A 57,671-nucleotide genomic window follows, 5' to 3' on the forward strand; every position below is an offset into this window, starting at 1 on the left:
CGATACCAATTTCTTTGGGTAAAGATCAGGCGAAAAATAAGCTGGAAAAGATAACCACTGGAAAAGCCGAAGGCTTTTTGAATTCCTGCCTGACGTAAATGTTTTAGAATCCTCAACTCATTAAAATTCACTTTTATTTCTGATGGCAGTTGATTATTTTGACCTTTTTTCGCTATCATATAGAGGGCACCTCTTCTTTTTGGTAGTGTATTTCGTCAAAATCACTATACCAAAAATTGAGGTGTCTTTCTATTTTGTCAAGGAGTGTAATGAATAGGCTACAAAGCACGTTATATCAAGGGCTATTTCGGATTTTTACTCTGCGAAAGTTGAGTTGTAAATAAAAGGTATCACAGCCATAGTCACTGTGACACCCCCAAAATCATAAGCTTTCTTTACTTGCGAAGAAAAAGCGCCATTTTCCTGTGGGAAAATGACGCTTCGTTCTCATGAACGTTTCATTTACACTCATTAAGCTTCATACTTTTTGAAAAGGAGCGTCGCGTTGTGACCGCCAAAACCAAAGGAATTGCTGATCGCCACGTTGACTTCCTTCTTCACTGCCTTATTCGGCACATAATTCAGATCACAAGCTTCATCTGGTGTTTCATAATTAATAGTCGGTGGAACAATTCCCTCTTCCATTGCTTTGATGGAAAGAATCGCTTCGACACCACCGGAAGCACCAAGCAAATGGCCGGTCATTGACTTTGTTGAACTGATCGCTAGGTCATATGCGCCTTGCCCGAACACAGCTTTTAAAGCTTGTGTTTCTGTGGAATCGTTCGCTTCAGTACTCGTGCCATGGGCGTTGACATAGTCGACCTGATCAGGTGTCAATTCTGCGTCATCTATTGCCATCTTCATGGAACGGATAGCGCCTTTTCCTTCCGGATCCGGACGAGTGACGTGAAATGCATCGCTCGTAGCGCCATATCCGGCAATTTCAGCATAAATATGAGCGCCGCGTTTCAGTGCTGATTCAAGTGATTCAATAAGCAGTACCCCGGCGCCTTCACCCATGATAAACCCGTCCCGATTTTTGTCGAACGGACGGCATGCCGTTTTCGGATCGGGATTTGTTGAGAGCGCGCGTGCCGACGAGAAGCCCGCAAAAGACATATTTGTCAGCGGAGCCTCACTTCCTCCGCAGAGAATCACGTCGTTATCGCCACGTTGAACCGCTTTATAAGCGCTGCCGATTGAATCCGTTCCGGTTGCACAAGCCGTTACCGTACATGAATTAATACCCTTTGTTCCAAGCAAAATTGAAACTTGCCCAGATGCCATATCCGGAATCATCATCGGAACAAAAAACGGGCTCACCCGGCGAAATCCTCTAGTTATAGCAACACGCAATTCTTTTTCGTAAGTTTCCATACCGCCGATACCTGAACCAATCCAAACACCGGTACGTTCCGCATTTGTTTCATCTATCGTATAGTTGGCGTCTTCAACCGCCATTTTCGCAGCAGCAACAGCGAATTGTGAGAAACGATCCATACGAAGCGCTTCTTTTCGATCAACATATTCTTCAGGATTAAAATCCTTTACTTCTCCAGCAACCTTAGCACGGAAATCATCAGGGTTCACGCGTGTAACAACGCCAATGCCTGACTTTCCGGCAATCGCGTTCGCCCATGTTGTCGCAACATCATTGCCAAGTGGTGTCACGGCTCCTAACCCGGTCACAACGACTCTTCTTTTCATTCAATTCTCTCCTTTTTATAGGATCCGATACTTAAAATATAGGTATAAAAACAGTATTGCGAACCAATAATTAATGAATTATTTACCCCATCTAAGCGTAAGCGCACCCCAGGTCAGTCCACCACCGAAGCCGACCATAACGATCAAGTCTCCATCAGTGATCTGTCCACTCTCAACAGCATCCAACAGTGCGAGCGGAATTGAGGAAGCAGAGGTGTTGCCATATTTCTGAATCGTTTTTATCATTTTTTCTTCAGGAATCTCGAGTCTTTCCCTTGAGGCTTCCATGATTCTTATATTCGCCTGATGTGGAATAAGATAATCAATATCCTCTTTTTTTAGACCGGCTTTCTCGACAACGTGAACGGCCGATTCACCCATCTGACGTACAGCGAATTTAAAGACTTCCCGCCCATTCATTTTAATGAACTTGTCGTCCTGGTATAAATATTTGCTGCCGCTTCCGTCTGCGCCTAACTCAAAAGACAGGATTCCCTTACCATCCGAAACATGACCGAGAACCGCAGCGGCTGCTGCGTCACCAAAGAGAACAGCAGTACCGCGATCTTCCCAATCTGTGATTTTTGAAAGCTTCTCAACACCAACAACAAGGACATGGCGGAACGTATCGGTGTCAATAAACTGCTTGGCTGTCACCATTCCGTACATAAATCCGGAGCATGCAGCGCTTATATCCATTGCCGGTATCGTTCTCGCTCCTAAACGATCTTGCAACAAGCATGCCACAGACGGGAAAGGATGATCCGGCGTTACCGTAGCGACGAGAATTAAATCAATATCGGCTGGTGTCAATCCGGCATTCTGAATAGCCTGCTCAGCGGCTGCAAATGCCATATCCGATGTATCCGTGTCGTCATCGGCAATTCTCCGTTCCTCAATGCCCGTTCTTGTACGAATCCATTCGTCTGAAGTATCCATTACTTTCTCTAAATCGGTGTTTGTCACCACATGTTCGGGAATAAACTTGCCCATTCCCAATATTCCTGCGGACATCCGCAAATCCCCTCTCAAATCTTAACAGTATATATAATGACTTGGTAACAATATAATACACTAAAAATCATTTGTCCAACAAGGGTTCCAATCGAACGGGTTCTAAAACCTGTCGAACGACCCCGCTATCGGGCGAATGAAACACACATTCAATCACTAGAGGGCATAAGATACAGTAAAGCAACCTATGAATTCATCAAAGGAGGGAGACTCATGATTCAACCAGGGCCAAACCCAAGGGACAGTCACTTTGACCCCTTTACGTATCTGATGTTCGGCTCACAAATCCCGCCTGTTCAACAGCCGCAAGCGTATCGACCGCCACAAGAATTCTATCAGAACAACGGCTGGCAAGCAAGCGGTATGCAAACGGCACCTGTTCAGCCCCTGCAACCATCCCAACCCGCACAGCCTGGTTTTTTAAAACCGTTTCTCGGTCAAGACGGCCATATTGATGTCGGCAAAATGATGAACGGCGCGAGCCAACTGGTGAATGTTATTAACCAAACAGCTCCGGCAATAAAACAACTGTCTCCGTTACTTAATTTCTTTAAAAAGCCATAATGCACTGTACCATTAAAGAAAGAACTGCGCGAGTGAGGGGCATTGCCCATTCAGCAGTTCTTTCTTGATTTATTTGAAAAGCAACGATTTAGTAACCAGCCATTCTAGAGAAACTTTTTATACTGGTCAGGCAGTAAATGCCTCAGCTCATCATTGATTGGGGCATTGGATTCACCATTCTTAAAATGCACAATATCAAGGCCTTTATGATCCATATCGATTAATCCGGAAACCAGTGCTGCTATGATTTCGCTGCCTTTTTGGTTAGATAATAAGCTCAGATCCGTACGAAAAATAACGGCTGCCTTCTTCTTCATCTCGCGCAGTCGATGAACGAAGAACAATTCCATCTCGTTCGCCGCTTTCCCGAGAGCAGAATCTGGGTGTTCCTCGCGTTTTTCATCTGGTTCATTTGAAAAAGAGCCGCAAACCTCGAGTGACGAAAGAAACAGGATCTTTTGCGATTGATGCGTATGATTCAACCGCGAGCTTATTTTGAACTTCAACGCCTTTAACTCATCCGAATTTATTCTGATGGTGTCAGCTAAAATCAAATGTGCCTCTTCACTCCATTCCTTAGTTCGCGCATGCTGAAAAAGAGCGTTGCGCCCCAAAAAAAGTTCGTTTTCTTCCTCACACGCTTTCTCCTCTGCCGTGACTGCGGAGCTAATGGAAATGACCCGAACCCCTTCTCCCAACAGCCCCTTGGATAGAGGAAAACCCGTAGACGAAAGGCCGCCAAAGACCAAAGCCGCTTCCATCGTCATACCTCCCATTGTTTGCATAAAACCGAAATTCACTTATAGAGGGTGTTCAAAAAGTCCGGGAAAAGGTAATGAGGATCTTCTGCTAGAAACGTGTACGTCCTGTACACAACGCAGAAGTCACCGCATCCTGCGGAAGTTCTGTGTCAGCTTGTTTCTTCGCTCCTCACGTATTAACAGGGGAACTTCAACTAATACCGTGCACGTCCTGTGCACAACGTTGAAGTCATCACGTCCTGTGAAAGTACGTTCCGGTGCTCGAAACTGCACTTCCTTGATCTTCGACGCTCAGGACGAGCTAGTGTCAGGCATGCCACAGGACGTGGCGATTTGCCTGACCTCGGCCCTTTTTATCCTCCTTTTTGAACAGACTCTTATATAAAAGGCTATGACAAGAAACGCGTGTTCATCACATTCAGCACTTGTTTAAGTGAAAAACAAAAAGAATCCAGAGTGGGGTTCGCCCATTCTGAATCCTTAAGTAATCGGTGATTTATTCAGAAATTCCGAGTGCAATTCGAGCGTACCGTGACATACGCTCTTTCGTCCACGGTGGATCCCAAACAAAATTCACTTCTACTTGATTGACTTCTTCAATTTCGCCGAGCGTACGTTTCACATCATAGGAGAGTGATGCAGAAAGCGGACATCCCATAAACGTCAGTGTCATTTCAATGATTACATTATTCTCTTCATCTATATCGACACCATAAACGAGGCCAAGATTGACAATATCCACACCCAGTTCAGGGTCGATAACGTCTTCCAACGCCTCAAGTATGCGATCTTTCAATTCTTCAGAAGAACTATTCTCAGCCAAAGCGAATCCCTCCTTCCCCTTACGGATTACGTTTAGTATACCCGATTACTTAGTGTTTTTCATCTTTCACGCAATGGGCCCTGGTAGGCTTAGTAGTCTTGACAAGCCAATTCAGATCATCATGTTATATAATGAAGAAAACTACTTTGCGCTTTTAAGAAGGGAAATTAAGCATGCATATTACCATTACTTCCACGCCAAATCCGAACGCGATGAAATTCACCGCTGAAAAACCTCTATTCCATGATCGAATTGAAATTACTAAAGACATAGTACCTGCTACTCCATTATTGAAGGCATTGATTGAGATCGACGGTGTCGAAAGTCTCTTTGGCTGTCATGATTTTATCACCGTCTGCAAAATGTCCCATGTCTTATGGGAGCAACTTCTTCCTCAAATCGAATCTATTCTTGATCAGGCGGCTGTCCATACACTGAATTAAGCACTCTGCACAAAAATAGTATGAGAACGTTTTGCAGTTTGCCATACAGTTGTGTAATCGTTTTCATTATAATGATGGTAGTCAATAGATAGAGGAGAGGAAACTATATGGCAGAACTATCTTTACAGCATATTTACAAGATCTATGACAAGAACGTCACGGCCGTTACTGATTTCAACCTGGAAATTGCAGATAAAGAATTTATCGTTTTTGTCGGTCCTTCCGGTTGCGGCAAGTCGACGACATTGCGCATGATCGCCGGACTCGAAGAAATATCAAAAGGCGACTTATTCATCAATGGGAAAAAAATGAATGATGTCGCTCCAAAAGACCGCGACATTGCCATGGTTTTCCAAAACTACGCGCTGTATCCGCACATGACCGTTTTCGATAACATGGCATTCGGATTAAAGTTACGCAAATTTCCAAAGAAAGAAATTAAAAGTCGTGTAGAGCATGCCGCTGAAATTCTAGGCATAAAAGATTATCTGGACAGAAAACCGAAAGCGCTCTCAGGCGGACAGCGGCAACGCGTCGCACTCGGCAGGGCGATTGTCCGCGATGCTAAGGTGTTCCTGATGGACGAACCACTCTCCAACCTTGATGCAAAACTGCGCGTACAGATGCGTTCTGAAATTGGAAAACTTCATCAGAAGCTGCAGGCTACCATGATCTATGTCACTCATGATCAGACTGAAGCGATGACAATGGCGAGCAGGATCGTTATTATGAAGGATGGAATCATTCAACAAGTAGGCACACCTAAAGATGTCTATGACCATCCGCAAAATCTGTTCGTAGGTGGGTTTATTGGATCTCCTCCGATGAACTTCTTCCACGGCAGACTGGAAGGTAACCACTTCAAAGGTGACGACATTGATTTAGAAGTTCCTGAAGGCAAACTGAAGGTTTTGCGTGGTAAAGGATTTATCGACAAACCAATCATCTTGGGGATTCGACCTGAAGACATTCATGATGAGCCCGTAGTCATTGAATCCAGTCCAAACAGTGTTGTATCAGCAAAAATCATTATTGCAGAATTAACCGGGGCTGAATTCATGCTTCACTCTCAAGTCGGCAGCCACCAGTTCATCGCTCGAGTCGACGCTCGAACGCAATACCATCCGCAAGAAACAATCAAACTTGCGTTTAATACAAACAAAACACACTTCTTTGATCCTGATACCGAACAATCGCTTACGTTAAATTAAATAGATGAACACCTCCTCAATTGTCTCAGGTAGACGATTAAGGAGGTGTTTTTTACAATGAAGCCAAATAAGCAATTGTCAGGCCATCCATTCTTTTTAATGAAATACCCGTAGACTCATAGAATTTATCAATACGATACTGCAGCGTATTTCGATGCATATACAATTTTTTCGCGGCAAGACTTATGTTTCCCTGGTGTTCCCATATGGATCGGATGATCGAAATCCACGATTGATCTTTGGCGATCAGTGTCCGTGTTTCATCCAGTATTTTCGATTCTTTAGTCAAAGGTTTAAGCAGCAAAAAGAAATTAGCTTCAACACAGGTTACTGCCTTCGACGTTTGAGTGACCGTCTGCTCAAAAAGTCGGTGTTCTTCAAGAAAAACTTTGCGGATTATTGGTGATAGTGGATGGCGCAGACCAATTTGAAAATAGCCTTTCACTGAAAAATCATTTTCCAATGTATTAGCGATCGAAGTCAATTCATCTTCCGTCACCGGGAAATCATCCTCAACTACAACAAGTCCTTTTCGAGAAGATAGATAAATGAACGCGGCAGAAGAATCAAAAAAGGCCTCCAATGCTCGGCGCCATTCGAATAAGTCCTCGGGTGATAAAGTAGCTGCTAACTGAAATTGAATAATACTCACTCTATTGTCCCGCTCTTCTCTTTGTATCTGCTGATCACGAATCAACACACGATACCAGAGTTCGGCATGTTTTGAATACTCCGGTGGCAGCTCCCGATTTAATAGTGCCTTAAACAGAAAGCACTCTTGGTCACTGATGGACTTCTTGGGAATGGCAAGATAGTAAGGCTCCTCGTAAAAGTACAAAGACTCCTCTTCCGGCTTGAATGGCACTTTATCAATTTTCGTTCCAGGATAATTTTGGATCAGCTGCTTAACATTCAAAAACGTCCCCCCTTTACAGAACGCCTATAAGTCATCTTCCGAACATCCCGATACTTCACTGTACATCAGCTCAGAATACAACTACTCACATTATAGAACAAAAAAGTGCTCCGATTCACTTAACATTCAGGCTGAGCGCCTTTCAATCTGTGAATCAAACGGAGCACAAAAATTGTAAATGAACGTTGCCTGATCGCCGAAGTTCTTGACTTTCATTTTTTCGCTTTGAAATGGGCCATGAGTTCACCAAGAGTCAGCTCTGCAGTTGCATTCACATTCCAGTCAGCCTTTGCTTCCGGCGGTACGCCTACACCAACGGAGAATATCCCGGCTCCATTTATCGATTGAATACCTGCCACTGCGTCCTCAATACCGGCACATTCAGAAGGCAGTAGATTAAGTTGATCTGCAGCTGTTCGAAAAATTTCCGGATCAGGCTTTCCTTTACTAAGCTTTGCCGGATCCACAATCGTATCGAAATTGTCGGCGATATGCAAACGTTCCAAAATGGACGACCCATTTTTGCTCGCTGAAGCAAGCCCAATCTTTAATCCTTCATCCTTCAATTCACGTAAAAAAGAGGCAATACCCGGAAGCAGCTCCCTCGGAGTGATCGACGCAATCAGCAAGCGGTATTCTTCATTCTTTTGTTCTGCCAGTTGTTCACGCTCAATCAATGTAAAGTCATTGGAACGTCCTCCGTATTCCAGAATACGTTCAAGCGAATCCATTCTGCTGATTCCTTTAAGCTGCTCATTAAATGTATGGTCAATTTGAATACCGATTGAAGCAGCGAGGTTTTTCCACGCTTTAAAATGATAGTCAGCTGTATCCGTGAGCACACCGTCTAAATCAAAGACTACCGCTTGCATCATCCCCACACTCCTCGTCATCAGGACTATCAATGGAATATTGACGGCTAAGATTAATGGATTGCCCATACACGTTGAGTTGTAATGAATCTCCTGACACCAACTTTAAAACAACCTGTTTCCTTTTGACGCAAACTTCGATCAAACGTCCACGATAATTGATTCTGAAAGTGTACGCTGTCCAACCGTCCGGCAAGAAAGGTGCAAAGGAAAGCGATTCATTGAACGTTCTCATCCCGGCAAATCCTTGAACAATAGCAAGCCAGCTTCCAGTCATCGATGTGATATGCAGACCGTCTTCTGTGTCATTGTTATAATTATCTAGATCTAGTCGAGCCGTCCTTCGATAGAGTTCAAGTGCCTTCTCTTTCTTGTTGAGCTCGGCTGCTAGAATCGCATGGACACATGCCGACAAACTTGACTCATGAACCGTCAGTGGTTCGTAGAAATCAAAGTTCCTTTTTTTTTCATCTACAGTAAAGTGATCATTCAGAAAGTACAGGCCTTGAAGAACATCTGCTTGTTTGATGTAACAGGAACGAAGAATTCGATCCCAAGACCAATGCTGATTGATTGGGCGATCGCTATCAGGGATAGCTGATACCGCTTTAATGTCTTTATCGAGAAATGTATCATGTTGGATAAATACTCCAAGCTCTTTATCATACGGATAGTACATCCGCTCAACAATATCCTTCCAGTGTTCGATTTCCTGATCGGACAGAGCAAATGTCATGTATTTTTCTTTGCTGATTAAGTCAAGTGCATCGATTGTATACTTTAATGTCCATGCCGCCATCGTATTGGTGTACCAATTGTTGTTGACATTATTTTCATATTCGTTCGGTCCTGTTACCCCATGAATCATATATTTTTGAGCATGTTCAGAAAAGTGTACACGATCCGCCCAGAAACGGCTGATACCGACAAGCACATCGATCCCTGCTTGCTCAATGTAGGATTGATCACCGGTATAATTGACATAATTGTAAATGGCATAGGCAATGGCGCCATTACGGTGAATTTCCTCAAAGGTTATCTCCCACTCATTATGGCACTCTACTCCGGTAAACGTGACCATCGGATACAGTGCGCCTTTCAGTCCCTGCTGCTTCGCATTATGAAAAGCACCGTCCAGCTGCTTATATCTATAAAGCAGAAGCTGCTTCGTCACATGAGAATCCGCTAATGCAAGATAGAAAGGAACAGCGTATGCTTCTGTATCCCAGTATGTTGCCCCACCATATTTTTCACCGGTGAATCCCTTAGGTCCAATATTCAGACGGGCATCGTCACCATAATAGGTCGAAAAAAGCTGGAACAGATTAAATCGAATCCCCTGTTGCGCCTCGTCGTCTCCTACAATCTCGACATCTGCTTTCTTCCACCGTTCTTCCCAAACCAAGCAATGGTCACGCTTAAGTTCACTATAGCCGCGTGACAATGCTTCATCCAACAAATCATTTGCTTTATTCATAAGAATTGATTGATCATAATCTCTACTCGTTGTCACAGCAACAATTTTATCAAGAGTCGCTGACTGGCCCTTTTTTAAATGATATGTGTGTTCATGAGAGACATATAAGTTTTTTTGGAAGATCATTTTATCCGATGGTTGATCTGATTGTATCCCCATTAACGCGCATACCGAGAAAATAGGAACGCCAAATGAGTTATCAATGGTTCTGATTGTTAAGCCTGAATGGTCTTCCTGTGACCTTCGCTCCGTTTCTAGCCAGAACATTTCATCATAATTCGAATCTTCATTACGCACATCCGCATCAAGGTACGGAACCAAGTTGACGGTAACAGAATCCGATAATGCAGTGACCTTGAATCGAATGGCACAAATTTCTTTGTGAGCAGTGCTTACGAATCGCTCGGTGTCAATTTTCACCTGCTTCTCATTTTTTGAAACAAGATATGAATGTTTCACTACGCCCTCATGCATATTGAGCTCAAGGTAAAAGTTCTCAATTTTATCCTGATAAAGGTCCACTTCTTCACCATCTATGAACAGCTTGATCCCAATAAGATTAATTGAATTGATTACTTTACCGAAATACTCTGGATATCCGTTTTTCCACCAGCCGACTCGCGTCTTATCCGGGTACCATACCCCGGCAATATAGGTCCCTTGATGATGATCGCCTGAATAGGTTTCCTCAAAATTGCCTCTCATGCCCATATAGCCATTGCCAATAGAAGTCATACTTTCTTGCAAGCGAATAGTATTCTTATGAAGTTGATGGGTCGTTAGCTTCCATTTGCTCACCTTAAATATACGATTCATTTTTATCACCTATTTGACAGAACCTTGCGTCATACCTTTCATAATTTGCTTCTGCATAAAAAAGTAAAAAATGATGATCGGAATGATCGAGATTGCTAGACCTGCTAGAGCAAGATTCCATTGTTTCGTATATTCACCAAAGAAGAAGAACATCTTCAACGGAATCGTTTGTGTATTGGGCGCATTGATAACGAGTGATGGGAGCAGGTAGTCGTTCCAGATCCAAATTGAATTCAAAATAGCAACCGTTACTGTAATTGGTTTCAACATTGGAAAAATAATGTACCAAAATGTTTGCCAACGGTTGCAGCCATCCATACGTGCAGCTTCATCCATTGCAACAGGGATCGATTTCAATGAACCATGGTAGAGAAAGATTGAAAGACTCGAACCAAATCCAAGATACATAAACACTATACCAATACGATTGAGCATATGCACTTTACCAAAGATCGACACAAGCGGGATCATTACAGATTGAAACGGGATCAGCATCGCTGCTGCAAACACTAAGAAAATAATGCCGCTAATTCTTCTTTTTGTTCGTGCAAGCGCGTAAGCTGCCATCGATGAGAAAATAATAATCACCACAACACTGACAAGTGTAATTAACAAAGAATTAACTAATGATTTAATAAAATCGAGCTGCTGCATAGCGTCAGGATAGTTTGAACCCGTGAATGGATTTGGTAATCCCAGTGTATTAGTGAAAATGTCTTTTTTCGTTTTTAAAGAATTAACAACCATTAGATAAAAGGGCATTAACCATAAAAGTCCCAACATAAATGATACGACCATAATCATTCGATTCGAGAAATGTTTGCTCTTCATCCCACGTCCACCTCTTTTTTCTTACTATAGTAAACTTGCGTCAGTGAAATGATAGCTACAATAAGAAAAAAGATAACGGCTTTGGATTGGCCAAGCGCCATATTATTTTGGCTAAATGCTGTATTGTAAATATCCATTGCAAGCATCTGTGTTGAGTTATAAGGACCACCAGCTGTTAACGACAAGTTCTGATCGTAGAGTTTAAATGAATTGGACAAGGTCAAAAACAGATTGACGGTAAACGCCGGTGCAATCATTGGAACAGTAATTTGGTAGAAACGCTGCCAAGCATTAGCTCCATCAATTTCCGCTGCTTCAATGAGTTCGCGATCAACATTTTCAAGATAAGCGATGTAAATAACCATGATATAGCCTGCATATTGCCAGCTCATCAGGATAACCAAACCCCAAAATCCAGTATTAGGTGTCGCAAGCCAGGACTCCATTGCTTTTATGCCAATCAGACCGCCGATTGCCGCAAAGGCTTTAACGAAAATAAATTGCCAAATGAACCCTAAGATCAGACCGCCGATTAAGTTGGGCATAAAGAAGATTGTTCTAAGAAAGTTGTTACCTTTAAATTTTTGGGTCACAAGCAACGCCAAACCTAAGCCAATGATATTTTCCATGATGATTGAGACAATCGCAAATTTAACCGTAAACCATAACGCATTAAGAAAGCTTGTATTTTGGAATACAGCACTATAATTCTTAAAACCCACAAATTTTGTTAAGAAGATACCATTCCAGTCAGTGAAGGAATAATAAATACCAAATAGCAAAGGTAAGACAACAACAAAAAATAAAGAGATGAGCACAGGTGCTAAGAATAGCCAAAACCATGTACGTTTGTCCTTCATATGTCCCACTCCAATCAAACTTATGAATAAAGCGAAGTTAACAATCACTTCGCCTCATCAAGAAAAAAACTATTTTATTTATTACTGATTACGAGCACTCTTCCAACCATTTTGAGCATCTTTAACCAAAGCATTCCACGACATTTTTCCGCTTGTATATTTCTGAATATCAGCGCCTAGTGTATTCTGTCCCCAACCCGTAGGATAACCCATGAATACCCAACCGATTGTTTTCTTATTTTGAGCGTATTCATAAATTTGCCGTGCCAGAGAATCTTTGATCTTTGAAGAATCATAACCACTGTAAGCAGGAATGAATTGGAATTTTTCAAGTACCATTTTCTTGCCCGTATCCGATGTATACATGTAGTTAAGGAAATCTTTAGCCGCCTTAATTTCTGCGGGGCTTTTGTTCGAGTTAACAGCCCAATACATCGGAACACCAACAGGGATACTGTCTGTCTTAAATCCGTCAACCGGGATCGGAATAATACCCACATTGTTCTTTTCAAAATCTTTGCTGATACCTGCGATTGTTGAAGCTACCCAGACACCTTGTTGAATCATAGCAACTTTGCCGTTTGAGAAATATTGTTCAACCTGAGCTGAATAGTCGAGGCTAGCTGTTGGTTGAATGGAATAGTTCTGTTGAATATCAAGGTATTGCTTAAATTGTTTGCCGTATTTGAAAGAAACCGTTTTTGATTCAAAGGCTTTTGTAACATCCTGATCAAATTCCGGCGACAGGAATACGTTTGATGCATGAAGACCGGTAACCCAAGTTTCCTTTGCGGGAAAAGCATATACGGCTTTTATTCCCAATTTAGATTTATTTTGATCAAGTTCACGGGAAACCTTTTTTAGATCATCCATAGATTTAATTGAGTTTGGATCAATTCCTGCCTTCTTAAATACTTGCTTGTTATAAAGAAGTCCATAACCCTCTTCATTAAAAGGTAATCCATAAACCTTACTTCCTTGTTGAACACCCTTCAATGTCCCTGGAAGAGCAAGCTTAGCTGCTTTCGTTCCAGATAGATCGCTAAGTTTCGCTTTCCAATCCTTCACATCCGATGGACCACCGATATTATAAATTGTTGGTTCATTTCCTGAAGCAAATTTTGATTTAAGTGCCGCGCCGTAGTCACTACCGCCACCGACTGTCGTAATATTAACTTTTACGTTAGGATGATCTTTTTCATATAGCTTTGCCAGTTCGCCAAATTGCTTTTTAAATTCCACCTTAAACTGAAAAATATCGAGGGTAACCTTTTTATTGCTCGTTCCTGAACCGCTTGATGAACATGCTGATAAGGCGATTACTAACAAAAGGCTTAATGCAAGCATGATCCATTTTCTCTTCATTTTCCCCACTCTTTTCTTCATAAGATTTAATTTATTTCATTTAAAAACCAGGGCAAATTAAGCGGATGTGTTTCTATTGGTTTTGGCCTCCTTGTATTGCAACCGCTTTCACACTTGAATAATACCACCTCCTTTACCAGTGAACAATACAAAAGTATTTGTTACCGATAACAGGATATTTATTAATCAACCATCTGTTTTCAGAACAGTAAACTGCTGAGCCTGAACGGTTATTTTTTTAGTTACCGCTTCTCCCCCATTCCAAACATCAACATATGAGGTAGTGCCCTCTAACGGGATACAGTTTACCTTTTCTCCATGATTGAAGATAAAAATTAATGATTGATTGCCTAATACCCTACTAAAACACAAGACATTTTTTGGAAGATTATTGTTCTGTATCCATCTGAGCGTACCGTTTGAGAGAATAGACTGATAATCTTTGCGCAGCTTTATTAACTTCTTAGTGAATTCAAGCATGTCGCGATCCTGCTTCTCTTCATCCCAAATCATACACTTGCGGCATAGGGGATCGTTGCCTCCATCAAGTCCAATCTCCGTTCCATAATAAATACATGGTGAACCTGTTTGTGCAAACAGAAAGGCGAGTGCTTGTTTCACCTTTTGCTTGTCGCCTCCGGTTTTTGTCAAAATGCGCGCCGTATCATGGCTATCAAGAAGATTAAACGCTGCTTCATTTACCATTTGCGGATACTTCATAAAATGCTCGTTTATGGTACTGGTCGCTTCAGTTGCTGTGATTTTGTCTTCAACAAAGAAATTTAGAATGGATTGGGTTAACGGATAATTCATAACAGAGTGAAATTCATCGCCTAGCAGCCAGTTCCAAGCATCATGCCAAATTTCTCCAACGATGTAGACGTCTCTTTTTACTGCTGTAACAGCCTTGTGGAAGGACTTCCAGAACGCGTGATCCACTTCATTAGCAACATCGAGCCGCCAGCCATCAATATCAAACTCTTTGATCCAATACGTAGAAATATCCAAAAGATACTGTTTTACCTCAGGATTTGCCGTATTTAATTTCGGCATTTTCGGTGTAAAAGCGAACGTGTCAAAGGACAATGTAGTCTTCCCTTCAAAATTACCATTCTCACCTTCTTTTACTGGAAATGAATGAATATGAAACCAGTCTTTGTAGCGCGATTTCTCCCCATTTTGAACAACGTCAAGCCACTGCTTTGACGTGCTGCCGATATGATTAAATACAGCATCAAGCATGATGCGAATACCTCTTTTATGTGCTTCATGAACCAATTTTTTGAACGTTTCCTTAGTCCCAAAATGAGGATCAATCGCAAAATAATCTAAAGTATCATATTTGTGATTGGTCGGTGCCGAAAAAATCGGATTCAGATAGATACCGCCAATGCCCAAATCATGAAGGTAATCTAGATGGTCGATAATTCCCTGAAGATCGCCGCCAAAAAAATCATCTCTGGCCGGATCCTTACTTCCCCACGGCAAGGCATTATTCGGTGAAATGGAGGGATCACCGCTTGCAAAGCGCTCAGGAAAAATTTGATACCAGACTGTCGATTTCACCCACTCCGGTGCTTTAAAACGGTCGATCTCATGAATAAATGGAAATTTAAAAAAGTTGTCTGGAGTCGTAAGTGTCTCATTCTTAATCGGTAAAATACCACGATCACCATAAAAAATTTTAAAACCATCATTTCCAGTAAGAATAAAACCATATTGAGTTCGGTGGAAAGGCGGTTTTATACGAATAAACCAATAATCATGCAGCTTTGTTTGTGCCAACTTGCACAGTTCATCCTTCCTGCTGACCCACTGATAGACATCTTCCTCTGTCTGATTGTTTTCAAATGGGTCACCCCAAATGATTGAAACAGACCGCACATCATCTGCTTTTGTGCGGATTTTTAAATGCAGTGTTTCATTATCGTAAGCGTACGCATAAGAACTGCACGACTGGTGGTAAATTGCTGATTTCTCCATAGTATTCTCTCCTTCTGATTCAGCTTTCTTCCGTCACTACAAGGCATTCATATGCAGATAGAATAATTTCATTATCTAATCGTTCTCGTCCTTCATTATTACTTAAAATGCACGTCCATGAGGACAATTCCGGATAGAAGTAGGGTTGGGGCTGACTTGTGAAATTGCATATCACCAGTGCAGATTTCCTTCCGTAATGCCTTTTATAAACATATAAATTCTGATTATCTTCATCGATCAGCTGCCAATCACCTGCAACGAAGATGTCCCATTTAGATCGGATTTTCAGTAGTTTTCTGTAATAATTTAAAATTGAAACAGGATCTCGTTCCTGTTTCTCGACATTGATCTTCGGGTAATCATCATTAACACCGAGCCATGGTTCGACCTCTGAGAAGCCGGCGAACGGATTTCCGTTCCATTGCATGGCTCCTCTGGAGGTTTGTCGTGAACACGCACGGACACTAGTCAGTATTTCGTCCTTTGAGTAGCCAAGTCCTTCTGCTTTGACAACAAACTCTTTCAAGCCCGAGTCTTCATAATCAGCGATTTCAGGGAGGCGCAAGTTGGTCATGCCGATTTCCTCTCCTTGATAGATTATCGGAATACCGCGATGCAGATACAGCATTGTGGCGAGCATGGTTGCACTCTCTCTTGGATATTTTGCGTCTCCAAAACGAGAAAGAAGACGCGGCATATCATGATTATTCCAGAATAAAGCACTCCACCCATGACCACTCAAGTCTTTTTGCCATTGTTTCATTGTTTTTTTTAGTTTCGACAGATTGAGATAGCCGATTTGCCAATTCCTAGGCAGTCGTTTATCCTCATGTAAAATCTCCGTTTCCAACTGTTCAAAGCTAATAATACAATCAAGTTCATTCCTGTCAGGATCCGTATACTGCTTAGCCAGTTTACTATTTGCAGAAGCCGCCTCACCAATCAAAAAGACATCCGGCTCAACTTTATGAACAGCCTCATAAAAACCGTGAATAAACTCATGAACACGGGGGACATGTGCGTAGCATGCTTCAGCAAGTACATAGGTCTCGCCCGTGATGGCGCTTTCAATATTTTGAAAGTGCTGATCCTTTGCCAAATGAATAATCGCATCAAGCCGGAAACCGGCAATACCTTTTTTCAACCAAAACGCAGCAATTTGATAAACCTCTTTTCTAACTTTAGGATTTTCCCAGTTTAAATCTGGCATCTTCTTATCAAACAAATGAAAAAAGTATTGTTCGGTTGCCTGCTCATAGGTCCATGCACTTCCTTCGAAAAAAGACGCCCAATTTGTCGGCTCTTTGCCGTTTTTTCCATCCCGCCAAATATAGTAATCTCTATATGGATTTGTTTTGCTTTTCATGGATTCACGGAACCATGGATGTTGATCAGAGGTGTGATTCACGACAAGATCAAGAATGATCTTGAGTCCTCTTTTACTCGACTCGGAAATCAATACGTCCATATCTTCCATCGTGCCAAACTGTTCATCGATCTGATAGTAGTCACTGATGTCATAGCCATGATCCACCTGAGGTGACTTGAAAATCGGATTGAGCCAAAGGATAGTGACACCAAGTGACTGTATGTAGTCTAATTTGGTGATGATTCCTTTTATATCTCCCACTCCATCATGATCCATATCTTTAAAGCTTTTTGGATAGATTTGATAAACGATGGCATGATTCCACCAAGGCTGTTTCATTTTGCTGCCTCCCCTCCTCACTTTCTAAAATTATCATGCGCATACTTTGATGACAATCATTAATCAATTGTTACCGATAACAGAATAGTAAATGCCGGACTTGGCATCCGGCATTTACTCATTGTGGAAATAACCTTTAACTTTTTCAAACAGTATTAGTTCATTCCCAATAACTTGCTCTCCTTTGGAAGCGTCTGAACAGATTGTATCGTCGAGCCGCGGACAATCAGTTCAGGTTCAAATATGCGATGTCCTACTTTCTTGCCGTTCTGATTAATTTTTTCGAGCAGCAGTGAAACCAGCGCTTTACCCATCTCGACGATTGGTTGCCTGATCGTTGTTAATTGCGGATGCGATATTCGATCAAGAAACACACCGTCAAAACCCGTCACAGCAACATCACCGGGAACATTCAAACCCAAACATTGTGCCGCGCGAACAACGCCTATACCTAACCTGTCTGAGGCACATACGAATACCGTTCGCCTCTCTGTCGATCGCAATATTTTCTCAGCTTCGAATTGAGCAACATGTGAACTGTTTTTCATCAGACAAATTTGCGGCTTGAGATGAACGTGCTCCATTGACCGCTTAAACCCCTCCAATCTTGATGCCATAAAAGGCTCATTTATATCAATTCCGTAAAATAAAATATGTTTACAACCCAAGCTCAGCACATGCTCGGTTGCCATTTGCATTCCTTTTCTATTATCAACATCGATATAATCATAACCCTGTTCATTTTGACCAAATAAAACGACCGGCTGGTCAAGTTGCGCAATGATATGTGCAAAGTCTTCCCTTCGCATGCCGGTGACGATCACGCCGTCACATTTGCCGATGGTGTGAGAATTTCGCGTAACAAGTTGAAGTGAGTAATGATGCTGATCCAATTCAATGGCAATGCCTGCGAGCAAGTTCATGTAATAGGGCTCTGTCGTATCCATTTCTTCCAAAATCAACAGCTTAACAACCTGTGTACGATTCTGAACAAGTGCTCGCGCCGCATAATTGGGCACATATTTAAGTTCCTTCATTGCGTTGTACACTAATTTGCGCAACTCATCGGAAACCTGTTCGGGATGATTGATCACCCGAGACACCGTCATCTTAGAGACAACAGCCTTTTTAGCGACATCAGATAAGGTTGCCATTTACATTCCTCTCTTTCACACATTCTAGTACAAGTAATGATAACACCTTTCAAGAAATCGTTTACACTGATTTGCAAATGGTTCGCTCTATTTTGAGTGTATTCACATCTTGCTACTTGCAGTATTCTGCTGTCTTCACATTTTCGGAAATCCTATTGTTAGAACAAGAAAAATCGGGCAAAAAGCGCCCGGTCCTTACTTCCGCAGGAGGCGGTGGCTTTCGCGTTGCATACAGGAGGTATGCGTACTTAGTGAAAGTTCCTTTGCTCCAAATGCGGTTTTGAATCATCAACCTTGTCTTGAGCAGACACTTCAATTTCATAGCTCATTTTGGTCCTTAATTAAGTAACGAGTAAAATAAGCGGAGATTTTCCGGCTATTTGCATCATGATGCTTGTTTCACAGGTAAATAAGGGTAATTATTCCGCTTATGCACAGAAATAACCTCCATTTTCCCGTTTTTCGATGCGATAAGCGGAATTTCTCCGTCTATTTAAGCTATTTTTTCGTTCATTTTCAAAATAAGCGGAATTTCTCCGTCTATTTCTCAGATGGGGCGCTTACCTGATCGCCCAACCGAATCTTATGACCTTATCGTCGTACCGGCAAGGCAAAACGATAAACTTTTATACGTAAATAGGGCATTTTATATTTTCATTCAAGCGGTGTACCGTGCCCCTCAAGCGGGTCATGAATGTTTCTTTACTTGCAAAAAAAGAGAGCCCGCACAGTCGATTGTGCGGGCTCCTTTATTTTACTCAATAATCATTTAACCAAAACTAATAATATCCACTTCATTCAGATCGACTTTACCACTCTTCTTTAAAACGACATGTTTGGAAGGATCGAGGTTCGTGAAAATCACCGGACTGATTAGCGAAGGAACTTTATCCTTAATCACAGGAATATCAAAGGAGATCAGTTTCTGGCCTTTCACAACCGTATCTCCTTCGTTCACAAAGTTGGTAAATCCCTCTCCATTTAATTTGACAGTATCCAAACCGATGTGAATCAGGACTTCCATGCCATCGATACCTGTCAATCCGACTGCGTGCTTCGTAGGAAACACGCCGCTGACTTTCCCGTCAACCGGTGAGACGACAACACCTTCATCCGGATCAATGGCAAAACCGTCACCCATCATCTGCTCAGAAAAAACCTTGTCCGGCACATCTGTAAGTGGAAGCAGCTTTCCCTTTATTGGTGCGCATACTAATTCGGCGCCAACAGATACAGTAGCTAAACTTGGTTCGGGTGCTGAATCATCCAATTTTGCCTCAGTAAGATCGACAGATGATTGGATCAGTTTTCTCATCGCATCTGCCACAAATTCCACATCCGTACCTATAATCACCTGCAAGTTCGTTTTATTGACTTTGACGACGCCATGCGCGCCATGCTGCTTGATTGCTTTGTCATCAGCAATTCCTGAATCCGCGACTGTTAATCTGAGCCGAGTCGTACAATGATCAACAGTTGCAATGTTATTTATGCCGCCTATATCCTTGATTAAATGAGCAGCCAATACTTCATATTTATCATCTGCGTCTATCCCGGAAATCTGATCGGAGCTTCCATCAACGAGATCATCATCGTCCTCGCGTCCCGGTGTCTTGAGGTTGAACCATTTAATGGCGAAATAGAAGACACCAAAGTAGATCACCGCGAAAACAACACCGACGACAAGCAATAACAAGGGCTTTTGCGCAATTCGATAATTGAGAACATAATCAATCGCCCCAGCTGAAAAACTAAAACCATCATGAATGCCCAACGCGTACGTGACTGCCATAGACAGCGCGGTCAGAATGGCATGAATCAAGTAGAGAACAGGCGCTAGGAACATAAAAGAGAATTCAATAGGTTCTGTAACACCGGTGACAAATGATGTTAGCGCGATACCGGCTAACATACCGCTTACTGCCTTGCGATGCTCTTTTTTTGCCGCGGCAATCATCGCAAAGCAAGCGGCAGGCAGCCCGAACATCATGATGGGAAAATAACCTGCGAGCAGCAGTCCCGCGGAAGGATCGCCCGCGAGGAATCGAGTAATTTCACCATGTAACCCTTTATAGGTACCGAATTCAAACCATACAAGCGTATTTATAACATGATGCAGACCGAGTGGTAAAAGTAATCGGTTCAAGAGACCATAAATGGCGGAACCAAATACTCCTGCGTCATACAACCAGGTCGCCAAGTGCGACATGCCCAGCTGCACGTACGGCCAAACATACCCAAATACAAATCCAATAACGAGCATTGTTCCAGAGGTGACAATAGGGACAAAACGTCGGCCGCCGAAGAATGCCAGCCAGTCGGGAAGTTTAATGTTGTGGTAGCGATTATAGAGCATGCCGGCAATAATTCCGGCAACAATACCGCCGAGTACACCTAGGTTGATCGTCTTATTCAGAGAGATCGCACAGGCATTGAGTACGAAGAACCCCATTGCACCGGCAAGTGCTGCAGTTCCGTTATTATCCTTTGCGAAGCCTACAGCAATACCAATCGCAAATATCAACGGGAGGTTTGAAAAAACCGCATTTCCAGCAGCTGCGATAAACGGAACATTGAACAGATCCGGCTGTCCGAGACGTAAGAGCAGAGCGGCCGCAGGCAGTGCTGCAATCGGAAGCATCAGTGACTTGCCAATTCTTTGTAGAAATCCCAACATAATCTATCTCTCCTCTGTTAATAAAAATGGATACAATGAATCGTATTATTGCTGCTTCTCTTTAAAAAGTTTCTCTCCCCTCACTTTGATAACGTCGACATTTAATCTACTATTCTGTCATTTTCACACAAAAATATTATGTTGTCTAGACATTCAATCAAATTATTTGTCACTATTTATTACACAACAAGATATTTATTTTCACATCCATCCCCTTGATGATGATCATTCGCACAGTTGCAATCAATTAAGCGAGCGCTCCATTCGCGCAATAAGTAAGAGGTCTTTCACGAATTATCGTTCTCTAGGCGACATATAGAAGCGGCTGCACAGTCCCAATGAATTCTACGATCCCCCCGGCCCAATCGCTTCGACACCCCGTCACCAAATAAACATGGGGCTTATGCACTGTTTTTTATTTTCTCCTTGAGTGTACGATTTCAATCAATGATTATTCTATCAATTTGCCGGGACATTTGACCTAGTTTGTCTAGGTATTAGTTCCTGCTTTTTCCAAAAAATATCGATTTATGTCAAATTAATTCGATTTGTAATGCTTAATCTATCAATCTACCTGGGGTATAATCGATTTTATTTAAGAGAGAAAAGGGAGCATCGTTTTTATAAAATTCACTAAATTGGGGATGGTTTACTCATGGCGAAAAAATGGTACAAGATTCTAATCGCCGCTGTTTTATCTTCACTGCTCATTTTCAGTTCACTTCCGTCATTTGCGGCTGCTTCATCTTCAAGCAAAGCAGACCAACAACTGACATCAGTTAAACAGGGAACTGGCCGTTCAGTATTGGAAAACGCTGATTATTTCGGAGATCTCCCGGATAACACGCCGGTTTCTGTGGATATTGTCTTAAAGACTAACAATGAAAAGAAACTGCAATCCTATATTGAACGAACAGTAGATCCAAACAGCGCATTGTACCATAGATATCTTAGTGTTGACCAGTTTAAAAAAGGATTCGGCGCACCCAATGCAACGGTCAAAGCTCTGACTCACTATCTGAAACACTACAAGATTAGTACGAAGATCTATGATAATAATCTGATTGTTTCTGCAAATGGAACAGCTGGGGACTTCAATAAGGCATTCAGCGTAACCATTCAGAAGGCGAAGTTCAGAGGAAGAAGCTTCCACGCCGCAAAAAAAGGGCCGAAACTGCCACGCTTCCTTGCTTCTCATGTTTTGGCAATCCTCGGGTTGACCAACTATTCGGAACTCACACCTCGCGCCGTGAAGCGTCCGCTTAAACTTACTCCGAACGCGAGCGGCGGTCCATTGAATTTAGACCCTCAGGATCTCATCAAACAGTACAACGTCGGGCCATTATATGATCAAGGCGCCAATGGAAAAGGACAAACCATTGGCATCGTTACCTTAGCAGATTTTAACACAGAAGATGCCTACAGTTTCTGGAAGCAAGAAGGCATTGATGTTAAGGCCGACCGTATTCACAAAATTCTGGTTGACGGCGGATCCGATTGGAACGGCTATGAAGAGACATCACTCGATGTTGAACAATCCGGTGCACTCGCGCCTCAAGCAGACGTTAACGTCTACATCGGTCCGAACACAGACGCGGGCTTCGTAAACGCATTCGCAACGGCAATTAATGAAAACAAGGCTGCACAACTTTCTGTGAGCTGGGGACTGAGCGAGTCGGCAATCAGTGCCGCTGTTAAAGATCAAACCGAAGATCCGGCTTATGCGCAGGCTTATAATCAATTATTTGAACAGGCAGCAGCTCAAGGTATTTCGATGTTCGCATCAGCAGGTGATGCCGGCGCTTATGACGCAAGCCGAGATATGGGCACTTACAACCTCGCTGTTGACAACCCGGCCGACAGCCCTTATATTACCGCCGCTGGAGGAACAACCTTGCCATGGTCCTATACAACAAAAACAGGTGTTCAACTAACTGTTGCATCAGAGCGCGCGTGGGGCTGGAACTATCTCTACCCATACTTTGACTCGCTCGGACTTGGCACCCCGGAAGGCTGGTCAAACTACTACTTCGTTGGTGGAGGCGGCGGCTTCAGTCAGTTGTTCGCGACTCCTGATTATCAGAAAGGTGTTTCCGGTGTGAATCGATTTACAGCTGCTCAGCAATGGCATCCTAGCTCTGATTTCGGTTCGATCACGCCACTTGCTGATGCGAAAATCATTTCAGGTCGCTCAAGCGGAAGAAACATGCCGGATGTATCGCTGAACGCAGATCCCTATACAGGCTATAAAGTATTTCTATCCGATCCAAATGCTCCCGGCAGCAACTCAGGCTTCAGCACCTTCGGCGGAACGAGTGTCGTATCGCCTCAATTGGCCGGTCTTACCGCGCTGATGAACAGCAATCAGAAAGGACGCATCGGATTTTGGAACAGCCAAATTTACCGTTTTGCAAAACAAAAGAGTTCGCCGTTCCATCCCCTGAACACGACCGGAACAGAAAATACCAATCTGTATTACACCGGCACAAAAGGAACAATTTATAACCAGAGTAGCGGACTTGGTACGATTAACGTCGCTTCACTTGCAAGCCATTTTAAAAGTTCATTTTCACGATGATTTAACCTAGGAAAAAATATTTTCTCACTGTTAAGTCCTTATGTATAAAGAAGGCCCTCGAGTCTATTAAACTCGGGGACCTTTTGTTTACCTCAGCGATCAATAATATTCACGTTGTAGGTATCGAGCCATTCATTCATCTGCGCCATATGGGCAATCAGCTGAGGACCGGACATCAGTTGACCAAACCATGGCGCTTTAAAAGAATCGCCTTTCGTGTCAATCAGCGCTTGCAGTTTCTGTTTATCCACTAATTCAAGCAGTGGAGAGCTTGGCGTGTCAATCACTTTTTGCAGCCAGCTTGAGACTGCCTGTGTGTACTTTGGGTGATAGGTTTTCGGATACGGACTCTTCTTGCGGTAGAGCACATCGTCAGGCAGATAGCCTTTGAGTGCCGCGCGCAAAACACCTTTCTCATGACCATCCAGCATCTTCATCGCCCATGGCACATTCCACATGTACTGAACAATCCGGTGATCGGCAAACGGCACACGAACCTCAAGGCTCGCACCCATACTCATGCGATCCTTTCGATCAAGCAATGCGGTCATGAACCAATTCATATTGAGGTAGAACAATTCGCGGCGTTTCGCGTCAATCACAGATTCACCCTCGAGCTTAGGTGTTTCAGCGACTGTCTCGTTGAACCGCGCCATCTCGTAGTCTTTCAGATTTAATTTGCTCCCCCACTTGTCATTGAGCAGCTCCTGACGTGCTCCGATTGAGCGCATCCATGGAAAGCCTTCCTTGGCAGAAGTCTCTGGGCTGTGGAACCACGGGTACCCGCCAAAAATTTCATCGGCACATTCACCGGAGAGTGCGACCGTAAATTCCTTTCTGATCCCTTCGCACAGCCAAAGAAGCGAGGAGTCAACATCCGCATACCCCGGCATATCACGAACCACAATCGCTTTTTTCAGATAAGAAACAAGATGCTCATTATCGATAATGAGATTATGGTGTACCGTTCCAAGGTATTTAGAAACTTCTTGAATAAAAGGCGCGTCACTATTCGGTTGGAATTTGCTTGTTTTAAAGTAATGGTCATTGCCCACATAATCGATTGAAAATGTGTGAAGCGGCGGTCGTTTTTGTTCTTTAAAATATTCTGAGGCGATTGCCGATATCCCACTGGAATCCAAACCGCCGGACAGGAATGTTGCGACCGGCACATCAGCATACAGCTGCCGTTGTACCGCGTCGGTGACAAGATATCGCAAATGAGCGATGGTCTCCTTCAGATTATCTGTGTGTTCATGACTTTCCACGTTCCAGTAACGCCAAATTTTCAGTCCATTCTTTGTATACGTGAACGCATGGGCCGGCCGCAGATCGTGTATGCCCATGTAGACACCGTGACCCGGCGTTCGCGACGGACCAAGTCCGAACACTTCACACAGCCCTTCTCGATCAATTTCCGGATGGACATCCGGATGGGCTAAGATCGCCTTTATTTCCGAGCCAAAGAGCATTCTTCCTCCTGATTCACTGTAGAAGAAAGGTTTCACGCCCATTCGGTCACGCGCGCCGAACAATGTTTTCTGCGCGGCATCCCAGATTGCGAACGCGAAGATGCCATTGAAATGATCCACACAGCGCTCCCGCCACTCAATATAAGCGGTCAACAGCACTTCGGTATCGGAGTGACCTTGAAACGTATAACCCTCTTTTAATAAATCTGAACGTATTTCTTCTGTATTGTATAATTCACCGTTATAAACGAGCACGTACTCGTTATGATTTACCGTTTTTTTCATGGGCTGGCGACCGCCCTCCGGATCGACAACGACCAGACGCGCGTGTCCGAGCGCTGCATTCTCCGACAGCCATGTATTTAAATCATCAGGCCCGCGATGATCCATCGTCTGTGCCATTTTTTTTATTGTCTTTCCCTCGCTGCGTAAGTCTCGCCGCCAATCAATCCAGCCTGTGATTCCGCACATTCATGTCATCCTTTCCTGCCACCTTAGGCATTAACCTCTTTTTCATCTTATGCAAAAGAGGTAGGCGCGTGAGAACTATTGCTCTTCGCGTACCGCATCATGCATGAACACATCAACTTTTAAAGAAGACTGTCTTTTTATTTTTCATGATGACGGTCGAAAAACACCAATTTTCTTTGAAAGTTATAACTAACAAGATTAAAAGGCAGAGAGATGACAGATGCGCAAAATTATCAAATTGATTTTTACCTCGTCCCTGATCATCGGTATTTCTTTTGTGCTCTTGTACGTCATTTCAAGCCTGTATAGTCCTCAGGCAGATCACGTTCCTCTTCTCAACGACAAGCGAGTCATTAGTCCGGAAGTTGAAAATTACCGACCGATTATTTCTAAAATTGCTAAGGTGAACGGTATTGATCAGTATACAGATTTGATTATGGCGATCACCATGCAGGAGTCAAAGGGTAAGGCTGTCGATGTCATGCAGGCTTCGGAAAGCCAAGGATTGCCGAGAAATTCCATAGATTCACCACAAAAAAGTATTCAAGCAGGCACGCACTATTTCAAAAAGGCATTGGACCGGTCAAATGGTGATTTGTCACTTGCTCTCCAAAGCTATAACTTCGGGCTTGGCTTTACCGATTATGTAAAAGCTCGAGGTGGAAAATATACACCACAACTTGCAAAACAGTTTTCGGATGAGAAGGCTAAAGAACTAAATTGGGAGAGCTATGGTGACCCGAATTATGTAGAACACGTGATGCGCTATTACACGAATGAAAAGCAAAAGCGTGAACTTGCGAAAAAAAAACAATTAACAACAATACCCTCGAGATAAGACTTAATCTCGAGGGTATTTGTTTTTCTCGAATCAGCGTACATGTGCAGAATCTGAAAAATGCTCTTCCTTGCTTAAAGTGCCGTTTTGCAGCCAGTAAATCTTAGTAAAGCATTTCGTCAGAAAATAGCGATCATGGCTTACCGCCAGTACAGTTCCTTCAAAACGGTTCACGGCCTCTTCCAGCACTTCCCGCGACTCAATATCCAAATGGTTGGTCGGTTCGTCAAGTACCAGTACATTGATTTTCTTCATCATAAGATCAGCCAGGCGGATCCGAACACGTTCCCCCCCGCTCAGTGACCCTACTTTGCGGAAAACGTCCGAACCGTAAAACATAAACTTTGCCAGTTCATGACGTGCTTCTCCTTCGGTCAATCGTGCGTGTTCGCGGAAGACATCAATGACGCGACGATCCTTCTCCGCCTCCTGTTCGAACACGTGCTGGGATAACAAACCAATATTTAAATTTGTACCCTGCCGAATATCGCCATGATTCGGCTTCAGTTCACCAAGCAGGCATTTTAAGAGCGTTGTTTTCCCGGCACCGTTCGGACCGGCGACTGCTGCCCGGTCACGATAACGAACATCCAAATTTACGTGTTCAAATAGCTTCATACCATCAAAGCCCACGGAGAGATCGCTGCAGCTCAGCACTTGATTGCCGGTACGACTGCCACGAGCGAAATTGAGTGCCATTTTATCCGTCTCCATTTTGGGCCTTTTTAAGCGTTCAATCCGATCAAGCGCTTTTTCCATACATTTCGCTCGTCGATGCATTGCCGCATTCGGCGGCTTTGCTTGATTCGCCCATTCCTTCAGTCGTTTAATCGCCTCTTTCATTTTCTTGATTTTTTTCTGCTGATCTTCATAGGCGGCAAATTCCAAGACCAATCGTTCTTGTTTTGCCTTGACGTAGTGCGAATAATTGCCTATATAACTGCTCATTTTTCCATCTTCCAACTCAAGAACCTTAGTCACCGTTCGATCTAGGAAAAAACGGTCGTGTGAGACGAGCAGAATTGTACCTTTATATTGCCTGATAAATTGCTCCAGCCATTCTAAAGCGAGAATATCCAAGTGATTAGTCGGTTCATCAAGTAGAAGCAGATCAGGTTCGGTCAATAGCTGAAGAGCGAGTCCGACTTTCGTTCGTTCGCCTCCACTCAGTGATGCAAACGGGCGATTGAGCAACATCTTGATCTCGAGTCCTTCAGCCACCTGGTCAATCTTATAATCCATATCATAGCCGCCCAATTTCTGAAATTGTTCCTGTACACGCGCATAATCGGTGAGCAGTTTTTCAAGTTTTTCTGCGTCTGCGGTCGCAAATGCCTCTTCCAGTTCCTTCATTTTCCTCTCTTTTTTCAAGCAATCGGAGAAGGCTTCCTTTAGCACTTCATACGCTGTTCGTTCTTTTCCGTCAGGAATTTGACGTAGATAGCCGATGGACGCGCCGTTTTTGATCGCGATTGCTCCTTTATCCGGCACGTCAACGCGTGCGATTAAATTAAATAATGTAGTTTTTCCGCTTCCGTTCGGTCCGACAACCGCAACCTTCTCATTCTCAAGTACTGAAAAACTGACATCGTGCAGAATTTCATTTCCAGCTATATTTTTCCGTACATGATCCGCCTGACATATCATCATTTTCTCGTCACTTCCTTATTTTTTTGTACGCAAAAAAATCCACAGGCACAGTGCACCCATGGATTGCTTTTGATTTGATTGATTCAAAAATCCAATTAAATACCGTTATGTGGGCCTGCATCCGTTCACGAAGCTATGCTGTTTTCTAAAAAAGGGCAGACTGATCCCTTGAAGAAAAATGCAGCAAAAATCGCGCGAACGATATAGAGAAACGACTCTAACTGAGCGCGACACTTCGTGACTAATGACAATTGACCCACCTCCTTTTCCTGCTTTATGGCAAGTTTATCAGATCTATCAGTTAAGCGCAACAACCTAATCAATTCCTATTTCAATGCCGTCCGCCACTCCACGATCATAAGTGGAGTTTGGCCACTTGAGCACTTCTTCTCGGATTTCGTCAGGGATTTTTCTCGCTTTGTCCATCAATTGATCCACCTCTTCCTTGTTAGTTGAAGATAGGTTTCAAAAAATCCATTAATCATGCTTTCACGTGCTTCTTCAAGATGCATGCCAATCATCTGCCTGATAAAAGCAAGCCGAACCTGCACACGTTCTCTTTTAGAGTAATTCATCTTACTCATGAGCGCGGCGGCGGCCGGATTATTGCTACGCATGAATTTTTGCCAATTCATTTTGGCAAGCTCAAGCTTCAAAAAATGGAATTCGCTAACAACCATAAAATGGGGCACCTTGACCACAAATTGATCCGGTTCATTTTTTAGTCCATCATAACTGAAAATGGCAATCGGCAAAACAGGTTTTCGAAACTTCAGATAAATCATGATGTAGTAGAGATACATTCATTCGGAAAAATCATAAGCGGAGATTTTCCGGTTATTTGCATCCTGGCGCTTGTTTCACAGGTACATAAGGGTAATTTTTCCGCTTATGCACAGAAAAACCCTCCATTTTCACGTTTTTCGATGCGATAAGCGTAATTTTTCCGTCTATTTAAGCTATTTTTTCATTAATTTTGTAATTTAAGCGGAATTTTTCCGCTTATTTCTCAGATTGGGCGCTTACCTGATCGCCCAACCGAATCTTATGGCCTTATCGTCGTACCGGCGAGGCAAAACGCTATACTTTTTTAACTCTTATAAAAAAAAGAAGCAGATTTCTCCGCCCCTTCATTCACGCATCCTTCTTACGTACAAACAATCCGAACACATCCGTCGTCTCAACAATATTGGTAAAGGCGCGTGGGTCTACTTCTTTTATGATCTGCTTCAATCGATACAATTCATATCGAGTAAATACAATCATCAGCAAATCCTTATCCTTATTCGTATAGCCGCCTTTCGCCGATATTTTCGTAATCCCCCGGTACATTTGAACGGATATCGCTTTTTGAAGTTCGTTTGCTTTATCCGTGACCACCCAAGCAGTCAACTTTACATAGCTTGTATGAATGGCATCAACGACACGGATGCTAACATAAAGCTGAAGCAGCGTATACAATGCCCGTCGCCAGCCGAACAGGAATCCGGCGGAAAGGATGATCACAGCATTAAGCGCGAACATGTAGAATCCAATTGGACGATCCTTGACGCGGGTCAAAATCATTGCAATGATATCCATCCCACCGCAGGACGCACCGAATTTGAGTGTTATCCCCGAGCCGATCGCTTGCACCACACCACCAAAGACTGCGTTCAATAAAATGTCATTGGTCAACGGATGAAGCGGGATAATCGCCATAAAGAGCGTTGTCAGAGCAACGCTGATTGTGCTGTAAAAAGTAAAGCGGCGCCCTACTTTAATCCAGCCGGCATAGATGACCGGGATATTCATTAAAAGAAGCAGAATCCCGGTACTTATATGAAGAGCGGTCGGCTCCAGCATCGAGTTAACAAGCTGAGCAATACCGGTGATTCCCCCCGCAAGAACCTTCGCAGGAATGAGAAACAGGTTAAGAGCGGCCGCGTTCAGCAGCGCCCCGATAATAACAATCGTTAATACTTTGAATTCTTGATATATAGATATGCCTTTCATATCGCTGTTCCTTTCAGAATGGCAGCCGGATAATGCTCTCTAGCTAGACAAAGCCGCCGATTCACCATGTATTATTAACAAATTACCACACGGTCAGCCAATGCTCAAACTTTTTCATGAATATTTATGTAAAAGCTGCGCAGACTAAGCGAAACTTATTTCGGAGGTCAACTTATGAAACTGACACGTTTGCTTATTCTTCCCATCATGATGCTTACTCTATTGATTCCGCAAACCGGCCAGGCCGCAACTGCCCATAATCCAATGGGCATACCGGGCCACGATTTCAGACATCAGTGGCTTACGCAGACCATTGACAAATACGCGCCCGCCAGCCTTGCACAGACAATGAAAAAAGACATGGATACACATCATCACCTGATGAGCGAATGGCGGCAAAGCTCAGATTTCAAAAAAAGCAACCAAAACTGCCAGAAAAAGTGTGATAAGCATGCAAAGAAGATTCGAGCCATAAAAAAAGAGCAGGAACAAGGAAAGATCTCAGCCGAACAGGCTCATCAAAAAATTGCAAAGCTGTTTCACCATGCTAAATTTGGCAGTCGCCATCAGGCGATCAACCAGCTAAGAACCGCGATCAAAAATAATGACCGGCAAGCGATCGTCCAAGCTTTAGAACAGATTGATCACCACATCCAGCAGTCCAACAAACGACTAGCACGAATGCTGGGCAAAACAGGCTGATCAAACTAAATCGCTACTAAAAAAAAAACGACGCAAATTCAACTAACGAATTTGCGCCGCTTTTTTTACCCACAGCACTAAATGGAATAATGTTTTTTTACCGAGGAAAGTACGGTCACCGCTTGGATGGCAAGCCCAAGAAAGATGTAAAAGACATGGATAAACCAAATGCCGCGCATAAGATATGCTTCAATGGTGATCCATCCGATCAGAATGAATCCGATATAAAGTGAATGATTCCATGCACCGGACGCTGAAGAATCAAATCGAATACGTTCACCAATAAACATCGGCTTTTCAAAGATCAGCAGCAATGCGATATAGATCGGATAGAGGCCAAGAACAGAAAACAGGATGATACCCGGAATCAAAAATGAATCAAAGGCCGTGTATTTCAGCAGATATAGTGGCATACGCAGGAGTGAACCATCAGGCGATAAAATTAAAGCACCACCGCCAAAAACCGCTCCAATTCCAAGAAAGAGTTGTAAGATGATCAAAATGAAGCAAGAAATAGTCTTCCCTTTATTCGTTCTGGTCATGATGAATCCTCCAATGTACTCTTTTTTAATCGCGAATTTCAAGTCCTCGAAACAAATAATCGGCGCTTGCCATCATCACGGCCGCGAGTTCGGCTCGCTCTTCTGCCGTCGTGCAATGCGCATACTGCATACTGAGCATGAGCTGTTCATTGTTGAAGAGTGTTGCAATGAATTCCTTCTCGCATCCTTTGATCTTTCCCTTCTGCTCCATGAGCGTAAGCACTGTAACGTAATAAGCGACGTTTCCTTGAATAAGCTCTTTCTTAAATACTGCTCCGGCTGTTTCGTTATAGTAATGTTCGGAAAAAATGATTCTCGCCATCTGGGTCCATGTTCTATCGATCTTCTTACCGTAAGCCGTGATCAAGGATTGAAAGAGTTCAACCGCATTCATTTGATCGAGCATCTGGTCAATTTGTGGTAGAGGCGGACGAGACACATCCAGTGTTCGGGCAAACGTTTCGCAAATATCATCCATGATTGCCTTTTTCCCGCTGTAATGGTTGTAGATGGAACTTCCCTTTATCCCGACCCGTTCGGCAAGATCTCGCATCGATACTCCGTTGAAACCTTTATTTGAAAAAAGCTCGAGAGCACAAGCAAATATTTTCTGTTTCGTTGACATATACATCACCTAACGATCGTTCGTTACCTTCATTATATATGTTTATTTGTCATCACGTCAAATATCTTTCAAAAAATTGGAATCAAAAAAACAGCAAACAAAAAACCGTCCATTCGCTTCGAACAGACGGCTAAATACCGAGCGTTATTTTTTCAACGCTGCAAGGTTCTCTTTAATTTTTTCTTCCTGTCCGGTTAATCGGGCGTAGTGGAAAAATCGTTTTTCCGCATCTTGTTTCGTTTTTTCGAATAATTGATCGGCGACTTCCGGATTCACCTTCTTCAAGGCGGAAAAACGAGTTTGTGTCATCATAAAATCGTTTAAACTGTCAAACTGAGGCCGTTTAAAATCAAGTTGCATCGGCATTTCGCCTTTGGACTCACGTTCAGGATCGTAGCGGTACAGCGACCAGTACCCGGACTTCACCGCTTCCGAGGCTTCGGTCAAGGCATGAGTCAAACCACCGCGCAGTCCATGCGAAATGCATGGTGTATAAGCGATAACAACGGACGGACCGGGATAGCGTTCCGCCTCCATCAGCGCCTTAATTGTCTGCATCTTGTTCGCGCCCGAAGCGATTTGAGCGACATAAACATGACCATAATTAATCGCCATCATGCCCAGATCTTTTTTCGCTGTCCGTTTCCCTCCGGCGGCAAACTGAGCAATGGCAGCTGTCGGTGTCGCCTTCGATGATTGTCCGCCTGTGTTGGCATAGACTTCATTATCCGTAATCAGTATATTGACATCCGCACCGCTGGCAATGACGTGGTCGATTCCGCCAAAGTCAATATCATACGCCCAGCCGTCGCCGCCAATAATCCATTGGCTTGTTTTAATGAAAAGATCACGTTCTTGATAAATGGCTTCAAGAAGAGGCAAATTTTCTTTCTCCTGAAGCAATCCAGATTCAAGTTGTTCGGCGCGTTCTCTTGTAGCTTCGCTTTCGTTCATCTGTTCGATCCACTCGGTCATTAAGCGCTTTAAGCGGTCACTGACTTCATCGTATTGCATCGCGTCCTTCATCTGCTTGACCAGACGCGCACGCCTTGTATCACGTGCAAGTTTCATACCAAGCCCGAACTCGGCATTATCTTCGAAGAGAGAATTGGACCAAGCTGGCCCATGTCCCTGTTGATTGGTCGTGTAAGGAACAACCGGACTGGACGCTCCCCAAATGGAGGAACATCCGGTTGCATTCGCGATCATCATTCGATCACCGAAGAGCTGTGTTAATAATTTTATATACGGCGTTTCACCGCATCCGGAACAAGCGCCTGAGAATTCCAGCAGCGGCTGTTCGAATTGTGATCCTTGAATCGTCGCCTTCTTCACCGGATTGGTTTTTGCCTTCAAGGTCATCGCGAATGCCCAATTGACTGCCTGATCCTGCTGCGATTCCGCCGGCCGCATAAACAGTGCTTTCCCCGCCTTCGGACAGGCCTCTACACATAATCCGCAACCGGTACAATCCGCAACGGAAACTTGAATGCGATAGTTCAGTCCGTCCGCGCCGCGCATGTTTCGAACAATAAAGCCTTCCGGTGCGTTCTCCATCTCTTTTTCATCGGCAAGAAACGGACGAATCGCTGCATGCGGACAGACGAACGCACACTGATTGCAATTGATGCAGAACTTCGGATCCCATTCCGGAACCTGCAGGGCGACATTTCGCTTTTCGTAAGCAGATGTACCAAGCGGCATGCTGCCGTCCGCCATATTTTCCTTCAGTAGTGTACTTACTTTAATCTTGCCGCCTTCTTCGCGACTCAGCGGCTTCAGGATATTCATAACATAATCTGGCTGTTTTTTATCTGAATTCATACTCATTGCTTTTAGTTTGTCATCCGCTTTGGCCCATTGCTGCGGAATCGTTACCTCATGAAGCAAGTCCACCGTTTGATTGATCGCATCCACGTTCAACTGTGCGATCGCCATCGACTTGCGTCCGTACGTTTTCAATGCGGATTGACGCAACCACTCGATCGCATCGTTGAATGGTACAATATCCGTTAATTTGAAAAAGGCCGTTTGCATAATCGTATTAATTCTGCGTCCAAGCCCAATTTTCCCGGCAAGTCCAATCGCATTAATTGTAAAAAAACGAATATTGTGTTTAGCCAAATAACGCTTCATTGAATTAGGTAAATGGGCGTTCAACTGTTCATCGTCCCAGATCGTGTTGAGCAGGAAGGTGCCTCCTGGTTTCAGACCCTTGAGCAGATCGTAGGAACGTAAATAAGAAGCTGCATGGCAGGCGATAAAATCCGCGTGTTCAACTAAATAGGCCGATTTTATCGGCTGATCTCCGAAGCGCAGATGAGATACCGTCAGACCGCCGGACTTCTTCGAATCATAAGAGAAATAGCCCTGAACATGAAGATCAGTATGGTCACCAATTAGTTTGATGGACGCTTTATTCGCTCCGACTGTACCGTCGGAGCCAAAGCCCCAAAACTTTGCTTGAAAGGTGCCTTTAGGCGTTAAATCCAGACTTGGTAATGACGGCAAAGACAAATGCGTCACATCGTCATCGATACCAATGGTAAATCGTTTCTTCGGCTGAGAACTGTCAAGATGCGCGAACACGGATAAAATGTCCGACGGCGTCACATCCTTGGAGCCAAGCCCATAACGTCCGCCGATAATCCGCGGATGGCGGTCGCTTTCATACAAGGCGCTTTGCACATCGAGCAAGAGCGGTTCTCCCGATGCACCCGGCTCCTTGGTGCGGTCCAATACCGCAATCTTTTCCACTGTATCCGGAAGTTTCTCAAGCAGCTTAGAAGTCGGAAACGGTCGATATAAATGAATGGATAAAAGGCCGACCTTTTCTCCTTGTTCCGCAAGATGATCAATCGCCTGTTCAATTACTGAAGTAACTGAACCCATCGCCACGATCACACGCGTCGCATTGGGCGAGCCATAGTAATTCACTAAATCATAATGCGTCCCTCGAAGCTTATTAATCTCTTCCATATAATAGCCGACAATTTCCGGTACTTTTTCATAGTATTGATTAATTGCTTCACGCTGCTGGAAAAACAGATCCGGGCTCTGGCTCGAGCCGGTCGCTGTCGGATGATTCGGACTGATGCCTCGTTTTCGGAATGCGGCAACGGCATCATCATTTAGCAGCCGCTTCAAATCGTCGTAGTCAATCACATCAATCTTTTGGATCTCGTGACTGGTGCGAAAGCCGTCAAAGAAATTGACAAAAGGAAGTGACGCGTCCACCGTTGCCAAGTGAGCGACCGCCGACAAATCCATGACTTCCTGGACACTTCCTTCCGCGAGCATAACAAAACCGGTTGGGCGTACCGCCATGACATCTGAATGATCGCCGAAGATGCAAAGCGCGTTGGAACTAACCGCGCGTGCCGCCACATTAAAGACTGTTGGAAGCAGTTCTCCGGCTATCTTGTACATATTCGGTATCATGAGCAGAAGCCCCTGTGATGATGTATAGGTCGATGTAAATGTGCCTGTTTTCAAGGATCCGTGAACGGTTCCTGACGCGCCGGCTTCCGATTGCAGTTCAACTATTTTTACCGGACTGCCAAAAATATTTTTTTTGCCTTGAACGGACCATTCATCAACTTGTTCAGCCATTGGCGAACTTGGGGTAATTGGATAAATGGAGGCCATTTCAGTGAACGCATAGGAAATGTATGCGGCCGCAGTATTGCCATCCATTGTCTTTTTTTTCATCATTATGTGTTCCTCTCCATCATTCACGAAATTGACGCGTTTCCATAACTATATAAATCATTCGATTTTTACCTCATCTCTTTTAGTTTAACGGTTCATGCGGAACAAAGAATAAGGTTACTGTGATAAAAATCGCACAATTTAAGCAAATAAAGGCTGCCTTCCGACATTTGATACCGAAAGACAGCCTTATAGGAGTATTTTATATGTGTGCGAGATACTTGTTTGCGATTAGTTTATCAGCCTCTTTCTTTTACCAATCACGAGTGACAGAGCAAAGAAGGCAATTGCAAAACCAAGCACAATGACCATACTGTAAAAAATAGCCTCGAGATCCGACCACTCAAAATGGGTAAGCGTCGCGATCTTTGCATTCGCTTGGACGTACCAATAGGTTGGTGTAAAACTAGCGATTTTCAGCACAGTGCTATTCAAGAATTCCTGAGGAACAAATACCCCGCTAATGAAGCATGGGCCAAGCGTAAGAACATTGCATACTGCAGACATGGCGTTGAGATTTTTCAACAGATTGCCAATCAAATAACTGAGACTGGAAATGCACGCAGTAAAGATCGCGGAATTCATTATGAAAAAGAGTATATTTTGTGTTGCAAAACTCTTTGAATCAAGCAGGAAACAAAAAGCGACCAGAATTGCCCATGAAATGGCGGCAAACAGCAAATTGGCTAAAATCAGTTGAGTATTTATACTGCGCGCCCTCATTGGTGAACAGAAATTCCGCCTGCTTAAATCTCGTTTATTGAACACAATCATGACCGTTGAAATGCCCATAATCAGTACTGCCGACAACGTATAGGCAAGAAAATTAAAATAGTACATTGAAAAGCTATTGGCTGTTTGGGCCCGCTCATGCGCTTTGATTGTAACCGGTGTGCTTCCGGACAAATTCTTTTTCAATTGTTTCACTACCTGCTGCTCACTCGCCTTTGGCTCATGCTTTGCATAGATCCGCGCCATATTCCAGTACTGTTCCACATTGATGTCAACATAAGCGTTTTCTGTCGAGTTTGGAACAACGGTCTTTTCCATCTGCATCGAACCACCATTTAGTACATCCTCTGTAAATCCCTTTGGAATGCGCAAAATGTACGTGACATTACGGAAAAAGAGCGCGTCCTGAAGAGCTTCCGTACGGTCAGGCAGTTTGACGAAGTCACTGCTTTTGGCTAATTCTTGGCGAAAACCTTCAGTAAGCGGCGTTTTTTCCTCGGAAATAAGCGCGACTTTCGCCTTTTCCTGTGAAAAGCTGCTGCTTTTGTTCTGTTCAGACATGGTGCTCATAGATATCATAATCGCAATTGCCAGAAATATTGCAACATAAAGCGAAATGGAAAGCCAATTTTTCAGGAAAATTTTCATACATAGTTTAAATACTGGCATATTTCCGCCTCCTGACAATCAGATAAGTTCCGGTGCAGAAAAAAATGATAAAAAGGAACATCATGCCCAGGTTCAGCGCGTAACGATGCAACGAATCATAATAATATAATGCATAAAACGCGTCGGTTAATAAATTTACCGGATTCAGCCAGGCAAGCGGCGGAACATACGCTGCAATGAGATACTTCATATTCATGAACATCATCCCGGATAAGAAAGAGCCGGCCATCGTGGCAACCATTAATAGTGCGATTTTAAGTCCTTCACCTTTTTTAACTAAAGCGCTGATAAATGCGCCAAACGATACCCCAAGCACACTGCCGACGAGCGCCGTTAACACGACAAAGCCCGCGCGATTTCCGAAGCTGATATTCAGACCAAATCGCAGATACGCGAGCAATATCAGTATTTCCACAAAAAGAATGACCAGCGCCGCACAGCTGCCGGCAAGAAAAGCCTTAAGTTTATGAACGGGTGCCATGTTCACTCGCGCGGCGCGATCGGTGATATCCGCTTGAATATCCGTAACTTCTTTCATTCCCCAAAAGCTTCCATAAAGACACGCCATGGCAATCAATGAATAGAAATAATTCAACACATTGTTCGGCTCCGCACTTCCGCCGGTAACTTCTTTTACATAGGTCCGGTGATTGCCAAGATCGTTAAGCAATCCATTTTGCAACGCCTTCGGATTTTCTTTCACAATACTTGTCACCATGGAGCTGCTCGTACGATACTGGTCGGCGAAGCTTTTCATAATGCTTTGGCTGATTCCCGTGTCTTTCACGGTCAGTTTGATCACTTCTCCGCTTGTGAAAAAGCCCTTAATTTTGTCCTTCTTCAACCATTTTTCCGCCTCTTCTCGATTCGAAGCGACTTTAAGATGAAAAAGTCGGTCTTTACCTTTAGACACGTTTTCCATTACGGATTTAAATTGCGTATCATGCTGATAAGCGCTGTCGTTAACAACTGCCGCATCAATCGGCTGAAACGTCTCTTCATTATTTAGATTGCTGAACGCCATATAGAAAAAGGTGCCAAGCAGAATCGGAAAGAGAAGCGTCCAAAAGACCAATTGTTTGTCTCTGATCAAGCATTTAAAGCGATAGATAAAGATATGAGTAAACATTTGGTTCATCTCCCCTCAATCGCGAAGCTGCTTCCCGGTAATTTCAAGAAAAACATCATTCAGCGTCGGCAGTTCGGAATAAATACGGCCAAAACCGATCTCATGTGTTTTCAGAAAGTCCAGCACAGTCTCAAGATTATTCGTTCCTTTTCCTGACTTGATAATCAAGCGTTTATCTACATGTTCGACTGAAACAATTCCTGGAAGCTCGCGCAATTTTATTAACTGTTCCTCATCAATTGAAAAAGTTTCTACAGTGATTTTCTCTCCAAGAGTGATCATCGCTTTCAATTCTTCTTTTGTTCCGGAGGCAATCACCCGGCCTTTATCCATGATCACAATTCTGGTGCAGAGCTGCTCGACTTCTTCCATATAATGTGATGTATACACAATGGTTGCGCCTTGGGCATTGAGACGTTCGATGCCTTCAAGTATTTTGTTGCGACTTTGCGGATCAACGGCAACTGTCGGCTCATCAAGAATAATCAATTTGGGTTTATGCGCGATCCCGCAAGCAATATTCAATCGGCGCAACAAGCCTCCACTCAATTTCTTAGGATAAAACTTTCGAAAATCCTCCAACTCAACGAATGCCAGCGCTTCTTCCACCAAACGCTTCCGTTCTGCCTTGTTTCGAACATAGAGCCCGCAGAAATAATCAATATTTTCATAAACGGTCAGTTCTTCAAATACGGCGACATTTTGCATCACAATGCCAATGTCGCGTTTTATATCATAAGCGTCCGGAGTCATCTTTTTGCCGAAGATTTCAACCTCACCTTTGTCATAACTCAAAAGCGATAAAATACAATTAATCGCTGTGCTTTTCCCCGAACCATTCGGTCCAAGCAAACCGAAAATTTCTCCTTCTTTAATATCTAAGGACAAATGATCCAAAGCGACAAGTTCTCCAAACCTTTTCACTAAATTTTTCACATGAATAATCACCTGCATCGTCTCCCTTCCAACTGTATCCAGTGTAATTCACTGATCAATTTGGCGTAAGTGTCACTGATCATTAATTATCATGACAATTGTCATGATACATCGCCCGCAATTGTACATGGACGGGAAAAAATGGTTAAATGAAAACAACAATGTGCTGACTGTGTCGGGGATGGATGGTGGCCATGAACCTTATTATTGATAAACTTATCCTGCTTGCCTGTTGTCTTGCCATCTATCTGACCGGCAGGACTTTTACCCATGATATAGCTCCTGTCCTTCTCGCGATTATTTTCACCTGCTTATTAAGTTACGTTGAAAAGCAACGTTCACGCGTCACACTAACCATGGCATTTACCTTTTGCAGCTTAATCATGCCTTGGACTTGCGTCTTTCTACCGCTCATTTGCTATGACTCACTTTTTTCAAAGAAGCCCTGGGTTTGTCTCTTATCGTTAGTCCCACTCTCACTGTTCTGGCCGCATGCCATTATGACAGTGAATGTTGTGATCTGTGTACTGTTTCTTCTTTCTGCGTCACTCAAACACAGAACAATGGCATATGAGCGGATGAAGAATAATTACTACGGATTACGTGACACGACGAAAGAAATGTCCCTGCGATTGAAGCAGCAAAATCAGGACCTGTTGAAGAAACAAGACAATGAGGTGACTGTGGCGACACTTGGGGAGCGCAACCGGATCGCTCGAGAAATTCACGACAACGTCGGCCATTTGCTTTCACGTGCACTATTGCAAATCGGCGCTTTGCTTACCGTTAATCGGAATGATCAAACAAAAGAAGCGCTTTCCACTTTAAAAGATACCCTATCTGAAGCGATGAGCAGCATTCGATCGAGTGTTCACGACCTTCATGATGAATCAATTGATTTGCGCACCCAGGTCACGGATTTGGCGCACAAGTTCACGTTCTGTCCGGTTAGTCTCGATTATTCTGTTCAAAATAAACCCGGCAGCAAATTAAACTACGCATTGATCTCGATTGCGAAAGAAGCCTTGTCCAATATCGTCCGTCATTCCGACGCGACACATGCCGAAATGACGCTGCGTGAGCATCCCGCTTTCTACCAGTTAATCATCTCCGATAACGGATCTGTGCGAAGCAATCAGCCGAATCGAGGAATTGGTCTGAAGAACATAAACGATCGTGTGGAATCCTTTCACGGTCTCCTCAATATAGAAACAAGAAAAGGGTTTCAGCTCTTCATTTCAATTCCAAAGGAGGGAAACAGATCGTGAATGTATTGATTGTCGATGATGACCGACTCGTTTCTTCATCTCTTAAAACGATTCTTGAAGCGGATCCTATGATCAAAGTGACCGGAATCGGTCATTGCGGTGCTGAGGCTGTTGAACTTTTTTGCAAGCTCCATCCCGATATTTTGTTGATTGATATTCGCATGGACGGTATGACTGGAATCGACGCGGCTAAGGTTTTGCTGGAAAAGTATACCGACGCGAAACTATTATTTCTAACGACCTTTTCGGATGATGATTATATCGTCGAGGCACTGCGAATCGGAGCTAAGGGTTATATTTTGAAGCAAAATTTCGAGAGCATCATCCCTGCACTTAAAGCGGTTTTCAGCGGCCAAAGAGTCTTCGGCGATGCGATCATCAGTAAAATTCCAGCATTAATAAAGCAGCAAGAGCCGCCGAACTTTAACCGATTTGACTTGAGCAAACGCGAAATTACGATCATTGAGCAGGTCGCAAGCGGGCGCTCGAACCGTGAAATAGCGCAGGAACTTTTTCTCAGTGAAGGAACCGTTCGCAATTATATCAGCGCGATCCTAGAAAAATTGGTTTTGCGCGATCGAACGCAACTCGCCATATTCTATTACAAACAACGGTGAGCATTTTTCAACGCAAGAATTGAGCATATAAATCAAAAAAACGGACATCCGACGGTCGATCGATTGTCCGTTTTCTTATGTACGCTACTTAAATCATTTCCATATGCACACTACTGCCTCTTCCTGAGGGTACAGCAGGCGAAACAATGAGTCTTCTTGGCAATCGTTCACGCATTTCGGGAACATGGCTGATGACGCCAATCGCCAAGCGGCGCATGTGCAGCTTCTCAAGTGCGGTAACCACCGTATCAAGGAGTTCAGGATCAAGCGAGCCGAATCCCTCATCCAAAAAGAAGAATTGCAGCGGAACATTGCCGCGAAGCTGGATCTGTTCTGAGAGAGACAACGCGAGTGCGAGCGACGTCAAAAAAGTTTCACCGCCGGATAATGATGAGACAGGGCGATAAATTCCTCCATTCCCATTATCGCGTATGATGAATCCGCCCTGCTCGTCTACCTCAAGAACATAGCGATTATGTGTCAACTCACCGAGTCGCTTCGAAGCGGCCGTACACACTTGCTGAAGCTGTTCCTCCGCGACAAATTCCACAAACGCATTGCCGCGAAATACACGTTGCAGCTGTTCAAATTGATCTGCTGTCTTTTGATTTTTCTTGCGCTCGGCCTCCAGAGTGAGAAAGAGTTTATGATTTTTCTCCACGTTTTCGCGTTCTTTTACTGCCCCGCCGAAGGTTTGAATCAATTTCTGAACTGTTTCATTCAAATCAATCAAATTTTTTTCCGCCTCATCAAGCTGAGCTTTTGAGACGAATTTGCCGTCAATTTTCTCAGAAAGTGATTGTATTTCAGAGGACAGCCGCGTCGTTTGCGCTGCATAGTTCGCCAAATCATTTGAAAATGCCGTATGTTTTTCAATGGGCAAATAGGCATTCAGCACAGCTTCACGTTGATCAAATCGGGAGTCGCTCAGTCGCCCTGTCCATTTGGCGCGTGATGATTGATGTGTTCGTTCCGACCGTTCCAACCGTGCGGAGGCATTCGCGCACTCTTTATCAATTAGATGATAGTTTTCCAGTGCTGTCCGCATTGATTGGTCACTTAATTCGCAACGCTGCTTCAGCTGGTTCACTTTCTCTTCCGTCTCAAGCGCCATTTTTTTTAGTGGCATGTCTTCCGTAAATGCCAATTCCCGCAACTGACTGATCAACTGCTCTGCTGTTTTCATTAAGGCTTCGTGACGGCCCGCGCTTTCGCTCCATCTGCCCTCAAGCTCTCGCAATATATCTTGTGTATGAGCTAGGTTTAGTTCGAACGTTTTCAGCTGATCTTTAATACGCTTGACCTCACGGCGCAGTTGGTCGGCCTGCCGATCAGATTCACGGATTGATTGATCTTCCTTCTGGATCTGTTCAAATGACATATAGCGAGACTTCCATTCTTCCATTCGCTCATCACGTTCGCTTTTCTTTGCCACGGCCTGGGTTTTAAGGCTTACCATTTTTTCTTCGTACACTTTTTCCTGAGCCTGAAGCGTCGCGCGTGCCGAATCTGATTGTCTCGTCTGCTCTTCCTGCCGCGTCCATTGATCCGCTACGCGCAGCTGATCCTGTTTTTCTTCTCGGACCCGCAGCGCAATTTGATCTAGTATTTGCTTCACACCTGATTTTTCCCACTCAGAAAAATCAGCGGACAAATCAGTATTTTGACCTACTTGAACTTGAACTGCTTGGGCACGGTTGGCAAACGCCTTAACCTGATATTCCAGCTGTGCGATACAGATTCTGATCTCCTGTTGTTGATTGTTCAAAAATTCGGAAGCCTTCTGTAAAGTCGTCCTCTTGTTATTGAGAGCAGTTTCTGAAATAACTTCGCCTCCTGTTGCCGCCGGATTCGGATGATGGAGTGCGCCGCAGACGGGACATGGCTCACCCTCTCGCAATGCCGCGACTAATTGAAGCGACAGATTGCGGCGGTTAATTTTCTCCCGTTCTTGTTCTATTTTTTTATTCGTCAACTCAACGAATGCGTGTGCCGACCGAATCAATCGACTGGTATCTACGGCTCGATTGTAAACCTCCTGATTCTGAATAAAGAGTGACGCATCCCTTTTATCTGCCCGCGCCTGTTCATCATCAAGTTGTTTTAGTTCCTTTTTGCATTTATTTAAAGCGTCACGGAATTGAATCCATTCGTGTCGCTTCTCTTCAAGATAATGATCCAATGAATCGATTTCTTTCTTGTCTTGAAGCGCCTGTTGCACAAATAAACGTCGATCACTTGGCACTTCAAGTAAAGATAGTTTGCGTTCCTTCGCCTCTGCTTCGTTTTTCATCTTTCCAACATCGTTCTGATCTTGTTCAGCCGCAATTCGCGCCTTATTCAATTTCTGCTCAAGCTCATCTCTCGCTTTTTGCAAGCGTTGCAATGCGTTTTGCTCATTCTGCAATTGATCCTGAATGGAGGCGCCTTGAAGAAGCTGCTGTTTTTCCGCATTAAGCTTAGGCTCTTGATCATTAAGACTTTTCTTTGCTTGCTCGCTTTCCTCTTTCGCCGAATCCAATTTGGCTTTGATACGATCAAATCTCCGACAAATTTCCGCATGGCTACTTTTAGCATCTGCATTTTCCTGCTCTGCCTCCTGCAAAGCCTCTAAAAAAGGCATCAGCTTTTCCGCCGCTTCGCTCATATCGAGTTTGACTCTGATTTCTTCATATTTATTCTTTTCTTGAGACAGCTTTTCAAAAACTTCGCTCTTGGACTCTTTTTCCTCGATTAAATGGCGAAGTTGTTCAAATAACTTTTTTTCAGCATCGGCCTTCTCAAGACTAGTTTGCAACTCGCGAAGTTCGCTCTCAATCTGCGTGCATCGTTGTTTTGCTTTGCTGACCGCTTCTTCCGACGCATCACCAAGCATCGCTTGTTTTTCGGAAATGATCTGAAGATATTGCTTTCGTTCATCGGACGCATGTTTTAATCGTGATGTTAGTTCGTCACCATACTTCTCCAAATGAAAAAGCCGCTGAAGCATTTTGCGTCGCTCATTGCCTTTGAGTGTTAAAAACTCTGCAAATTTTCCTTGTGGCAGGACGACCGCTCGAGTGAAGTCATCATGGGTCAGTCCGAGAATTTCCTGCACAGATCGAGTTAAATCACGTTCTTTATCCGCGAGCACTTCATTAATCGCGCCGAGTTTCAACAATCGGCAACTCGAAAGGCGCAAAGCACCGTCCTTTGTCTTCTTGTAACTGCGTTCCGCACGGTAACGATCGGTTCGATCGCCTGTCAATTCGAAGGTAAAACCAACTGACATCTGTTCTTCAAGCTGATTCAGAATTCCAGTTGTATTGTTTGCTGCCCGTTCAACAGTCCCATAGAGAGCAAGGGTAATCCCATCAAGAATCGTTGATTTTCCACTTCCGGTCGGACCGAAAATGCCGAATAAGCCATCGGCACATAACGTTTCAAAATCAATACACTGTTCCTCGCGAAAGCTGTTCAATCCGCGTATGGTCAGTTCAATCGGTTTCATTCGGCACCCTGCTTTCTATAATGTATTCAATCAGATACACATCATCTATTTGTGTATCTTCCATTTTAGTCAGTCCTGTCATCATTGGTATTCTGAACGGGTGAGAGACACCCTATCACATGGACCAACTCTCGAACCCTCTTAGGTGGATTGTGCACCCTCAGTAGTAAGCCCTACTGCGTAGTGAATCAAATTGTTTACTGCGTTTTCATCACGATTCATCACAGTTCCGCATTCATAACAACGGTACGTATGATGCTCGTGATAGATGGTGTCGCCTTGCAATGTCATTTTATCTGCTCCTGTTTTAACATGACCGCAATGCGAACACCTTTGTGTACTCGGGTAATAACGATCTGCCACAACGAAACGATTACCCATCCATTCACTTTTGTATTGGATCATGTCTCTAAATTTTCGAAACATGGAACGGTGAATGTTCTTCGCTAGACGCTTATTCATCTTCATCCGATTGACGTCCAAGTCTTCAATACAAATCGTGTGATAATCATTGCTTAATTGATGGACAAACTTCTTTAAAAGATCTTCTTGAATCCGAGCAATTCTTTGGTACGATCGTTTAAGTTTGGTTCTCACTTTACGATAGTTAGTACTTCTGAACTGATTCGGATTCGAGACTCTTTTTCGAGCGAGAAGTCTTTGATAATGCGTTATACGTTCATATAACTTAATTAAATGATCAGGTAAAGTGCTGATCGTTTTGCCATCGTTATAGTTAAAGTGTCCTATATTTACGTCAACGCCTGCAACATCTTTACCTTCACTTAACTCATTGTCGTTCGTGTCGATACTAAGACATGCGTATAAACCATCTGCTTCTTCAACAACTGTAGCCTTCTTTATTTGTCCTTCGAAGCGTGGTGATTCTGCCATCTTAATGCCATACCATAAGATATTTATACCGCGAGGCTTATCAAGCATTAACTTGCCGTTCTTGATCTTCGCTCGATCCGTAGTAAATGATTTCTTGCTCAACTTCTTTGACTTGAATTTAGGCCGATCATGGTGAGGCATTTGTGGATTAAAAAAGTTCTTCCAAGCCTTGCTTAATGATGCTACGGATTGTTGGAGTACCCTTGCGGATAATCCATACTGCCAATCTTCTTTGTGTGCGACCAGTTCATTTCGTACGATGTACTCATTGGGTCTTTTGTTGCTTTCTTTGTCAATCAAATGTAATTCATACAGAGTGTTCCATGTTTCAAGGGCCAAGTTCCAACAATATCTATGGTAGTTGAACAATTGGTCAAGTTGACGCTTCATGGTTACATTAGGGAATAGTTTGATTTTATGTGTTTTGATCACCTTCCTTCAGCTCCATTAGTGAAGATTTTTATCATTTTCTATTTTCTTCTTGTATTTCCTTAAGCCATAGATCCGACAACTAAAAACATGAATAATGGATATTAAGTCTTCAGTCAATTCTTCGAGAGGAGACAAATCAGGGTTATTTAAAACAACGATCTCTGTATTGAATCTGTCCGCCAATCTCTCAAACCAATCAAACCCGAATCTTACAAAACGATCTTTGTAAGTAACATAAATTTTGTCAATTTTATTGTTCATTATATCGTCAATTAACAAATTCCATTTTTTGCGTTTGTAATTCAACCCACTTCCGATGTCTGTTATAACATCATCTAATATCACCCCCTTACCATTCACATAGTTTCGTAGGAATTCTATTTGGTTTTTTAAGTCATCCTTCTGACCAAAATTAGAAACTCTTGCATAGGCAACGTTCTTTCTCGGATTATTTTTCTTGATTCCGAGGTATTCATTTAACTGTTCTTCTGTATAATATCTTCTGTTTGTTGGCGTCCTGTTCGCAACGAGCTTCCCACTTCTGTCCCAACGTTGTAAGGTCGTTACGGTGACACCAATTTTATTCGCCATTTCTTGCGGTTTCAACAGGGCACATACACCTCCTTCATAGGATGTATATAATGTACTATGTAATCATACCTTTGTTAATATTTTTGTTAACTGTCTATTTCCTCCCTGCCGCGACTTCGCGTTCTGCTTCTTCATCCTCTAGTAATCGCATGAACAGCTGAACAAGGTCTGTACCCGGTTCAGCGCCTTCTGTCTGTTTTTTATAAAAACGAACGAAAAGCTCATCAATGGGTAAGCTTGAGCGAGACGTTTGATCCCCGAGTGCCTGAATTCCGCTGTAGATTGGCCGGATGTTGACAATTCGCGGTCTCGCTTTTCGCAGCGCCTGAATATCATGCATACTCATCGCCTCATCAAGACGCAATTCAAGATCAATCCATGCCTCCTGGTCACGCTCCTCGTCAATCCATTGCTGAACTTCGGCTAAACCTTTGTCCGCTCGCCAACGAGTGAGCGGACGCCCAGATCTGAGCTCAATCTCATGCATCGTAATCGGCGTTCGTGGCGCCGCATCAAGAATAGTAACCGATTTAGGACCTGCCTCTGAAAAACTGTAGGCGATCGGCGAACCTGCGTAGCGCGCGGGAACCGGTGAATCGGCCAAGGTTTGCGGACGATGAAGATGCCCGAGTGCCACATACATAGCCGATTCCGGAAAAGCCGACGGATGAACTGTGTAGGCACCACCAACTTGGATTGGACGCTCAGAATCAGATTCTTTCCCCCCCGCAGCGAATAGATGAGTCATCAATAGATTCACGGCATCCTTTTTAAATGACTGAGCCTGCAGTTTGAAAAGCTCGGCCAAGCGCTCGTTATACGCTTCTTTGATCGAATCCTCATCATTGATCGTGCTGAGGCATTCATTCAGTCTCGATTCGGAAGGATAGGGCACACAACCAAGAATCAAAGTCTCGTTTTTGCTTGCAATGGGGATCGTCATCGGCTTAAGAATGGGTTTTCCGACAATCGTAATTCCCTGCCGACCGGCGAGCGGCCGCGATGCTTCCAAGCGCTCCGGACTATCATGATTCCCGGCGATGATCAGAACCGGACGTTTTCCACCAAGTGACAGTCTTTGTGCGGTATCGTAAAAAAGTGCTTCGCTTGCAGCCGGAGGATTGACCGTATCAAACACATCGCCCGCCATCAGAACCGCGTCAACTTTCTCTTCATCCGCAATGGCGCATATTTCGTCCATGACCTGCTCTTGTTCTTCTTCCCGAGAGCGGCCCTCAAGACTCCTTCCAAGATGCCAGTCGGCCGTATGCAATAATTTCATTGCCCGTTCCCCCCAATCGTCAAATCAATAAAGCAGCCAATATCAAAAGCATAGAGTCCGACTAGAGCTACTTTCCGCTTCCAGATGCGCTCGATCGCTTGGCGATACAAGTCGAGCTGCACTTCGTAGCGGCGTTTTAACTCGGCAATCGCTTCATTTTGATTGGGAAAACGATGCGTCAGATGATCCGTTTTATAGTCTAATAGAATAAGTCCGTCTCCATCCTCGATAATACAGTCAATAACCCCTTGTACGAGTACAGATTCCTGCTTGCTTACTCTTTTCCATGACGGGTACACTTCGCTTGTCGCAAGCGCAAGACTGAACGGGCATTCACGAGTGACTTTGCTTGCCCTCCGCATCTTTATACCAATAGGCATTTGGAAAAGTTTAACTACGGCATCATAATCAAAGCTCTGCTCTTGCAGATCAGTAATGACTTCTTTCTCGACAAGTGCCAAGCCTTGTTCCTTAATCTGCCGCGTAGTACCGACCTTTTGTAAATCAAGATGCTGCATCAGCAAGTGTAATGCTGTGCCGCGTTCCGCCGCTGAAAGTGCGGATTGCTGCAAAAACTGCGGACGGTCTCTTCCAATTGATGAAAATCGATCCGAGTCGCCCAGCAATCGGTCATCCGTCCCGGAACTGAAATAGCCTTGCTGCGCTTTAATCTCCGTGACCGTCTGTTTGGCCATTGAAACTGTCGAGGCGGATTCAGGATAAATCCATTGGAGACGCGCGGCCACTTCATCCTGGACACCAGAATGTGTGACCACTGATTTTCCTTGTTCAAGCTGTTGCAAACGTTCACGATTTAATTCGTGACGTTTCCCCTCTCCGCGTGAGAGACCGGAGGCAACGATAACCTGCACCATCCAGGATGAACGATCGCCAGAGATCGCCGTCTTGTCCGGTTCAGCATCGAGTAATTGATGCAGGGATTCTGCACCGTTATGGCGCGCGACCGACGGCATTACCCAATCAAAAAAGGTCGATGCGGATGCGCGACAGTCCTCCGGGAGGAGCCAATCAGGCGTCTGCAGCGTAGATTTGCACTTATCCACCTGTTTCTGCGCGTCTTTCACCGTCCCAATTAAAATCAGTTTCTCTTTCGCACGGGTCACCGCGACATACAAAATGCGCAGTTCTTCAGCGATCGCGTCGGATTTCATACGTTCTTTAATCGCTAAATAGGGCAAGGTCGGGACACTCGTACGCAATTCAGGATCAATCCATTTCGTGCCAAAGCCCAAATCTTTATGCAGCAGCGCCGCTTGAGCCGTATCGCGCATGTTAAAGCGTTTGTTCATGCCTGCGACAAAGACAACGGGGAACTCCAGCCCTTTACTTTTATGAATCGTCATGATTCGAACGACATCTTCCTGTTCGCTCAGTGCCCTCGCTTCGCCGAGATCACCGCCGTTTTCTCTCATTCGTTCAATAAAACGAAGGAAACGAAACAATCCGCGGAAGGTAGTTTTTTCATATTGCCGCGCCCGATCATAGAAGGCTTTCAGATTCGCTTGGCGCTGCGTTCCGCCGGTCAGTCCACCGACATAGTCGTAATAGCCGGTGTCACGGTAGATTTGCCAGATCAATTCAGATACTGAGTGCGTTTTGGAAAAATCGCGCCATTCATCACGTTTATTAAGAAAGATGGCAAGTTGTTGTGCCAACTCCTGCTTCGGATCCTGCGTATAGCTTTTTAATGCTTGATAAAAGCCTGAGCCTCGTTCAGCCATGCGGATAGCGGCAAGCTCGTCCGCATTTAACCCGATGATCGGCGAGCGGAGCACTGACGCAAGCGGTATATCCTGTTCCGGGTTATCAATCACTTGCAAGACCGACAGCATAACTGACACTTCAACCGTATCAAAGTAGCCCTTGGATAATTCCGCATAAGCGGGAATTCCCCGGCGGCCGAGCAAGTCTTTCATGATCGCCGCGGAAGTGCTGGCGGAACGGAGCAGAATCGCAATATCCCGATACCGAACCCCACGCATCCGACCGGACGCGCGATCAAAAACTTGGAAAGAGGGAGAAGAGCCGTCACCGATCATTGCCTGAATACGGTCACCGATCGCGGCAGCCTCAAGTTCCGACGCATCCATATCATCCGCATGCTCCGACGGATCATCCTCTGCGCCGGCACGGTCAATAATCTCCAAGTCGACCGGACGGTTTTCTTGAGGGTAGTTCGCCCCGCAGCGCAGCTCGGCAGCGTCATCATACGTCACGCCACCTACCGCTTCATCCATCGTTTGCCGGAAAATGAAGTTAGCCCCGTCAATGATTTCCTGCCTGCTGCGGAAGTTGTTTGACAGATCAATCACTTGACCGGTTGTTTCCGGACGAGAAAACTGTTTGTATTTCTCTATGAAAAGCGCCGGTTCAGCTAATCGGAATCCATAGATGCTCTGCTTCACATCACCAACCATGAACAGGTTGCCTCCAGATCCGCTGTCTTTGGTAATCAACTGGATAATTGATTCTTGCACGCGGTTAGTATCCTGATATTCGTCAACCATAACTTCATTAAAGCGGGCGCGGAATTGTTCCGCAACGACTGAGGGCTGCTCATGACCCATCGAGGAGCCCTCAGCGCGTAGAACAGCGAGACATTCATGCTCTAAGTCAGAGAAATCGAGGACAACCTTGCGTCTTTTTTCCTTCTTAAATCGTTCGGCAAATGCTTTTACGAGTTCAACAATAAGATCAACAGAAGGTGCCATATCACTCAGATCACGCAAACATTCCTCCGAAGAACCCGCAAACCATTGCTGCTGCAACTCGGCAGTTTTCCCTTTTATGTTATCGCGCATTTTCTTGACCTGATCCTTGAGCGCTGTATCCACGTCTTTACCGCGAATCGCCTTCAATTTACCGAACGACAACGACAGGAAAGCCGAACGAATCGTCTCCCAGTCCGATTTGGAATCGACCTGTAACTCTTGGAACGCGCGGAGTTCTTCAGTCAATGTATCCTCATAAGCGGCGGGACCGCCGGGCTGGCCGCACAGCCGAACTGCTTCCCGAAGTGCATGTATGGATCCGGAAATATGGTGAACAAGCGATTTTTTCAATTCGGTTACCCATCCGAATTGATCCAGCGTTTTCGCACCGTTAACATGATAGGCTTCAGCCATTTGGTCAAGCCAGCGCTCCGGCCATGGATGACTCATGGAAAACTCATAGATGCGCAGGAGCAGCTGACTCATTGCGTCATCGCTTCGATCGTTTGAATAGCGGTCAACCAGACGGTAAAATTCAGGATCATCCGATGTGTAGTATTCTTCTAAAAGTTCATCAAGAACCTCTTCACGCAGCAATGCCGTCTCCGTCTCATCAAGCAGACGAAAGCCGGGATCAAGGTCCAAAAAATAGTAATAGTGTTTGACCACTGACATGCAAAAGGCGTGTAGCGTCATGATTGACGCTTTTCCCAGCAAGCCCTGCTGGCGACGCAAGAATAAGTTCTCAGGTTCTTCACTAAGACGCTGATCAAGTGCTTTGCCAATCCGCTCTCTCATTTCTGACGCCGCGGCTTTTGTGAAGGTGACAATCAGCAGATCATCAATATTTACCCTTTGTTCAGGATCCGTCATTTTTTGAATGATACGTTCCACAAGAACCGCTGTTTTCCCCGATCCGGCCGCGGCGGCGACAAGCAAGTCGTGACCGCTTTCGGTGATCGCTCGCCATTGTGCATCTGTCCATTGCGTTTCTTTCGGTTTAATGCTCATCAATATTCTCCTCCAACTCCGCCAATTTTGCCAAGACGTCGTTATCCTTCATTCTTTTCAGCAGGCGGTATTGATTTCCGGGCTGCGACTGGTCAAAGCGGCAAACCGGGCGGAATGAACAATACGTGCATGGGACTTGTCCGTTACTTTTAAAAGGTGTGATGGACACATCTCCGTCAATAATCTTGCATCCGACATCCGTCATCACATGGCGCGTATAACGTCGAAGTGTCGCAAAATCCTTTTCTCCCGCCAGCGAAGAGCTTTTATAGAATTCTCCGTTCTTTTTGATTCCGAACGGTGCGATATCCGAAAGCCTTCCTTCAGCGGCTTCATCTGTTAATAAAAGCGCTTCTTCATCTTCAAGCAGTAAGCCTTTCATTTTAAAATGCTTATAAAGCTCGCGTTCCAATTGATCTTCAGGAAGCTTATCATCCAAATTAAGCAACGGATTATGCACATGGAAATAGAGCACTCCGGCAGGTTCGGCCTGCACGCCCAGCCACTGCTTTGAATGGGTAATGATCACGTCCAGATAGGTGAGCATCTGAAGCGCAAGTCCATAATAGATTTCCGAAAGATCAAGGTTTTTCGCACTCGATTTATAATCAATAATTCGCAAAAGCAAGCGTCCTTGTTCATCACGCGCCTGATCCACCCGATCGATTCTGCCGACAACCTCCATTTGAGCGCCATGCTTCAAGGGAAAACTGAGTGGGGGCAGCGGACGTCCCGGACCGAAAGGAAGTTCCAGACTTACCGGGGAAAAACCGCTCGCAAGCGCGTGACGATGCAGCACGCGGGCCACTCGAGCGACGACTTGTTCCAATTTATGCTGGAGGTAGCGGTAACGATTCGAACTAGCAAGGATCTGCCGCTGCATACTCGGCGCTAATTCGGTTACCGTCTTTGAAGCCAATTGGTCGCACTCTTCCGAAGTCAAATCTCTCCAATTCCGCTTCTCCTTCATAATTTGAGCGGTCATTTGCTTGATTGCCAAATGAAAAAGTTGACCAATATCCGGTGCGGCGATTTGAAATACTTCGCGTTCTCTGAGCTGTAGGCCGTAGGATGCGAACTGCGAGAAAGGACAGGAATTGAACTTTTCCATACGAGAAACACTGGTTTGAATGGTTTGCCCATATAACTCACGCGCCGCACTCGGGCTCAACTGTTCGTCATTTCGGGCAAATAATCCGGCCAAGGCCATATGCGCCGCGCTGCCCCATTCACGATGTACCGTGAACCAATTATAAGCGTCCCACCACAGTTCGGCGATCGGATATTCGTTTTTCCATTCACGAATTTGAGCAGCCAGCGTACTTACGGTTTTCCGCGGTGAATTGATAAAAGCAAGCTGTTCCTCATTCTTCAACGTTCTCGGTTCAGCAGGTGCCAACTTCAACGTGAGATTAGGGAAAAAACGGCGGATACGCGAAATGAGCGGTGACGGTCGCAGCGACTCACCATCTTCAGAAGCAAGCGGATAAGAAATGTATAGATGCTTCTTTGCGAGCGTCAGCGCGCGATAGATCAGCTCATTTTCCCCTGCCATCTGTTCTGATTCACCATCGGCCACAGTCATGCCTTCATCCTGGAGCAGCTCACGATCCTCTCCGGAGAAAAGTCCTTGCTCCGAAGGTTTGGCAGGCAATATCCCCTCATTCACACCTAGAAGAAAGACATCGTTCAGTTCCGACGAACGCATCCGGTCCAGGCTGCCGATCAGGACTTGATCCAACGCCGGCGGTACCATGGCAAATTCCAATGCATCCAGGCCGGTATCCACAATCTTCACAAAAAGATCGAACGGCATCTGCTCGTCACCGGCTGTCTCCACGCATTGATCGAGCAGATCAATGACCGCTTTCCATGCCTGTCCGTGCGTTTTCGATTCGGAAAGTCGTTGCTGCTGTTCCGCGCGATTCGCCATTCGTTCCAGTTTTTCCGGAATGGTCATCTCGATCAGGAACCGGTAGAGCGCTTCACATCGTTCGGCGACTGTTGCAGCTTCTCTAAGCTGCTTCTCCAGCGAAGCGAGCGGCCGCGCGATGAGCATGCGATAGGTGTTGATGGTTGCTTCCATCTTTTTCTCAGCGTCTGACTGCTCTCTTGCCTGCTCCTCCAGACCTCTATAGATCTGATAATGCCAATCTTTGTCGTCCGTCCACTTTTTTCCATAATAACCGCGCGCGATCACATAGTTCTCCAATTGATCCATTCCTTCACGCGCTTCATTTAAATCAAAATCAAAAGGAATCAGAAAATCAGTCTTCACACAACGAAAAATCGGCTCATAGCGCCAGTTTTGCTGAATTGCTTCAAGCGCCGAACGGATAAACTCAATCAGCGGATGATGCTTCATCGGACTCTTCTGATCAATAAAGAAAGGGATCTGGTAATCTTGAAAAATCGTTTCAATTAAATCACGATAATCCGCGAGATTGCGAACCAGCACGGTCATTTCCCGATAACGATCTCCTCGAGCTCGGGCACTCGTAATAATATTGCGTGCTGCCTGCTCCACTTCTTCGCGACGGTTCGCGGCCTCAGTCATCACGACTCCGTCCGTTGCCTCACTCACTTGATAAGGATAGTGTCCGAAATGCAGATTGATGTTCCTCAACGCATCCGTTTCAGATCGGTGCACGTCTCTTTTCAAGATAATCGGTTCGATCATTTGCCCGCTCGATTCCGCCCGCTCCTTTAATTGCAAAAACAGGAGTGCAGGATGCCGGAACATCGAAAATTCGTCAGGTGCATGATCGTAGATTTGATCTGTGCCAAGTGCGATCGTAACATGCTTACACGTTGTCATCAGTTGTTCAACAACTAGCATTTCTTGCGGTGTCATCGTTTGAAAACCATCAATCCAAACATCTGACTTTTTAAGAAAGTCAGCGCCGTCTATTCGCTCAACCATTAATTTTAAATAATCTTCGCTATCAATATACTTGCCTTCCAAAGCCTGATTGAACGACTGATAGATTAATGATAAGTCATGAAGCTTGTCCTTCAAGAGAAGCTGATCAGCACGATCTCCATTAATTCGTTCTGCTTCGGCGGCAATTTCTTCAGGTTCAAGACAAAAGCGCTTGAACTCGATCAGCGTATCACTGAGCAGATCATAAAATCCGCTCTGTTGCGATGCTTTTCGGAACAGACGAAAATCATGCTTGCTCTGCTCGACAATCTTACGCAACAGCATGGAAACACCGGTCGCATTCAAATGCCGACGTGTCGCTCCGCCGGATTGCTGCAGCACGCGCAAGGCGAGACGAGGCATGCTGTATACATTTAACCGAGTCATACCGCCCAATTCCGGTGTCGATGCCAGCGTATACTCCATGCTGAACGTCATGTGTTCGGGAACCAAATAAATGAGAGGCGTCCCATCCGGCTGTTCTCGCAAATTTTTTCGAATCTCCGACAGACAGCTTGCGGTTTTCCCTGTTCCCGGCCGTCCCAAAATAAAACGTACAGACATAGTTTCTCTCCTCCTGATCATCGTTCTATAAATAAAGACCCGAAATGCGGATCAAATGTTTTTCAATACATTGATACGACAATTATAGCACACAGAGAACGTTTGTTCCTTTAATTGCATTTGCTGTTATTTATATGTCCAAAATCAAAAGCCACAGAGATTCGCACCTCTGTGGCTTTTACTTTTCCTGTTCACATTGAACCGTGTAAAATTCAATTCCGGTATTTACCTACTTTTTCCTCAATCGATGTACCCTGCGGACGAAAATGAATTTTCACTTCAGCCGCAACTTCATCGGCACCCGCTTCTACTGTCGCATACACGGTTTTCTTTACGACATCGAGCAGTTCGTCAAGTTCGCCTTCAAGAATCGTTTCGAGCGCAGTCACTTCGTACTTCACTCCGGACTCTTGAATCACTTTTATCGCTTCATCAACCAGTCCGTATGTGTCCTTTTCTTTTGAAAAGGGCAGAATTTGAAGCCCTACATTACTGATTGGCATCGGTAGCACCTCCCGAATTCGTTTTACTCTTCGTCCCAAACCTTCACGGTTTTCATAACATCGCCGTTTTGCATGGCGAGCACGGTTTCCAATCCGCTCGTTACTTGTCCGAAAACCGTATGGACACCATCCAAATGCGGTTGCGGCTCATGGACAATGAAGAACTGACATGATCCTGTGTCGCGTCCGGCATGTGCCATGGAAAGTGCCCCTGCAACATGTTTGTGCGGATTACCATCCGTCTCGCACTTGATCGTGTACCCTGCATCGCCCATCCCAGTTCCTGTCGGATCACCGCCCTGGCTGACAAAACCGGGAATAACGCGGTGAAAAGTCACCCCATTATAAAAGCCTGAGTTAGCCAGCTTCTCAAAATTAGCGACCGTATTCGGTGCATCCTCTGGGAAGAAGTCAATAGCAATCACTTCACCGTTTTCCATCGTAATTGAACCTTTTTTCATATAAATCCTCCGTCCTGACACCTTATCTCGGCGCGGTTTGTCGTCAACGCTTTCTATTATATACAAAAATAAGGACGATCGCTGATATCCCGACGAAAAAACCGCCGGCACAATACCCTGCGAGAATATCCGTGAAATAATGGACACGCAAAAATGGGCGGCTGAACCCGATCAGTAAGATCATCGCTACACCTAAAGCAACCCAGGCAATTCGAATCCATTTTGATTTAATCAGTGGAAGAATAAGCAAAATCAGCAGCCCATATACAGTCGAAGCATTCATCGCGTGACCACTTGGAAAACTGTAGCCCGTCTCATGAACAAGATGCTGAAATGGCGGACGATCCCTCATCACCCAATTTTTCAACACGCCATTAACTTCACGTTCAAGTAGAAAAATCACTGGCAACAGGATGAATGAGAGGAAATGTCTTTTAAACACTAGATAAATCATGAATAGAGCAATAATCAAGAACAAAAGTTTGCTTGAGGCGAAATCGGTAAATTTCGAAAAAAACACAATCAGCCAATGTGTTCGAATGGGATTCAATCCTTGAATAAGCATGCGATCCAGCGCTTGAACGACAGGCTGCCGAATGGCGATAACCATGATCAGAAATAGGAGCACACAGGTTAATGTCAGCCATAACCATGGACTAAACGATTTTTTTTCGAGCTTCTTAATTGCCACAACCTCTTCCTCCCAACCTAAAAGCGTGGAACCATCACAAAGTGGTAACTATATGCTACGATAGCAACGGGCCCAAATAGCATGTCTCTCTTATTATTCATATCTAAGGAGATGAACTTTATGACGGATTTTCATTTTACATTGAAAGGCGAATGGACAGGATCGTGGGATGGCAAAGGCAAAATTCAAACGAATGGCTTAGCAACAGTAGTCTCCGTTGATTCTGCAATGTCCGGACAAGGTGTCGGAACAAATCCGGATGAATTGCTGATCAGCGCGCTCGCTTCCTGTTACATGATCACGCTCGGCATCCGATTAAAGAAAGAAAAAATTGCTTATGACCATATTGAGATCCACACCGAAGCAATCGTAACAAAAAAGGGCGGCCTTCATTTTGAGAAGGTCACACATTACCCGATCATTTATTTTCCTCAAGCACTGACAGATGCGCTTGAGGAACATTTGAACACCTGCATTCGCAAGGCGGAACAAGACTGCGTAATTGCTAAGGCTGTCAAAGGAAATGTCCGCATCTCTGTTGAGCCGAACTATGTATCCACTTTTTAATTAGAACGATTTTTCACTAATGCTCTTCCTTTGCATAAAGCTACTTGAACAGTTAGCGCCGATTGTTTCGCCTGGCGAACCGTGTCTTGGACCTTGCCTTTTTTCTGACTGATATCCGATTGAATTCGTGCAAGATTCAAGGTCAACTCATTTTGTTCATTTACAATTTCTTTGGACTGATCCTGCATCTTCGCACCGGTCTTTGATATTTTCGCCATTGACCCGTTCATACGTTTCAGTGTATTCATCACGGATACCGCAAACGCAATGAGTGAAATGATGACCAGCGTAAGACTTAAGTAAACAATAATCATTGGAGCGCTCCCCTTCCATGCTTAGCGATTATTCTAAAGATATCATACCCTATTATGGGCAAAGGATCATAGAACCATGACTGAGTCGCTCAATTT

The 57,671-nt window shown here is 44.3% G+C and carries 43 protein-coding genes and 2 pseudogenes; 9 read left to right on the forward strand and 36 right to left on the reverse strand.

Features of this window, described 5'->3' with window-relative positions; translation table 11 throughout:
• The 3 genes and pseudogenes from BM003_RS18240 to BM003_RS11660 all read right to left on the reverse strand — a co-directional run.
• Positions 1-179 (reverse strand): annotated as a pseudogene (locus BM003_RS18240) (IS4 family transposase); the annotation flags it as partial.
• A 292-nt stretch (positions 180-471) separates the two neighbouring features.
• Positions 472-1,710, reverse strand: a complete 1,239-nt coding sequence (fabF, locus tag BM003_RS11655) for a beta-ketoacyl-ACP synthase II (protein ID WP_093673275.1) — start codon at positions 1,708-1,710, stop codon at positions 472-474.
• A gap of 78 nt (positions 1,711-1,788) precedes the next feature.
• Positions 1,789-2,724 (reverse strand): beta-ketoacyl-ACP synthase III, encoded by a 936-nt coding sequence (locus tag BM003_RS11660; RefSeq protein ID WP_093673277.1) that lies wholly within the window; start codon positions 2,722-2,724, stop codon positions 1,789-1,791.
• A gap of 213 nt (positions 2,725-2,937) precedes the next feature.
• On the opposite strand from BM003_RS11660, the gene BM003_RS11665 reads away from it, so the two are divergent.
• Positions 2,938-3,288 carry a YppG family protein gene (locus BM003_RS11665; RefSeq protein WP_093673279.1) on the forward strand — a complete coding sequence of 117 codons (351 nt, stop codon included), beginning with the start codon at positions 2,938-2,940 and terminating at the stop codon, positions 3,286-3,288.
• A gap of 104 nt (positions 3,289-3,392) precedes the next feature.
• On the opposite strand, the gene BM003_RS11670 is transcribed toward BM003_RS11665, so the two are convergent.
• Positions 3,393-4,049 carry a hypothetical protein gene (locus BM003_RS11670; RefSeq protein ID WP_093673281.1) on the reverse strand — a complete coding sequence of 219 codons (657 nt, stop codon included), beginning with the start codon at positions 4,047-4,049 and terminating at the stop codon, positions 3,393-3,395.
• Between the two features lie 496 nt (positions 4,050-4,545).
• Positions 4,546-4,872 carry a metal-sulfur cluster assembly factor gene (locus tag BM003_RS11675; RefSeq protein WP_093673283.1) on the reverse strand — a complete coding sequence of 109 codons (327 nt, stop codon included), beginning with the start codon at positions 4,870-4,872 and terminating at the stop codon, positions 4,546-4,548.
• Positions 4,873-5,045: 173 nt separating this feature from the next.
• On the opposite strand from BM003_RS11675, the gene BM003_RS11680 reads away from it, so the two are divergent.
• Both BM003_RS11680 and BM003_RS11685 read left to right on the forward strand, forming a co-directional pair.
• On the forward strand, positions 5,046-5,315 hold the full coding sequence (locus BM003_RS11680) for a NifU N-terminal domain-containing protein (protein ID WP_093673285.1): 270 nt from the start codon (positions 5,046-5,048) through the stop codon (positions 5,313-5,315).
• A 107-nt stretch (positions 5,316-5,422) separates the two neighbouring features.
• The gene (locus BM003_RS11685; protein WP_093673287.1) at positions 5,423-6,526 is read left to right on the forward strand and encodes an ABC transporter ATP-binding protein; all 1,104 of its coding nucleotides are present in this window, start codon (positions 5,423-5,425) and stop codon (positions 6,524-6,526) included.
• Positions 6,527-6,578: 52 nt separating this feature from the next.
• Here BM003_RS11685 and BM003_RS11690 read toward each other — a convergent pair whose 3' ends face one another.
• The 10 genes from BM003_RS11690 to nagE all read right to left on the reverse strand — a co-directional run bounded on the left by BM003_RS11690 (position 6,579) and on the right by nagE (position 21,185).
• A complete protein-coding gene (locus BM003_RS11690; protein ID WP_093673289.1) occupies positions 6,579-7,442 on the reverse strand; it encodes a helix-turn-helix domain-containing protein in 864 nt (287 codons plus the stop codon).
• 212 nt (positions 7,443-7,654) lie between these two features.
• Positions 7,655-8,314, reverse strand: a complete 660-nt coding sequence (gene pgmB, locus BM003_RS11695; RefSeq protein WP_093673291.1) for a beta-phosphoglucomutase — start codon at positions 8,312-8,314, stop codon at positions 7,655-7,657.
• Positions 8,295-10,613 (reverse strand): glycoside hydrolase family 65 protein, encoded by a 2,319-nt coding sequence (locus BM003_RS11700; RefSeq protein WP_093673394.1) that lies wholly within the window; start codon positions 10,611-10,613, stop codon positions 8,295-8,297. Before BM003_RS11700 ends, pgmB begins: the two co-directional genes overlap by 20 nt.
• 3 nt (positions 10,614-10,616) lie before the next feature.
• Positions 10,617-11,438 (reverse strand): carbohydrate ABC transporter permease, encoded by an 822-nt coding sequence (locus BM003_RS11705; RefSeq protein WP_093673293.1) that lies wholly within the window; start codon positions 11,436-11,438, stop codon positions 10,617-10,619.
• Complete coding sequence (locus BM003_RS11710) at positions 11,435-12,298, reverse strand: carbohydrate ABC transporter permease (RefSeq protein WP_093673295.1); 864 nt, start codon at positions 12,296-12,298, stop codon at positions 11,435-11,437. Before BM003_RS11710 ends, BM003_RS11705 begins: the two co-directional genes overlap by 4 nt.
• A gap of 81 nt (positions 12,299-12,379) precedes the next feature.
• On the reverse strand, positions 12,380-13,663 hold the full coding sequence (locus BM003_RS11715) for an ABC transporter substrate-binding protein (RefSeq protein ID WP_093673297.1): 1,284 nt from the start codon (positions 13,661-13,663) through the stop codon (positions 12,380-12,382).
• Between the two features lie 186 nt (positions 13,664-13,849).
• On the reverse strand, positions 13,850-15,646 hold the full coding sequence (locus BM003_RS11720) for an alpha amylase N-terminal ig-like domain-containing protein (RefSeq protein WP_093673298.1): 1,797 nt from the start codon (positions 15,644-15,646) through the stop codon (positions 13,850-13,852).
• Between the two features lie 19 nt (positions 15,647-15,665).
• Positions 15,666-17,354, reverse strand: a complete 1,689-nt coding sequence (locus BM003_RS11725; protein ID WP_093673300.1) for a glycoside hydrolase family 13 protein — start codon at positions 17,352-17,354, stop codon at positions 15,666-15,668.
• A gap of 155 nt (positions 17,355-17,509) precedes the next feature.
• The gene (locus BM003_RS11730) at positions 17,510-18,508 is read right to left on the reverse strand and encodes a LacI family DNA-binding transcriptional regulator (RefSeq protein WP_093673302.1); all 999 of its coding nucleotides are present in this window, start codon (positions 18,506-18,508) and stop codon (positions 17,510-17,512) included.
• A gap of 769 nt (positions 18,509-19,277) precedes the next feature.
• Positions 19,278-21,185: an N-acetylglucosamine-specific PTS transporter subunit IIBC gene (gene nagE / locus BM003_RS11735; RefSeq protein ID WP_093673304.1), complete on the reverse strand. Its 1,908-nt coding sequence runs from the start codon at positions 21,183-21,185 to the stop codon at positions 19,278-19,280.
• A 655-nt stretch (positions 21,186-21,840) separates the two neighbouring features.
• On the opposite strand from nagE, the gene BM003_RS11740 reads away from it, so the two are divergent.
• Positions 21,841-23,763: a S53 family peptidase gene (locus tag BM003_RS11740; protein WP_093673306.1), complete on the forward strand. Its 1,923-nt coding sequence runs from the start codon at positions 21,841-21,843 to the stop codon at positions 23,761-23,763.
• Positions 23,764-23,855: 92 nt separating this feature from the next.
• On the opposite strand, the gene asnB is transcribed toward BM003_RS11740, so the two are convergent.
• The gene (gene asnB / locus BM003_RS11745) at positions 23,856-25,706 is read right to left on the reverse strand and encodes an asparagine synthase (glutamine-hydrolyzing) (protein WP_093673308.1); all 1,851 of its coding nucleotides are present in this window, start codon (positions 25,704-25,706) and stop codon (positions 23,856-23,858) included.
• A 220-nt stretch (positions 25,707-25,926) separates the two neighbouring features.
• Here asnB and BM003_RS11750 point away from each other — a divergent pair, with 220 nt between their 5' ends.
• Positions 25,927-26,544 carry a lysozyme family protein gene (locus BM003_RS11750; protein WP_093673310.1) on the forward strand — a complete coding sequence of 206 codons (618 nt, stop codon included), beginning with the start codon at positions 25,927-25,929 and terminating at the stop codon, positions 26,542-26,544.
• Positions 26,545-26,577: 33 nt separating this feature from the next.
• On the opposite strand, the gene abc-f is transcribed toward BM003_RS11750, so the two are convergent.
• The 4 genes from abc-f to BM003_RS11765 all read right to left on the reverse strand — a co-directional run bounded on the left by abc-f (position 26,578) and on the right by BM003_RS11765 (position 30,189).
• Entirely contained in the window at positions 26,578-28,194 is a 1,617-nt protein-coding gene (gene abc-f, locus BM003_RS11755; RefSeq protein WP_093673312.1) for a ribosomal protection-like ABC-F family protein, read from the reverse strand.
• A 125-nt stretch (positions 28,195-28,319) separates the two neighbouring features.
• Positions 28,320-28,454, reverse strand: coding sequence for an RAxF-45 family protein (locus BM003_RS18245; RefSeq protein WP_425441049.1), 135 nt, complete (start codon positions 28,452-28,454; stop codon positions 28,320-28,322).
• 165 nt (positions 28,455-28,619) lie between these two features.
• On the reverse strand, positions 28,620-28,997 hold the full coding sequence (locus BM003_RS11760) for a hypothetical protein (protein WP_093673314.1): 378 nt from the start codon (positions 28,995-28,997) through the stop codon (positions 28,620-28,622).
• Between the two features lie 331 nt (positions 28,998-29,328).
• Entirely contained in the window at positions 29,329-30,189 is an 861-nt protein-coding gene (locus BM003_RS11765; RefSeq protein ID WP_093673316.1) for a YitT family protein, read from the reverse strand.
• Between the two features lie 174 nt (positions 30,190-30,363).
• Here BM003_RS11765 and BM003_RS11770 point away from each other — a divergent pair, with 174 nt between their 5' ends.
• Positions 30,364-30,891, forward strand: a complete 528-nt coding sequence (locus BM003_RS11770) for a hypothetical protein (RefSeq protein WP_093673318.1) — start codon at positions 30,364-30,366, stop codon at positions 30,889-30,891.
• A 77-nt stretch (positions 30,892-30,968) separates the two neighbouring features.
• Here the strand turns inward: BM003_RS11770 and BM003_RS11775 are convergent, their stop codons facing one another.
• The 6 genes and pseudogenes from BM003_RS11775 to BM003_RS11800 all read right to left on the reverse strand — a co-directional run bounded on the left by BM003_RS11775 (position 30,969) and on the right by BM003_RS11800 (position 39,253).
• Complete coding sequence (locus tag BM003_RS11775) at positions 30,969-31,433, reverse strand: hypothetical protein (RefSeq protein WP_093673320.1); 465 nt, start codon at positions 31,431-31,433, stop codon at positions 30,969-30,971.
• A gap of 25 nt (positions 31,434-31,458) precedes the next feature.
• Positions 31,459-32,058 carry a TetR/AcrR family transcriptional regulator gene (locus tag BM003_RS11780; RefSeq protein ID WP_218143253.1) on the reverse strand — a complete coding sequence of 200 codons (600 nt, stop codon included), beginning with the start codon at positions 32,056-32,058 and terminating at the stop codon, positions 31,459-31,461.
• A 150-nt stretch (positions 32,059-32,208) separates the two neighbouring features.
• Positions 32,209-35,772: pseudogene (gene nifJ, locus BM003_RS11785) on the reverse strand (pyruvate:ferredoxin (flavodoxin) oxidoreductase); the annotation flags it as partial.
• A gap of 228 nt (positions 35,773-36,000) precedes the next feature.
• The gene (locus BM003_RS11790; protein ID WP_093673326.1) at positions 36,001-37,170 is read right to left on the reverse strand and encodes an ABC transporter permease; all 1,170 of its coding nucleotides are present in this window, start codon (positions 37,168-37,170) and stop codon (positions 36,001-36,003) included.
• Positions 37,157-38,299 carry an ABC transporter permease gene (locus tag BM003_RS11795; protein WP_093673328.1) on the reverse strand — a complete coding sequence of 381 codons (1,143 nt, stop codon included), beginning with the start codon at positions 38,297-38,299 and terminating at the stop codon, positions 37,157-37,159. Before BM003_RS11795 ends, BM003_RS11790 begins: the two co-directional genes overlap by 14 nt.
• 15 nt (positions 38,300-38,314) lie before the next feature.
• Positions 38,315-39,253 carry an ABC transporter ATP-binding protein gene (locus BM003_RS11800; protein WP_093673330.1) on the reverse strand — a complete coding sequence of 313 codons (939 nt, stop codon included), beginning with the start codon at positions 39,251-39,253 and terminating at the stop codon, positions 38,315-38,317.
• 176 nt (positions 39,254-39,429) lie between these two features.
• Here BM003_RS11800 and BM003_RS11805 point away from each other — a divergent pair, with 176 nt between their 5' ends.
• Complete coding sequence (locus BM003_RS11805; RefSeq protein WP_177184769.1) at positions 39,430-40,503, forward strand: histidine kinase; 1,074 nt, start codon at positions 39,430-39,432, stop codon at positions 40,501-40,503.
• Positions 40,500-41,120, forward strand: coding sequence for a response regulator (locus BM003_RS11810; RefSeq protein ID WP_093673334.1), 621 nt, complete (start codon positions 40,500-40,502; stop codon positions 41,118-41,120). The genes BM003_RS11805 and BM003_RS11810 overlap by 4 nt, the downstream gene beginning before the upstream one ends.
• An 88-nt stretch (positions 41,121-41,208) precedes the next feature.
• On the opposite strand, the gene BM003_RS11815 is transcribed toward BM003_RS11810, so the two are convergent.
• From BM003_RS11815 to BM003_RS11855, 9 genes are all read right to left on the reverse strand, one after another.
• Positions 41,209-44,610 carry an AAA family ATPase gene (locus BM003_RS11815; RefSeq protein WP_093673336.1) on the reverse strand — a complete coding sequence of 1,134 codons (3,402 nt, stop codon included), beginning with the start codon at positions 44,608-44,610 and terminating at the stop codon, positions 41,209-41,211.
• A gap of 141 nt (positions 44,611-44,751) precedes the next feature.
• On the reverse strand, positions 44,752-45,936 hold the full coding sequence (locus tag BM003_RS11820) for an RNA-guided endonuclease InsQ/TnpB family protein (RefSeq protein ID WP_093673338.1): 1,185 nt from the start codon (positions 45,934-45,936) through the stop codon (positions 44,752-44,754).
• Between the two features lie 15 nt (positions 45,937-45,951).
• On the reverse strand, positions 45,952-46,527 hold the full coding sequence (locus BM003_RS11825) for an IS607 family transposase (protein WP_218143255.1): 576 nt from the start codon (positions 46,525-46,527) through the stop codon (positions 45,952-45,954).
• Positions 46,528-46,621: 94 nt separating this feature from the next.
• Entirely contained in the window at positions 46,622-47,809 is a 1,188-nt protein-coding gene (locus BM003_RS11830) for an exonuclease SbcCD subunit D (RefSeq protein ID WP_093673342.1), read from the reverse strand.
• The gene (addA, locus tag BM003_RS11835; RefSeq protein ID WP_177184770.1) at positions 47,806-51,552 is read right to left on the reverse strand and encodes a helicase-exonuclease AddAB subunit AddA; all 3,747 of its coding nucleotides are present in this window, start codon (positions 51,550-51,552) and stop codon (positions 47,806-47,808) included. The genes BM003_RS11830 and addA overlap by 4 nt, the downstream gene beginning before the upstream one ends.
• On the reverse strand, positions 51,542-55,039 hold the full coding sequence (addB, locus tag BM003_RS11840) for a helicase-exonuclease AddAB subunit AddB (RefSeq protein ID WP_093673346.1): 3,498 nt from the start codon (positions 55,037-55,039) through the stop codon (positions 51,542-51,544). The genes addA and addB overlap by 11 nt, the downstream gene beginning before the upstream one ends.
• 212 nt (positions 55,040-55,251) lie before the next feature.
• A complete protein-coding gene (locus tag BM003_RS11845) occupies positions 55,252-55,542 on the reverse strand; it encodes a thiamine-binding protein (RefSeq protein WP_093673348.1) in 291 nt (96 codons plus the stop codon).
• A 23-nt stretch (positions 55,543-55,565) separates the two neighbouring features.
• Complete coding sequence (locus BM003_RS11850) at positions 55,566-56,003, reverse strand: peptidylprolyl isomerase (protein ID WP_093673350.1); 438 nt, start codon at positions 56,001-56,003, stop codon at positions 55,566-55,568.
• Positions 56,004-56,046: 43 nt separating this feature from the next.
• Positions 56,047-56,694 carry a phosphatase PAP2 family protein gene (locus BM003_RS11855; RefSeq protein WP_245734243.1) on the reverse strand — a complete coding sequence of 216 codons (648 nt, stop codon included), beginning with the start codon at positions 56,692-56,694 and terminating at the stop codon, positions 56,047-56,049.
• Between the two features lie 120 nt (positions 56,695-56,814).
• Here BM003_RS11855 and BM003_RS11860 point away from each other — a divergent pair, with 120 nt between their 5' ends.
• Positions 56,815-57,261, forward strand: coding sequence for an OsmC family protein (locus BM003_RS11860; protein ID WP_093673352.1), 447 nt, complete (start codon positions 56,815-56,817; stop codon positions 57,259-57,261).
• Here the strand turns inward: BM003_RS11860 and BM003_RS11865 are convergent.
• Positions 57,258-57,575 (reverse strand): hypothetical protein, encoded by a 318-nt coding sequence (locus tag BM003_RS11865; RefSeq protein ID WP_093673354.1) that lies wholly within the window; start codon positions 57,573-57,575, stop codon positions 57,258-57,260. The two genes, BM003_RS11860 and BM003_RS11865, sit on opposite strands and share 4 nt — an antisense overlap.
• Between the last annotated feature and the right edge of the window lie 96 nt (positions 57,576-57,671).

Origin of the sequence: Sporolactobacillus nakayamae, from assembly GCF_900113325.1 — a bacterium.
Classification (GTDB): domain Bacteria; phylum Bacillota; class Bacilli; order Bacillales; family Sporolactobacillaceae; genus Sporolactobacillus; species Sporolactobacillus nakayamae.

What these genes read in the sequence shown, in the direction of transcription:
- BM003_RS11850 (WP_093673350.1), bottom strand. Translation starts at nt 56,003, where the DNA reads ATGAAAAAAGGTTCAATTACGATGGAAAACGGTGAAGTGATTGCTATT.
- BM003_RS11800 (WP_093673330.1), bottom strand. Translation starts at nt 39,253, where the DNA reads ATGCAGGTGATTATTCATGTGAAAAATTTAGTGAAAAGGTTTGGAGAA.
- addB (WP_093673346.1), bottom strand. Translation starts at nt 55,039, where the DNA reads ATGTCTGTACGTTTTATTTTGGGACGGCCGGGAACAGGGAAAACCGCA.
- BM003_RS11805 (WP_177184769.1), top strand. Translation starts at nt 39,430, where the DNA reads ATGAACCTTATTATTGATAAACTTATCCTGCTTGCCTGTTGTCTTGCC.
- BM003_RS11705 (WP_093673293.1), bottom strand. Translation starts at nt 11,438, where the DNA reads ATGAAGAGCAAACATTTCTCGAATCGAATGATTATGGTCGTATCATTT.
- BM003_RS11740 (WP_093673306.1), top strand. Translation starts at nt 21,841, where the DNA reads ATGGCGAAAAAATGGTACAAGATTCTAATCGCCGCTGTTTTATCTTCA.
- BM003_RS11760 (WP_093673314.1), bottom strand. Translation starts at nt 28,997, where the DNA reads ATGTATCTCTACTACATCATGATTTATCTGAAGTTTCGAAAACCTGTT.
- addA (WP_177184770.1), bottom strand. Translation starts at nt 51,552, where the DNA reads ATGAGCATTAAACCGAAAGAAACGCAATGGACAGATGCACAATGGCGA.
- BM003_RS11775 (WP_093673320.1), bottom strand. Translation starts at nt 31,433, where the DNA reads ATGACCAGAACGAATAAAGGGAAGACTATTTCTTGCTTCATTTTGATC.
- pgmB (WP_093673291.1), bottom strand. Translation starts at nt 8,314, where the DNA reads ATGCAAGCGGTAGTCTTTGATTTAGACGGTGTGCTCACGGATACAGCT.
- BM003_RS11865 (WP_093673354.1), bottom strand. Translation starts at nt 57,575, where the DNA reads ATGATTATTGTTTACTTAAGTCTTACGCTGGTCATCATTTCACTCATT.
- BM003_RS11815 (WP_093673336.1), bottom strand. Translation starts at nt 44,610, where the DNA reads ATGAAACCGATTGAACTGACCATACGCGGATTGAACAGCTTTCGCGAG.
- BM003_RS11780 (WP_218143253.1), bottom strand. Translation starts at nt 32,058, where the DNA reads ATGTCAACGAAACAGAAAATATTTGCTTGTGCTCTCGAGCTTTTTTCA.
- BM003_RS11665 (WP_093673279.1), top strand. Translation starts at nt 2,938, where the DNA reads ATGATTCAACCAGGGCCAAACCCAAGGGACAGTCACTTTGACCCCTTT.
- fabF (WP_093673275.1), bottom strand. Translation starts at nt 1,710, where the DNA reads ATGAAAAGAAGAGTCGTTGTGACCGGGTTAGGAGCCGTGACACCACTT.
- BM003_RS11710 (WP_093673295.1), bottom strand. Translation starts at nt 12,298, where the DNA reads ATGAAGGACAAACGTACATGGTTTTGGCTATTCTTAGCACCTGTGCTC.
- abc-f (WP_093673312.1), bottom strand. Translation starts at nt 28,194, where the DNA reads ATGATGATATGTCAGGCGGATCATGTACGGAAAAATATAGCTGGAAAT.
- BM003_RS11725 (WP_093673300.1), bottom strand. Translation starts at nt 17,354, where the DNA reads ATGAAACAGCCTTGGTGGAATCATGCCATCGTTTATCAAATCTATCCA.
- BM003_RS11830 (WP_093673342.1), bottom strand. Translation starts at nt 47,809, where the DNA reads ATGAAATTATTGCATACGGCCGACTGGCATCTTGGAAGGAGTCTTGAG.
- BM003_RS11795 (WP_093673328.1), bottom strand. Translation starts at nt 38,299, where the DNA reads ATGTTTACTCATATCTTTATCTATCGCTTTAAATGCTTGATCAGAGAC.
- BM003_RS11770 (WP_093673318.1), top strand. Translation starts at nt 30,364, where the DNA reads ATGAAACTGACACGTTTGCTTATTCTTCCCATCATGATGCTTACTCTA.
- BM003_RS11670 (WP_093673281.1), bottom strand. Translation starts at nt 4,049, where the DNA reads ATGGAAGCGGCTTTGGTCTTTGGCGGCCTTTCGTCTACGGGTTTTCCT.
- BM003_RS11680 (WP_093673285.1), top strand. Translation starts at nt 5,046, where the DNA reads ATGCATATTACCATTACTTCCACGCCAAATCCGAACGCGATGAAATTC.
- BM003_RS11730 (WP_093673302.1), bottom strand. Translation starts at nt 18,508, where the DNA reads ATGGCAACCTTATCTGATGTCGCTAAAAAGGCTGTTGTCTCTAAGATG.
- nagE (WP_093673304.1), bottom strand. Translation starts at nt 21,185, where the DNA reads ATGTTGGGATTTCTACAAAGAATTGGCAAGTCACTGATGCTTCCGATT.
- BM003_RS11685 (WP_093673287.1), top strand. Translation starts at nt 5,423, where the DNA reads ATGGCAGAACTATCTTTACAGCATATTTACAAGATCTATGACAAGAAC.
- BM003_RS11860 (WP_093673352.1), top strand. Translation starts at nt 56,815, where the DNA reads ATGACGGATTTTCATTTTACATTGAAAGGCGAATGGACAGGATCGTGG.
- BM003_RS11715 (WP_093673297.1), bottom strand. Translation starts at nt 13,663, where the DNA reads ATGAAGAGAAAATGGATCATGCTTGCATTAAGCCTTTTGTTAGTAATC.
- BM003_RS11750 (WP_093673310.1), top strand. Translation starts at nt 25,927, where the DNA reads ATGCGCAAAATTATCAAATTGATTTTTACCTCGTCCCTGATCATCGGT.
- BM003_RS11765 (WP_093673316.1), bottom strand. Translation starts at nt 30,189, where the DNA reads ATGAAAGGCATATCTATATATCAAGAATTCAAAGTATTAACGATTGTT.
- BM003_RS11720 (WP_093673298.1), bottom strand. Translation starts at nt 15,646, where the DNA reads ATGGAGAAATCAGCAATTTACCACCAGTCGTGCAGTTCTTATGCGTAC.
- BM003_RS11825 (WP_218143255.1), bottom strand. Translation starts at nt 46,527, where the DNA reads ATGGCGAATAAAATTGGTGTCACCGTAACGACCTTACAACGTTGGGAC.
- BM003_RS11790 (WP_093673326.1), bottom strand. Translation starts at nt 37,170, where the DNA reads ATGCCAGTATTTAAACTATGTATGAAAATTTTCCTGAAAAATTGGCTT.
- BM003_RS11845 (WP_093673348.1), bottom strand. Translation starts at nt 55,542, where the DNA reads ATGCCAATCAGTAATGTAGGGCTTCAAATTCTGCCCTTTTCAAAAGAA.
- BM003_RS11660 (WP_093673277.1), bottom strand. Translation starts at nt 2,724, where the DNA reads ATGTCCGCAGGAATATTGGGAATGGGCAAGTTTATTCCCGAACATGTG.
- asnB (WP_093673308.1), bottom strand. Translation starts at nt 25,706, where the DNA reads ATGTGCGGAATCACAGGCTGGATTGATTGGCGGCGAGACTTACGCAGC.